Annotated in this window: 48 protein-coding genes, 1 tRNA gene and 1 pseudogene (1 of these 50 running past the window's edge); 32 read left to right on the forward strand and 18 right to left on the reverse strand. The window is 72.1% G+C overall.

Features of this window, described 5'->3' with window-relative positions; all coding sequences use genetic code 11:
• From hrpA to L0965_RS15345, 5 genes are all read right to left on the reverse strand, one after another.
• A partial coding sequence (hrpA, locus tag L0965_RS15325; RefSeq protein WP_234058000.1) for an ATP-dependent RNA helicase HrpA occupies positions 1 to 3,112 on the reverse strand: 3,112 nt, incomplete at its 3' end.
• A gap of 21 nt (positions 3,113 to 3,133) precedes the next feature.
• A complete protein-coding gene (locus L0965_RS15330) occupies positions 3,134 to 3,796 on the reverse strand; it encodes a hypothetical protein (protein WP_101305981.1) in 663 nt (220 codons plus the stop codon).
• Positions 3,793 to 4,260: a hypothetical protein gene (locus L0965_RS15335; RefSeq protein ID WP_101305982.1), complete on the reverse strand. Its 468-nt coding sequence runs from the start codon at positions 4,258 to 4,260 to the stop codon at positions 3,793 to 3,795. Before L0965_RS15335 ends, L0965_RS15330 begins: the two co-directional genes overlap by 4 nt.
• Positions 4,260 to 5,873: an EI24 domain-containing protein gene (locus L0965_RS15340; RefSeq protein WP_101305983.1), complete on the reverse strand. Its 1,614-nt coding sequence runs from the start codon at positions 5,871 to 5,873 to the stop codon at positions 4,260 to 4,262. Before L0965_RS15340 ends, L0965_RS15335 begins: the two co-directional genes overlap by 1 nt.
• Positions 5,873 to 6,286 (reverse strand): hypothetical protein, encoded by a 414-nt coding sequence (locus L0965_RS15345; RefSeq protein WP_101305984.1) that lies wholly within the window; start codon positions 6,284 to 6,286, stop codon positions 5,873 to 5,875. The genes L0965_RS15340 and L0965_RS15345 overlap by 1 nt, the downstream gene beginning before the upstream one ends.
• Before the next feature lie 124 nt (positions 6,287 to 6,410).
• On the opposite strand from L0965_RS15345, the gene L0965_RS15350 reads away from it, so the two are divergent.
• A complete protein-coding gene (locus tag L0965_RS15350; RefSeq protein ID WP_101305985.1) occupies positions 6,411 to 7,238 on the forward strand; it encodes an aldo/keto reductase in 828 nt (275 codons plus the stop codon).
• A 55-nt stretch (positions 7,239 to 7,293) separates the two neighbouring features.
• On the opposite strand, the gene L0965_RS15355 is transcribed toward L0965_RS15350, so the two are convergent.
• Positions 7,294 to 8,892, reverse strand: coding sequence for a dolichyl-phosphate-mannose--protein mannosyltransferase (locus L0965_RS15355; protein WP_101307192.1), 1,599 nt, complete (start codon positions 8,890 to 8,892; stop codon positions 7,294 to 7,296).
• A gap of 23 nt (positions 8,893 to 8,915) precedes the next feature.
• On the opposite strand from L0965_RS15355, the gene rsmI reads away from it, so the two are divergent.
• Entirely contained in the window at positions 8,916 to 9,731 is an 816-nt protein-coding gene (gene rsmI / locus L0965_RS15360; protein ID WP_101305986.1) for a 16S rRNA (cytidine(1402)-2'-O)-methyltransferase, read from the forward strand.
• Between the two features lie 13 nt (positions 9,732 to 9,744).
• Here the strand turns inward: rsmI and L0965_RS15365 are convergent, their stop codons facing one another.
• From L0965_RS15365 to L0965_RS15380, 4 genes are all read right to left on the reverse strand, one after another.
• Positions 9,745 to 11,694, reverse strand: a complete 1,950-nt coding sequence (locus L0965_RS15365) for a glycoside hydrolase family 13 protein (protein WP_101305987.1) — start codon at positions 11,692 to 11,694, stop codon at positions 9,745 to 9,747.
• A gap of 132 nt (positions 11,695 to 11,826) precedes the next feature.
• On the reverse strand, positions 11,827 to 12,759 hold the full coding sequence (locus L0965_RS15370) for a sugar ABC transporter permease (protein ID WP_101305988.1): 933 nt from the start codon (positions 12,757 to 12,759) through the stop codon (positions 11,827 to 11,829).
• Position 12,760: 1 nt separating this feature from the next.
• Positions 12,761 to 14,392, reverse strand: coding sequence for an ABC transporter permease subunit (locus tag L0965_RS15375; protein WP_101305989.1), 1,632 nt, complete (start codon positions 14,390 to 14,392; stop codon positions 12,761 to 12,763).
• Positions 14,393 to 14,465: 73 nt separating this feature from the next.
• Positions 14,466 to 15,719, reverse strand: a complete 1,254-nt coding sequence (locus L0965_RS15380) for an extracellular solute-binding protein (protein ID WP_101305990.1) — start codon at positions 15,717 to 15,719, stop codon at positions 14,466 to 14,468.
• A 233-nt stretch (positions 15,720 to 15,952) separates the two neighbouring features.
• On the opposite strand from L0965_RS15380, the gene L0965_RS15385 reads away from it, so the two are divergent.
• The 4 genes from L0965_RS15385 to L0965_RS15400 all read left to right on the forward strand — a co-directional run bounded on the left by L0965_RS15385 (position 15,953) and on the right by L0965_RS15400 (position 20,402).
• Positions 15,953 to 16,966 carry a LacI family DNA-binding transcriptional regulator gene (locus tag L0965_RS15385; RefSeq protein WP_060959325.1) on the forward strand — a complete coding sequence of 338 codons (1,014 nt, stop codon included), beginning with the start codon at positions 15,953 to 15,955 and terminating at the stop codon, positions 16,964 to 16,966.
• Between the two features lie 69 nt (positions 16,967 to 17,035).
• Entirely contained in the window at positions 17,036 to 18,598 is a 1,563-nt protein-coding gene (metG, locus tag L0965_RS15390; RefSeq protein ID WP_101305991.1) for a methionine--tRNA ligase, read from the forward strand.
• Positions 18,599 to 18,741: 143 nt separating this feature from the next.
• Positions 18,742 to 19,635, forward strand: coding sequence for a TatD family hydrolase (locus L0965_RS15395; RefSeq protein WP_101305992.1), 894 nt, complete (start codon positions 18,742 to 18,744; stop codon positions 19,633 to 19,635).
• A 68-nt stretch (positions 19,636 to 19,703) separates the two neighbouring features.
• Entirely contained in the window at positions 19,704 to 20,402 is a 699-nt protein-coding gene (locus L0965_RS15400; protein WP_101305993.1) for a hypothetical protein, read from the forward strand.
• 29 nt (positions 20,403 to 20,431) lie between these two features.
• On the opposite strand, the gene L0965_RS15405 is transcribed toward L0965_RS15400, so the two are convergent.
• From L0965_RS15405 to L0965_RS15415, 3 genes are all read right to left on the reverse strand, one after another.
• On the reverse strand, positions 20,432 to 21,718 hold the full coding sequence (locus L0965_RS15405) for an MFS transporter (protein ID WP_101305994.1): 1,287 nt from the start codon (positions 21,716 to 21,718) through the stop codon (positions 20,432 to 20,434).
• A gap of 160 nt (positions 21,719 to 21,878) precedes the next feature.
• Positions 21,879 to 22,835, reverse strand: coding sequence for a LacI family DNA-binding transcriptional regulator (locus L0965_RS15410; RefSeq protein ID WP_101305995.1), 957 nt, complete (start codon positions 22,833 to 22,835; stop codon positions 21,879 to 21,881).
• Positions 22,832 to 24,139, reverse strand: coding sequence for a glutamyl-tRNA reductase (locus L0965_RS15415; protein WP_232784017.1), 1,308 nt, complete (start codon positions 24,137 to 24,139; stop codon positions 22,832 to 22,834). Before L0965_RS15415 ends, L0965_RS15410 begins: the two co-directional genes overlap by 4 nt.
• A 151-nt stretch (positions 24,140 to 24,290) precedes the next feature.
• On the opposite strand from L0965_RS15415, the gene hemE reads away from it, so the two are divergent.
• The 11 genes and pseudogenes from hemE to L0965_RS15470 all read left to right on the forward strand — a co-directional run bounded on the left by hemE (position 24,291) and on the right by L0965_RS15470 (position 35,714).
• Entirely contained in the window at positions 24,291 to 25,367 is a 1,077-nt protein-coding gene (hemE, locus tag L0965_RS15420) for a uroporphyrinogen decarboxylase (RefSeq protein ID WP_374198342.1), read from the forward strand.
• Entirely contained in the window at positions 25,364 to 26,875 is a 1,512-nt protein-coding gene (locus L0965_RS15425; protein WP_232784019.1) for an NAD(P)/FAD-dependent oxidoreductase, read from the forward strand. Before hemE ends, L0965_RS15425 begins: the two co-directional genes overlap by 4 nt.
• Positions 26,876 to 26,884: 9 nt before the next feature.
• Complete coding sequence (hemQ, locus tag L0965_RS15430) at positions 26,885 to 27,574, forward strand: hydrogen peroxide-dependent heme synthase (protein WP_101305997.1); 690 nt, start codon at positions 26,885 to 26,887, stop codon at positions 27,572 to 27,574.
• Positions 27,574 to 28,815 (forward strand): ferrochelatase, encoded by a 1,242-nt coding sequence (locus L0965_RS15435; protein WP_101305998.1) that lies wholly within the window; start codon positions 27,574 to 27,576, stop codon positions 28,813 to 28,815. The genes hemQ and L0965_RS15435 overlap by 1 nt, the downstream gene beginning before the upstream one ends.
• Positions 28,812 to 29,705: pseudogene (hemC, locus tag L0965_RS15440) on the forward strand (hydroxymethylbilane synthase); the annotation flags it as partial. The gene L0965_RS15435 and the pseudogene hemC, both read left to right, overlap by 4 nt.
• A 281-nt stretch (positions 29,706 to 29,986) precedes the next feature.
• Positions 29,987 to 30,769, forward strand: coding sequence for a uroporphyrinogen-III synthase (locus L0965_RS15445; protein WP_101305999.1), 783 nt, complete (start codon positions 29,987 to 29,989; stop codon positions 30,767 to 30,769).
• Positions 30,766 to 31,761 (forward strand): porphobilinogen synthase, encoded by a 996-nt coding sequence (hemB, locus tag L0965_RS15450; protein ID WP_061782172.1) that lies wholly within the window; start codon positions 30,766 to 30,768, stop codon positions 31,759 to 31,761. Before L0965_RS15445 ends, hemB begins: the two co-directional genes overlap by 4 nt.
• Positions 31,758 to 33,068 (forward strand): glutamate-1-semialdehyde 2,1-aminomutase, encoded by a 1,311-nt coding sequence (gene hemL, locus L0965_RS15455; protein WP_101306000.1) that lies wholly within the window; start codon positions 31,758 to 31,760, stop codon positions 33,066 to 33,068. Before hemB ends, hemL begins: the two co-directional genes overlap by 4 nt.
• 20 nt (positions 33,069 to 33,088) lie before the next feature.
• The gene (locus L0965_RS15460; protein ID WP_232784021.1) at positions 33,089 to 33,811 is read left to right on the forward strand and encodes a hypothetical protein; all 723 of its coding nucleotides are present in this window, start codon (positions 33,089 to 33,091) and stop codon (positions 33,809 to 33,811) included.
• 55 nt (positions 33,812 to 33,866) lie between these two features.
• Positions 33,867 to 34,712, forward strand: coding sequence for a 16S rRNA (adenine(1518)-N(6)/adenine(1519)-N(6))-dimethyltransferase RsmA (rsmA, locus tag L0965_RS15465; protein ID WP_101307195.1), 846 nt, complete (start codon positions 33,867 to 33,869; stop codon positions 34,710 to 34,712).
• Positions 34,713 to 34,790: 78 nt separating this feature from the next.
• Positions 34,791 to 35,714 carry a phosphodiesterase gene (locus tag L0965_RS15470; RefSeq protein ID WP_101307196.1) on the forward strand — a complete coding sequence of 308 codons (924 nt, stop codon included), beginning with the start codon at positions 34,791 to 34,793 and terminating at the stop codon, positions 35,712 to 35,714.
• Here L0965_RS15470 and L0965_RS15475 read toward each other — a convergent pair.
• Entirely contained in the window at positions 35,650 to 37,248 is a 1,599-nt protein-coding gene (locus L0965_RS15475) for a stealth conserved region 3 domain-containing protein (RefSeq protein WP_101306001.1), read from the reverse strand. The two genes, L0965_RS15470 and L0965_RS15475, sit on opposite strands and share 65 nt — an antisense overlap.
• A 108-nt stretch (positions 37,249 to 37,356) precedes the next feature.
• Here L0965_RS15475 and L0965_RS15480 point away from each other — a divergent pair, with 108 nt between their 5' ends.
• Genes L0965_RS15480 through L0965_RS15495 form a run of 4 tightly spaced genes read left to right on the forward strand, consistent with a single transcriptional unit; the run spans position 37,357 to position 42,542 of the window.
• The gene (locus L0965_RS15480; RefSeq protein ID WP_060959839.1) at positions 37,357 to 38,421 is read left to right on the forward strand and encodes an aldo/keto reductase; all 1,065 of its coding nucleotides are present in this window, start codon (positions 37,357 to 37,359) and stop codon (positions 38,419 to 38,421) included.
• Positions 38,418 to 39,359: a 4-(cytidine 5'-diphospho)-2-C-methyl-D-erythritol kinase gene (locus L0965_RS15485; RefSeq protein ID WP_101306002.1), complete on the forward strand. Its 942-nt coding sequence runs from the start codon at positions 38,418 to 38,420 to the stop codon at positions 39,357 to 39,359. The genes L0965_RS15480 and L0965_RS15485 overlap by 4 nt, the downstream gene beginning before the upstream one ends.
• Before the next feature lie 39 nt (positions 39,360 to 39,398).
• Positions 39,399 to 40,712, forward strand: coding sequence for a GNAT family N-acetyltransferase (locus tag L0965_RS15490; protein ID WP_101306003.1), 1,314 nt, complete (start codon positions 39,399 to 39,401; stop codon positions 40,710 to 40,712).
• A 33-nt stretch (positions 40,713 to 40,745) separates the two neighbouring features.
• The gene (locus L0965_RS15495; RefSeq protein ID WP_101306004.1) at positions 40,746 to 42,542 is read left to right on the forward strand and encodes an ABC-F family ATP-binding cassette domain-containing protein; all 1,797 of its coding nucleotides are present in this window, start codon (positions 40,746 to 40,748) and stop codon (positions 42,540 to 42,542) included.
• A 95-nt stretch (positions 42,543 to 42,637) separates the two neighbouring features.
• On the opposite strand, the gene L0965_RS15500 is transcribed toward L0965_RS15495, so the two are convergent.
• Positions 42,638 to 43,135: a MarR family winged helix-turn-helix transcriptional regulator gene (locus L0965_RS15500; protein ID WP_060959835.1), complete on the reverse strand. Its 498-nt coding sequence runs from the start codon at positions 43,133 to 43,135 to the stop codon at positions 42,638 to 42,640.
• A gap of 95 nt (positions 43,136 to 43,230) precedes the next feature.
• Here L0965_RS15500 and L0965_RS15505 point away from each other — a divergent pair, with 95 nt between their 5' ends.
• The 10 genes from L0965_RS15505 to L0965_RS15550 all read left to right on the forward strand — a co-directional run bounded on the left by L0965_RS15505 (position 43,231) and on the right by L0965_RS15550 (position 53,902).
• Positions 43,231 to 44,916, forward strand: a complete 1,686-nt coding sequence (locus tag L0965_RS15505; RefSeq protein ID WP_101306005.1) for an FAD-dependent oxidoreductase — start codon at positions 43,231 to 43,233, stop codon at positions 44,914 to 44,916.
• Positions 44,917 to 44,954: 38 nt separating this feature from the next.
• Positions 44,955 to 45,116, forward strand: a complete 162-nt coding sequence (locus L0965_RS15510; protein ID WP_198553690.1) for a hypothetical protein — start codon at positions 44,955 to 44,957, stop codon at positions 45,114 to 45,116.
• On the forward strand, positions 45,116 to 45,397 hold the full coding sequence (locus L0965_RS15515) for a metal-sensitive transcriptional regulator (RefSeq protein ID WP_060959833.1): 282 nt from the start codon (positions 45,116 to 45,118) through the stop codon (positions 45,395 to 45,397). Before L0965_RS15510 ends, L0965_RS15515 begins: the two co-directional genes overlap by 1 nt.
• Positions 45,398 to 45,472: 75 nt before the next feature.
• Positions 45,473 to 45,544 (forward strand) — tRNA-Gln (locus tag L0965_RS15520).
• A gap of 1 nt (position 45,545) precedes the next feature.
• The gene (gene glmU / locus L0965_RS15525) at positions 45,546 to 47,018 is read left to right on the forward strand and encodes a bifunctional UDP-N-acetylglucosamine diphosphorylase/glucosamine-1-phosphate N-acetyltransferase GlmU (protein ID WP_101306006.1); all 1,473 of its coding nucleotides are present in this window, start codon (positions 45,546 to 45,548) and stop codon (positions 47,016 to 47,018) included.
• Entirely contained in the window at positions 46,993 to 48,027 is a 1,035-nt protein-coding gene (locus L0965_RS15530; RefSeq protein WP_060959831.1) for a ribose-phosphate diphosphokinase, read from the forward strand. The genes glmU and L0965_RS15530 overlap by 26 nt, the downstream gene beginning before the upstream one ends.
• A gap of 69 nt (positions 48,028 to 48,096) precedes the next feature.
• The gene (locus L0965_RS15535; protein ID WP_101306007.1) at positions 48,097 to 50,817 is read left to right on the forward strand and encodes an HAD-IC family P-type ATPase; all 2,721 of its coding nucleotides are present in this window, start codon (positions 48,097 to 48,099) and stop codon (positions 50,815 to 50,817) included.
• Positions 50,818 to 50,952: 135 nt separating this feature from the next.
• Complete coding sequence (locus L0965_RS15540) at positions 50,953 to 51,453, forward strand: hypothetical protein (protein ID WP_060959829.1); 501 nt, start codon at positions 50,953 to 50,955, stop codon at positions 51,451 to 51,453.
• A gap of 26 nt (positions 51,454 to 51,479) precedes the next feature.
• A complete protein-coding gene (locus L0965_RS15545; RefSeq protein ID WP_101307197.1) occupies positions 51,480 to 52,352 on the forward strand; it encodes an FAD:protein FMN transferase in 873 nt (290 codons plus the stop codon).
• The gene (locus L0965_RS15550) at positions 52,352 to 53,902 is read left to right on the forward strand and encodes an FAD-dependent oxidoreductase (protein WP_060959828.1); all 1,551 of its coding nucleotides are present in this window, start codon (positions 52,352 to 52,354) and stop codon (positions 53,900 to 53,902) included. The genes L0965_RS15545 and L0965_RS15550 overlap by 1 nt, the downstream gene beginning before the upstream one ends.
• A gap of 60 nt (positions 53,903 to 53,962) precedes the next feature.
• Here L0965_RS15550 and L0965_RS15555 read toward each other — a convergent pair whose 3' ends face one another.
• The 3 genes from L0965_RS15555 to L0965_RS15565 all read right to left on the reverse strand — a co-directional run bounded on the left by L0965_RS15555 (position 53,963) and on the right by L0965_RS15565 (position 56,789).
• A complete protein-coding gene (locus L0965_RS15555) occupies positions 53,963 to 54,421 on the reverse strand; it encodes a GNAT family N-acetyltransferase (protein ID WP_101306008.1) in 459 nt (152 codons plus the stop codon).
• Between the two features lie 71 nt (positions 54,422 to 54,492).
• Positions 54,493 to 55,971 carry a cell wall metabolism sensor histidine kinase WalK gene (locus L0965_RS15560; RefSeq protein ID WP_101307198.1) on the reverse strand — a complete coding sequence of 493 codons (1,479 nt, stop codon included), beginning with the start codon at positions 55,969 to 55,971 and terminating at the stop codon, positions 54,493 to 54,495.
• Between the two features lie 83 nt (positions 55,972 to 56,054).
• Positions 56,055 to 56,789: a response regulator transcription factor gene (locus tag L0965_RS15565; RefSeq protein WP_060959825.1), complete on the reverse strand. Its 735-nt coding sequence runs from the start codon at positions 56,787 to 56,789 to the stop codon at positions 56,055 to 56,057.
• A 183-nt stretch (positions 56,790 to 56,972) separates the two neighbouring features.
• Here L0965_RS15565 and L0965_RS15570 point away from each other — a divergent pair, with 183 nt between their 5' ends.
• Positions 56,973 to 57,671: the 5' portion of an ABC transporter permease gene (locus L0965_RS15570; protein ID WP_101306009.1), read on the forward strand. 798 nt of this gene lie beyond the right edge of the window; only the first 699 of its 1,497 coding nucleotides appear in the window; the start codon lies at positions 56,973 to 56,975; its stop codon lies beyond the right edge, outside the window.

Raw genomic sequence — 57,671 nt, forward strand, 5'->3', positions numbered from 1 at the left:
CGGCCGCCGCCCGTGCGACGCGGGCCGCGGGCGGCGTCTCGCGCGCGAGGGTGCGCGCCACCTGCTCACGGGCACGGCTCGCGAGCCGATCCTGCAGCTCGCCCAGATCGCGCGAGGTGCCGACCGAGCGGCCGCGGTGGTCGACGGCGCGGAACGTCACGAGCAGGTGGGAGGGCACGCGGTCGAGGTCGAAATCGGCGACCGTCACCGGCTGGTTCGCGATGCGCTGGATGCGGGTCGCGAGGGCGGCGCGCAGCGTCTGCGGCGGAAGCCCGTCGTGATGCTCGGGCCCGGCGTCGCTGAGCTCCTCGCCGAGGCGGGCCGCCCAGTCGGCGGCCGGCACCACGTGGCGGCGGATCGCCTTGGGCAGCGCCTTCAGCAGCGCGGTGGTCAGTTCCGCGCGCAGCCCCGGGACCTGCCAGTCGAAGCCGTCCGGTCGGAGCCCCGCCAGCAGCGGAAGCGGGACGACCACGCTCACGCCGTCCTCGGGATCGCCCGGCTCGAAGCGGTACGCGAGGGAGAGCACCTGATCGCCCTGATGCCACCGGCCCGGGAACGCGCGCTCATCGGAACGCGACGCGTCGCCCTGCAGGTCGGCCTCGGTCATGTCGAGCAGCCGCGGGGTGCGCGCCGAGGCGTCGCGCCACCACGACTCGAACGAGCGCACATCGAACACGTCGGACGGCAGGCGGGAGTCGTAGAAGGCGAAGACGGCCTCGTCTCCGACCAGGATGTCGCGGCGGCGCTCGCGCTCCTCCACCTTCTCGAGGCGGCGACGCAGGTCGAGGTTGCGCCGTTCGAAGGCCGTCAGCCGCTTGTCGAGGTGCTGGCTGTTCCAGTCGCCGTCGACGAGCGCGTGCCGCACGAACAGCTCGCGTGCCAGCGGCCGGTCGATCCTCGCCAGCTGCACCCGCCGGCGGGGGATGATCTCGACGCCGAAGAGCGTGACCTTCTCCGCGGCGACGGCGGCGCCGGCATCCTTCGACCAGTGCGGATCGCTCAGCTGGCGGTGGGCGAGATCGCCGGCGAGCTCCTCGGCCCACGCCGGATCGATCGCCGCCACGGTGCGCGCGAACAGACGCGACGTCTCGACGAGCTCGGCGGCCATGACGGCGTCGGGGGTGGCCTTGCGCAGCGCCGAACCGGGGAAGATCGCGAACGCGCTCCCGCGTGCGCCGCGGAACACCGGGATCGGCTTGCGCTTGTCGGCGGGCCGGCCGCTGGCCTTCGCCGCCACGGAGCGGGTGTCGAGGATGCCGATGTGGGAGAGCAGCCCCGCGAGGATGGCGCGATGGACCAGGGCGGGATCGGCGGCGCTCCCGTCGGTGCGCGGCGAGTCGCCCGCGGCGGTGCGCGAGGACGTGCCCATCAGCTGACGCAGCTGTCGGTGCACGTCGACCCACTCGCGCACGCGGACGTAGTTCAGGAACTCACTGCGGCACAACCGCCGGAACGCGCTCGACCCGAGCTCACGCTGCTGTTGCTGCAGGTGGTTCCAGAGGTTGAGCAGGGTGAGGAAATCACTGGTCGGGTCGGTGAACCGCGCGTGGAGCCGATCGGCCTGCTCGCGTCCGGCGCCGTCCTCCACCGACGGCCGCTCGCGCACGTCCTGGATGGACAGCCCGGCCACGATGGCCAAGACGTCGGGCAACACCTGCAGGCGCCGCGCCTCGATCAGCATGCGCGCGAACCGCGGATCGATCGGGAGGCGTGCGATCTCGCGTCCGAGCGACGTCAGCCGCCGCGACGGCGTGACGGCGCGCAGCTCGGTGAGCAGGTCGAACGCAGCCTTGACCCCGCGGCTGTCGGGCTTGGTCAGGAACGGGAAGTCCTCGATGTCGCCGAATCCGAGGGAGAGCATCTGCAGGATGACCGACGCGAGCGACGTGCGGAGGATCTCGGGCTCGGTGTACTCCGGCCGCGAGCGGAAGTCGTCCTCGCCGTACAGCCGGATCGCGATGCCGTGCGACGTGCGTCCCGCACGGCCGGAGCGCTGCTGCGCCGAGGCCTGCGAGATGGCCTCGATCGGCAGGCGCTGGATCTTGGAGCGGACGCTGTAGCGCGAGATGCGCGCGGTGCCCGCGTCGACGACGTAGCGGATGCCGGGGACGGTGAGGCTCGTCTCGGCGACGTTGGTGGCGAGGATGACCCGGCGCCGCACCCCGGCGACGCCGGACGGCTCGAAGACGCGGTGCTGCTCCGCCGCCGACAGACGGCCGTAGAGGGGGAGGACCTCGGTCGGGCGGGTGTCTCTTGCGTACATGCCGCGCACGGCATCCATCGCGTCGCGGATCTCGGCTTCACCGGGCAGGAAGACGAGCACGTCACCGTCGGCCTCGCGATCGAGCTCGCGCAGCGCGGCGAGCAGCGCGTCGACGTCGTCGCCGTCGGCGGGCGTTTCGACTCGGCCCTTCGGGCCTCGCTCAACGACCGGGGCGGCGTTCGGGCCTCGGTCGGCGACCGGGGTGGCGTTCGGGCCTCGGTCGGCGACCGGGGCCTCGGGGACGTGCGGACGGTAGCGGATCTCGACCGGGTACGTGCGGCCGGAGACCTCGACGATCGGCGCGGGGGTGCCCTCCGCATCCGCGAAGTGCCGTGCGAAGCTCTCCGGGTCGATCGTCGCCGACGTGATCACGACCTTGAGGTCGGGACGCTCCGGGAGGATCCGGGCGAGGTAGCCCAGGAGGAAGTCGATGTTCAACGACCGCTCGTGCGCCTCGTCGATGATGATCGTGTCGTAGCGGCGCAGCAACCGGTCGCGGTGGATCTCGTTGAGCAGGATGCCGTCGGTGACCAGAGCGACCTGCGTCTCATCGGAGACGTGATCGGTGAAGCGCACCTTGTAGCCGACGGCGCCGCCGAGGGGAACCTGCAGCTCGTGCGCGATGCGTTCCGCGATCGTGCGTGCGGCGATGCGGCGCGGCTGGGTGTGGGCGATGCGGGTGCGGCCGAGCTCCAGGCAGATCTTCGGCAGCTGCGTCGTCTTGCCCGAACCGGTCGCGCCGGCGACGATGACCACCTGATGCGTCGCGATGGCGCGCGAGATCTCCTCCCGCGCGGCGCTGACGGGCAGCTCCGGAGGGTAGGAGATCACGGGGGCGACGGGAGGCATAGCCCTCCATCGTATTGCGCGTCAGCGCGCCACGGTGCCCGCGTGGTCCACGACGGGCGCGGATGCCGGGCGAAACCCCGAGACCTCGACGATCGCGTCGAAGTAGGCGAGGAGCGCGTTCGGGATGTCGCCGAGCGGGGTCGACAGCACGACGAGGCTCAGCTTCTTCGAGTCCGGCACGGGATACCAGTACTGCGCGACCAGCCGCCGCTGGGTGAACGGGGCACCGTCCTCGAACTCGACCGACTCGTCCACGCGATGCGCGCGGACGACCTCTCCGTCGGAGAACGGGCGTCGCACGGCGGTCGCAGCCATGTCGGGCGCGATGGTGGGCAGGGCCTCTTCGAGCACCGCCAGCACGTGCTGCGGGTTCGTGCCGATCGACGGGCTCATGCGGAGGCGATCGTCGTCGAACAGCGTCAGCATGGCCGACATCGTCTCGCCGGGACCGAGCTCCGTCTGCAGCAGCAGCAGTCGTCCGTGCGCCTCGCGCGCGGCCCGCGCCGCCTCCACGAGGTCGTCGCGCATCCGACGGCGGGCCGTCGCGTGCTGATCGGCGGTGCCGAGCGTGCCACGGGCGACGTCGGTCGCCGAGGCGCGCGCCTCCTCGTCGCTGTCCAGCGCCACGGGCCACCAGGTGCCGACGAGGCGGAACACGAGCTCCGGGACGGCGTCGTCGCTCACAGCTTCTCGAGGTCGACGCGACTGAGCGTGACGCCGCCGTCGTGCAGCGCCGTCACATCGTCGGGGAGTCCCGCGACCGCCGCGGACAGGTCGACGATCTTCTCCTCGTCTGCGGCATCGCGGGCGATCACGGTGACCGTCTCGATGCTCGCGGGCGTGGTGTCGCGGATCGCGACGAAGATCGCCACGAGGCGCTCGGCGGTGACCGGCTCGTCGGCGGGCACCAGCACGCTCACCGACAGGGTCTTCGCCATGCCGGAGGTGCTCACGGTGCCCAGCGGATCCTCGACCCCCGGATCGGCCGCCGCGACGGCGGCGTAGACGCTCTGCAGATCCACGTCGGTTCCTTCCTGTGCGGCGCTGGACGCGGCGGGCGCGCCGCCTCCGCCGGTGCATGCGGTGAGCGCCGCCACCGCGAGGACCGCGGCGGCCGCGGCGACGGCGAGTCGAGTCGTTCCGGGCATCATTTCTCCTGCCAGGAGTAGTAGGTCGTGTCATAACCGTACGTGCTGCCGTCGCCGATGAAGTACGCGTTGAGATCGTCCTGCGTGGCGGGCGGCACCCGATCGATCTGGCTCTGCAGCGTCGAGTTGTAGGCGGAGGCGTTGTGGATGCCGCCGACGCCCTGAGCCGCCAGAGGCGACGGCGTGTTGATCGTCGTCCAGTTCGGCCGCTGCTGGGCGTATCCGCCGGTGCCGAGGGAGATCACCGAGTCGAGGCGCGGCACCGGGTCGCCGTCGTGCTGCACCGAGACCACGGTCGTCGAGGACGGGATGGGCATGCTGTCGATCGGTGCGCCGGCGACCACGACCGCATCCCAGTTGTAGTCGGAGTTGTAGGCCGCGAGGTGGCCCGCCATGATCCCGCCTTGGCTGAAGCCGACGAGCATCACCGGGTCGTCCGGCCCCACCCCGGCCTGCTGCATCGCCTGCAGGACCGCGCGCTCGTACTGCGAGCGCAGGGAGGGCGTGAGCATGAGGGCGAGGTTGCTGTCGAGGTCGTTGACCGCTCCCTGGTCGCCGTTGAACCGCGAGAGCCACTCCTGCGTGCTCGGCAGAGCGACACGCCACCGCACGACCCCGTCGGCGTCGACCACCTTCGTGACCTTGATGACGGTCTCGTCGGCGCTGTCGGCGGTGTAGTGGCCGAGGGAGTCGACGTAGCCGGCATCCTTGATGGCGTGCGCGAGATCGGTGGGCTCGCCCTGCGAATCGCGCTTCTCCCGCCGGGTGCGGTCGTACTCGCTCACCTGCGGGGTGGGCTTGAGGACGTCCGAGAGGATGCTCGAGAGGAGGAACCCCGCGAGCAGTCCGACCACCAGGGCCGCGATGAGCGGACCGATCACGGGGATGAGCGAGAGCAGCGCATAGACCAGCGCGAGGATCAGGACGGTCCCCACCAGGGCGAGCACGGTCGAGACGAGTCGCTGGAGCTCGTCCCACAGATCCTGAAGGAAGTCGCCGACCCACTTCGCCAGATCGGCGAAGAACGAGCCGAGACCCTCGAAGAAGTTGCCGACGCGATCGAGCCACCCCTCGTTGGTCGCATCGATGGCGCTGTCGATGAGCGCCATCGCGCGCTGCGCCGCCTGCTCCATGTCGCGTCGCGCCTGTTCGTGGGCCTCGCGAGCCGCCGAGGCGGCGTCGTCGTACCGTCGGGCCGCGGCGCGCGCGTCGGCGAGCTGACGCTCCGCGGTCTCGATGTTCGCGGCGGGGGCGGCCGACTGCTCCAGGCTGCGCACGTGCCGGTCGAGCGCGGAGACCTGCGTGCCCGCGCTGCCGGCGTGCCGCTCGGCGTACGCCTCGCTCGCGTCGGCCTCGTCGGCTTTGCGGTGGGCGTCGCGAAGCGCCGCCGCATACTCGACCAGCGCATGCGCCGTGCCCGCGTAACGGCCGTGGGCGGCGCTCAGGTCTCCGGCCACCTGGCCGCTGCGCTCGCGGATCGCGTCCAACGAGCGGGCGGTGCTCGCATACGCGAGCGCCCGGAGGTCGTCGGCGGCGCGTTCGATGCGGCTGGCCGACGAGACGTAGGTCGCCGCGCGCTCGGCCAGCGCGTCGGGGTTGCCGGGAAGGGTCATCAGCGGTCTCCGTCCGTCGGGGGCGTCGGTGCCGGGCCCGGTGTCGGCGTCGGGACGGGGGCGGGCGCGGGCGTGGGGGTCGCGGAGGCCGCGTCGCGCACGTCGGCGGCGGCCGCGGCGTCGCCCGACCGGCTCTGCTGCACCGCGGCGGCCAGGTCGGTGTCGAGGTCCTCGAAGGTGTCGACGACCGCGCGCAGGTAGTCCGCGATGAACGTGAGGTTGTCCTCCAGCTTCCCGCGCGCGATGTCCCACTTGCCGCCGAAGTCGCGGACCTTGCCGGCCAGCCCGTCGTGACCCGTGTAGCCCGCCGTCTCGTCGGCGATGCGCTCGGCCGTCGAGAAGTCGCCCGCGATCCTCTCGGCGCGCGACGCGCTCGACAGGACCTCGCTCACATCGATCTTCAGATCGCTCATCTGTCCGCCTCCCTCCTGACAACCTAGGGGAGCCCTCGACGCGTCGCGATGGGGAGAACAACCCATGCCCCGGATGCCGCGGCATCCGCCCGCGGGGCGATCGGGCGCACCTACGCTGGAGGACATGACGATTCCCCTCCTGACACTCAACGACGGTCACACCATCCCCCAGCTCGGCTTCGGCGTCTTCAAGGTCGACCCGGCGCAGACCGAGAGGATCGTCTCCGACGCGCTCGAGGCGGGCTACCGCCACATCGACACGGCCGCCATCTACGGCAACGAGGAGGGCGTGGGCCGTGCCATCGCCGCGAGCGGTCTGTCGCGGGACGAACTGTTCGTGACCACCAAGCTGTGGAACGACCGCCAGCGGGGCGACGAGCCGCTCGCCGCGATCGACGAGAGCCTCGAGAAGCTCGGCCTCGAGGCCGTCGACCTGTACCTCGTGCACTGGCCGGCGCCGGCCAACGGTGCCTACGTCAACGCGTGGGAGAAGATGGTGCAGATCCGCGACGCCGGCAAGGCGCGCAGCATCGGCGTCTCGAACCACCTGCCCGCGCACCTGTCCGAGATCATCGCGGCGACGGGCGTCACCCCCGCCGTCGACCAGATCGAGCTGCACCCGGCCTACCAGCAGCGCGACGTCACGTCGTTCGCGAAGGAGCACGGCATCCTCATCGAGGCGTGGGGCCCGCTCGGTCAGGGCAAGTACCCGCTGTTCGACGAGGAGCCCGTCGCCGCCGCGGCCGCGGCCCACGGCAAGACGCCCGCCCAGGTCGTGCTGCGCTGGCACATCGAGCAGGGCCACATCATCTTCCCGAAGTCGAACAACCCCGAGCGCATCCGCGAGAACCTCGACCTGTTCGACTTCGCGCTGACCGCGGACGAGGCGGCGGCCATCACGGCGCTCGAGCGCGGCGGTCGCGTCTCGGCCCACCCGGACGAGGTCAACTGATGCCCGGCTCCACCGGGGCGGCATCCCGTCGCCCCGGTGGAGCTCGCGCGCGGGGTCAGACCCAGCCCTGCATCCAGTTGTGCAGCCGGTAGAAGTCGTACGGCACCTGCATCGCCGACCAGAGCGGATACCAGAACGCCGACAGGACGACGGCGACGACGAGGAACACGATCACCACGCGCTGTCCGGCCGTGCGGCGCGTGGGTTCGGCATGGGCCGCACCGGCGATCTCGCGGAGCGCGAACGCGAGCGCCAGCAGCAGGAACGGCCAGATCGCGATCGTGTAGAACTGGAACACGGTCCGCTCGGGGTACAGCAGCCACGGCACCCACGTGGCCGCGATGCCCACGAGCACGACCGCGTGGCGCCAGTTGCGATCGACCGCGAAACGGTAGACGAGGTAGAGGGCCGCGATCACCGAGGCGTACCACAGCAGCGGGTTCGGCATGCTGTAGAGGATCTGCAGACAGCCGTTGTCGCCGGTGCACCCGTTCTGCCCGTCGGCGCTGGAGAAGGCGTACATCGAGGTCGGCCGCCACAGGAACGGCCACGCCCAGGCGGCGCTGGAGTAGCTGTGGGGAGATGTCATCCCGACCATCGATCCGTAGATCGTCTGGTGATAGGTCCACAGGCTCTGGATGGGCAGCGGCACCCAGGAGAACAGTCCCGTGGCGGGGCTGATCTCGGCGGCGTTGCGGTCGTAACCGCCGTCGCTGAGCAGCCATCCGCTCCACGAGCCCAGGTAGACGACGGCGGCGGCGGGCACCAGCAGCACGAACGAGACGAGCCCCTGCCGCACGGCATCCATCGGCCAGAAGGTCACCCCGAGCCGGCGGCGTTCGAGGGCGTCGGTGACGACGAGGTAGATCCCGATCCCGGCGAGCACCCACACGCCCGACCATTTGACGGCCGTCGCCGCTCCCGCCGCGGCGCCGGCCGCGATGATCCACGGGCGGTTCCACAGCACGGCGCCCCACGCCGGCGGGGCGTCGTCGGACCGGAGCGCGACCGTCGCGGCGGCGAGGCGATCGAGATGGCGGCGGCGGTCGAGGAGCGCGAACCAGAAAGCGAGGAGCACGAAGAACGCGAGGAACACGTCGAGCAGGGCCACCCGGCTCATCACGATCCCCAGACCGTCGATCGCCAGCAGGAACGACGTCACGGTCGCGAACACGGTCGAGCCGGTGAGGGTCTTGGCGACCAGGAACAGCAGCAGCACCAACGCCGTGCCGAACAGAGCGGTCATGAACCGCCACCCGAACGAGCTGTCCGGGCCGAACAGCCACATCCCGATGCCGATGAGGTACTTGCCCAGCGGCGGGTGCACGACGAAGCTCGGATCCGTCGTGAAGATGCCGGTCTCGCCCGCCGCGAAGCGTGCGTCGGCGCCGTCCGGCCAGGTCGCGGCGTAGCCCAGGTTCCACTGGCTCCACGCGTCTTTCACGTAGTACGTCTCGTCGAAGACGAGGGCGTGCGGATGCCCCAGGTTCCCGAAGCGCAGGATGCCGGCGAGCAGCGTGACCAGCAGCGGCGCCAGCCAGGCGTACAGCCGCTGGAGGCGGGGCTCGGCGGCGACGCGCTCGCGCCAGCGGTCGTAGGCGGACGTGCGCGCGGGCGGCAGCAGCGGCGGAAGCGACTCGGCGGTGGTCGACACGGCCACAAGCCTAAGCTGAAGCGGTGATCATCCTCGGCGCGACTCCCATCGGCAACCTGGGCGACGCCTCGCCGCGGCTGGTCGCGGCCCTGGAGCAGGCGACGGTGATCGCGGCGGAGGACACCCGCACGACGGTGCGGCTGCTGCAGGCGCTCGGCATCGCCAATCGGCCCCGCCTCGTGGCGCTCCACGACCACAACGAGAAGCAGCGCGCGGCCGAGCTCGTCGCCCGTGCCCGCGACGAAGACCTGCTCGTCCTCAGCGACGCCGGCATGCCCACCGTCAGCGACCCCGGATTCGGCCTGGTCGCGGAGGCGGTCGCGCAAGGCGTGACCGTGACCGCACTGCCCGGTCCGAGCGCGGTGGTGACCGCGCTCGCCGTGGCAGGGCTGCCGACCGACCGGTTCACCTTCGAGGGTTTCCTTCCGCGCAAGGCGGGGGAGCGGACGCGTGCACTGGGTCTGCTCGCCGCGGAGCCGCGCACGATGGTCTTCTTCGAGGCGCCCTCACGGGTCGCGGAGACGCTGGACGCCATGGCCGCCGCGTTCGGCGCCGACCGCCCCGCGGCGCTGTGCCGTGAGCTCACGAAGCTCCACGAGGAGGTCGTGCGCGACGGCGTCGGGGCGCTGGCGGCGTGGGCGTCCGGCGGCGTCCGCGGCGAGATCGTCCTCGTGGTGGGCGGCGCGCCCGCCCGGGAGGTGTCCGCCGCGGACGCCGTCGCACACGTGCAGGCGCTCGTGGCCGACGGTGTGCGGCTGAAGGATGCGGCGGCCGAGGTCGCGGCCGCGACGGGGCTGTCGAGCCGCGACCTCTACCAGGCGGTGCTCGCCGCCCGATGACCGGGGGATCCGGTCAGAGCTCCGGTCCGCCGAGCTGGGCGAACGCCTCCGGCGTGGATTCGGCGGACGTCGCGCGGGCGGCGGGCGCGTCGACGCCGGGAAGCGCCCACGCGGCGAACGACGCGCCCGTGCCGCGCAGCCGCACCGCGCCGCTCGGGTCGGCGTCGAGGCGGACCGCGCCGTACAGCGGCCGTGCCGCGTCGGCGCCGATGAGCGCGCCGCTGGGCAGGATCACGTCGAGGTCGGTGGAGGCGGCGACCACGAGCACCGCCTCTTCGGCGCTCTCGCGCACGAAGGCGACGGAGCCGGCGTCGGCGTGCAGCCAGCGCAGGCCGCCGGTCGAGAGTGCGCGGTGGCCTCGGCGCAGCCCGATGAGCTCGCGGTAGAGCGCGATGCGGGCGGCGATCGCGGGCTCGTCGGCCCGGTCCCAGGGGATCGGCGTCCGGCTCATCTCGCCGTCGACCGCCTCGAGGCCGAACTCGTCGCCCGCGTAGACGACCGGGATGCCGGGGAGGGTCATCGACAGCCCCACCGCCGGCACGATCGACTCCTCCGTCGCGTACGTCGCGAAACGGGCCGTGTCGTGGGTGTCGAGTGCGTTCATGGTGCCCAGCTGCACGCGCCACGGGATCTGGCTCGTGAAGCGCTGCAGCTGTCGGACGAACTGCTCCGCGGTGTAGTGCGGCATCCCCGTCGGCAGACCGAAGAACCACATCTCGTCGGTGACGCGCCCGTCGAACCCGCGGTGCGGGAGGGAGCGCGGTTCGGCCAGCCAGGCCCAGACGCCCCGGGTGAACGCCGGATACGTCATCCCGCCGTGCCAGGCGTCGCCCTGCAGGTCGCTCGCCGCGTCGTTGGTGGACTCCGCGAGCAGCAGGGTGTCGTGCGCCACCTCGACCATGGTGCGTCGCAGTGTCTGGCGTACCTGCGCGTTGCGGTCCTCGGCGCCGAGACGGCCCGTCATGTTGGCGACGTCGATGCGCCACCCGTCGATGCCGTAGGGGGCCGTCAGCCAGCGGGCGACGACCGACTCGGGGCCCTCGATGAAGCGGCGGCGCAGCTCCGCCGAGCTCCAGTCGAACTTGGGCAGCGTCGCGGCATCCAGCCAGGTCTCGTAAACGGTGTGGGCCTCGTCGCGGAAGTAGTAGAACGCGGCTTCGGGGGCCTCCGGAGACCCGTAGGCGGCGCGGAACCACTCGTGCGCCACTCCGGAGTGGTTGGTCGTCAGGTCGCCGATCACGCGGATGCCGCGGCCGTGCGCCGCCGTGATGAGCCGGCGATACGCGTCGTCGCCGCCGAGCAGCGGATCGATGAGGTCGAAACGGGACGCGTCGTAGCGGTGGTTGGACTCGGCCGGGAAGACGGGCGTGTGGTAGAGCGCCGTGACGCCGAGGTCGACGAGGTGGTCGAGCTTCTCGACGGCACCGTCCAGGTCGCCGCCGTAGAGCTGGCGGCTGCGACCGGGGTGGGTCGGATCCAGCGGTTCGTCCCACGCCGCCGGCAGCGCCCACGGCGGGGCGGGGCGATCGTCCGCCGCGGCGGAGCGCGCGAAGCGGTCCGGGAAGATCTGGTACAGCACGGTGTCGGTCATCCAGGTGGGCGGCGGGTTCCCGGCGACCAGGGCGAAGTCCTGCGCATCGAGGGCGTCGATGTCGGACAGTCCTGCCTGGCTGAGCACCTCGACCCGGCCGTCCGCCGCGACGAGGTGGAAGCGGTAGCCGTGGCGGGGGTTGGCGACCACGATGCGCGCCGACCACCACTCCCATCCCTCGGCGGTGCCGTCGTGCACGGCCTCGACCCAGGCCGGCTCGTGGTCCGGGTTGCTGCGCACGACGACGCGGACGACCGGTCCGTAGTGCGCGGGGACGCGCAGGCGGACGGTGACCTCGTCGCCCAGCGCGGGGTCGGCGTGCGAGACGTGCAACGGCGAGCCGTCGTGGTGCGGGCGTGCGGGATCGATCATGAGAACCTCCGGAAGGATGCCGACGCGCACGTCGGCGATGGATGCGACGTGGTTGCACGGAGGTCCGTGACAGAGCCCTCTGATTGTGTACTGGTGGCGTGTGGTCTGCTGGCGCCGCCGAGCGGCGGAGCCCTACTTCACCGAGCCGGCCGTGAGGCCGCCGACGATGAAGCGCTGCAGCGACAGGAAGAGCGCCATCGGCAGGATGGCGGCGAGCACGGCCCCGGCGGCGAAGACGCTCCAGTTGCGCGCGGTCTCCTGCGACACGAACTGATACAGCCCCACGGCCAGCGTCTGCTTGTCGGGATCGACGAGGATGACCGAGGCGATCAGGAAGTCGTTCATCGTGCCGATGAACGAGAGCAGCCCGATCACAGCGAGCACCGGCGCCACCAGGCGCAGGATGATCGTGAAGAAGATGCGGGCGTGCCCCGCCCCGTCGATCTTCGCGGCCTCGTCGATCGAGGCCGGGACGGTGTTGAAGAACCCGTACATGAGGAACGTGTTCACCCCGAGCGCCCCGCCCAGGTAGACCATGATCAGTCCGATCTGGGAGTTGAGTCCCAGTGCCGGGAAGATGTCGCCGATCGCGCTCATCAGCAGGAAGATCGCGACGACGGCGAGCAGCTGCGGGAACATCTGTACCAGCAGCAGCGTGAGCAGTCCGAACCGGCGCCCCGAGAACCGCAGACGCGAGAACGCATACGCGGCGAGCGCGCACAGCACGACCGTGAAGAACGAGGTCGTGAGCCCGATGAACACGGAGTTCACGAACCAGTTGCCGTAGGGCCGCAGCGGATCCTGGAAGAGGGCGATGTAGCTGCCGATGTCGACCTTGGCGAACAGGCTGTTGGCCGTCAGCAGCGTTCCGCCGGGGTTCAGCGACGCCGACAGCACGTAGACGAGCGGGAACGCCGCGAACACGAGCATGACGATGCCGACGAGGTGGCGCCAGCCGGTCTCGCGGAACCAGCGGCCGAAGGGGCGCCGCGGGTGCGTCGCGGCCGTCGCGGCGGGTGCCGCCGGTGCTTCGGCGGTGCGGGGGAGGGTGTCCGGGACGGTCATGTCAGTTCAGCTCCTCGAGAACCTTGGTCTGGCGGAAGCTGAGGTAGGAGATGACCGCCACCAGCACGAAGATGATGATCGAGAACGCGCTGGCCAGTCCGTAGTCGCGCTCCGCGCCGACGAAGGCCACCTTGTAGACCATCGAGATGAGGATGTCGCTCGCGCCCACGTTGATGGAGGCGTCCGCGAACCGCGGCCCGCCGCCGGTCAGCATGTAGATCAGGTTGAAGTTGTTGAAATTGAAGGCGAACGACGAGATCAACAGCGGCGCGACCGACACCAGCAGCAGCGGGAACTTGATGTGGCGGAAGATCTGCCACACACCCGCGCCGTCGACGCGGCCGGCCTCCTGGATGTCGTCGGGGATGGCCTGGATCGCCCCCGTGGTGACGAGGAACATGTAGGGGAAGCCGAGCCAGAGGTTCACGACCAGGATGGAGATCTTGGACAGCAGAGGGTCCTGCAGCCACGGGATCGCCGCCCCGCCCAGGAGCGTCTGGTTGATGAAGCCGAAGTCCTGGTTGAACATGCCCTGCCAGACCAGGGCGGACAGGAAGGCGGGGAAGGCGTAGGGCAGGATCATGATGACCCGGTAGTACTTCTTGCTCTTCATCCGCGGATCGTTGAACACGATCGCCAGGAACAGGCCGAGGGCGAACGTGGTCGCCACCGACAGGATCGCGAACACGAACGTCCAGACGAGCACCGCGAGGAACGGGCCCCGGATGGACTCGGTCGTGAACGCCCGCACGAAGTTGTCGCCGCCGACCCAGACCTGCCAGCCGGTGGCGAGGGTCTGCCCGTCGGCGGACGCGAACGAGCCGTTGCCGTTGTCGGTGTAGACGACACCGGTGTCGGTGTTCGTCATCGTGTCGGCATCCGCGTCCCACACGAGCGTCGAGACGTACTGGTAGGCCGTCGAGCCGTCGCGGGTCTGCAGCGTGCCGTCGTTCGGATCGTCCGAGAAGGGCACGGCCATCGCGGACACGGCCTGCTGGTCGGCGACGAGACGGGCGAAGTCCAGCGTCGTGTAGCCGGGGAGCGAGACGGCGCGGTCGCCCGAGAATTCGGCATCCGGCGCCGCGGCGAGAGGCCGGTCGGCGCCGCCGATCTCGGCCTGTCCGTCCGGCGTGGTGACCAGGAAGAAGAGGGCGCCGTCCTTCTCGAGCACCGACACGGGGTAGGCGGCGGAGTCCTCGACGCGCTGCTGGTTCTGGATGAGGAGCGCGTTGACCGCATCGTCCTTGCTGGACACGTGACCCGAGCCGTAGTTGGTGAAGGCGATGTAGATGCAGTACAGGACGACGAAGATCTGGAAGACGAAGAGGAAGACGAGCCCGGGGGTCAGGTACTTCGCGGGAAGCAGGCCCGGCTTCAGGTACACGACGTTGATCGCGAGGATGCCGAGGGCGACGACGGCGGCGACGAGGAGGCTGTCCTTGGTCAGCAGCACCAGGATCGCGTAGACCGCCATCGCGTCGATGATGCCGAGGCAGACGATCTTGACCAGCCACACCTTCCAGCCGGCGCCGGCGGCTTCCGCCCAGGCCTCGGCGCGTCTGCGGCGCCGAGCGGCGGCGCGGTCTTCGGGCGCACGCGTCGGGGGCGGCGCGGCGATGGTGGGGCCAGTCATCTTCGACTCCTGTCGGAAAGGGTGGGGGAGCGGTCGAGGAGGGGCGGCGGTGCGGCCGCCCCTCCTCGCGGGATCAGCCGAGCTTGCTCGTGATCGAGTCGGCCATCGTGGTCCACTCCGCGGTCGGGTCGGAGACGCCCTTGATGAGGGCGGCCTCCGTCTTGCCCCAGTCGTCCCAGACCGAGCCCATCTGCGGGATCGAGGGCATCGGCACGGCGTTCGCGCCGACCTTCGCGAAGCCCTCGACGATCGGGTCGGACTGCGCGGCCTCGAAGGCGGCGGTCAGTGCCGGCGGACGTCCGCCAGCCTGGAAGAGCGCCGTCTGGACATCGGCGGTGGCGATGTAGTTGACCAGGAACTCGTTGGCGATGAGGGCGTTGCTGCTCTTGGCGCTGAGGAAGAACGTCTGCACGCCGGCGAACGGCTGGGCGTCGCCGCCGCCCGCGGTGGGGATGGCGTCGACGGCGACGTCGATGCCGGCCTTCTGGGCATCCGCGACGTTCCACGGGCCGGTCAGGAAGTACGGCGACTTGCCGGCGTTGAAGGCCTCCTTGGCGAGGTCGCCGGAGAGGTTCAGGTTCAGCACCTTGGTGCCGGTGTCGCCCTGCGCGGCGAGCCAGGCGGCGAACTTCTGTCCGCCCTCGTCGCCGATGGTGAGCTTGCCGGCGTCGTAGGAGCCGTCGGCGTTGCGGGCGAACACCGAGGTGCCGAACGACGTCTGGAACGGGTAGAGGTGGTACGGGTCGGATGCCTGCGGGTCGAGTCCGACGACGAACGGGTACTCCGTGCCGGCGGCGCGGCCCTTGGCGATCATCTCGTCGTAGGTGGCCGGGGTCGAGTCGGCCAGCGCGGTGTTGCGCAGCACCGCGATGTTCTCGATCGCGTAGGGCAGTCCGTAGGTCTTGCCTTCGTAGGTGACGGCTTCGACGGCGACCTTCTCGAAGTCGGCGGCCTTGTCGCCGAGCTCGACCGGGGCGACGATGCCGTCCTTGACGAACGCGCCGATCCAGTCGTGGCCGCCGATGGTGATGTCCGGGCCCTTCCCGGTCGGAACCTGCGCGGTGAACTCGTCGCGGATCTTGCCGTAGTCCTTGACGACGAGGTTGACCTTCACGCCCTTGTCCTGCTCGAACTTCTTCGCGACGTCCTCCAGGGCGCGTGCGCGGTCGGCGTCGACCCAGACGGTCAGCTGGCCGCTGGTCGCGGCCCCCGCGTCTGCGCTGCCGGTGGGCTGTGCACTCGAGCCGCCGGAGCAGCCGGCCAGTGCCAGGATGCCCGACGCGACGAGCAGTCCGAGGGCGACGGCGCCCTTCTTCTTCACCTTCATCGGTGTGCCTCTCTCTGGGATCACAGGGGGAGAGGGGCCGTAGCTCGGCTGCTCCGCCGCCCTGGGGTGATGTCGCACCGGGTGCGAACGCCCTCAATTGTGCGGTCGGAAATCGAAAGATAACGGCTTCGTTATCGAACTGTGACCGGTTACAGTCTCCCGACTGTGATCGGTTACAGTGAGGGGTGCTCTTCGAGCGGGAATCGTTGTAGACACCGGTAGAGTCGGCTCTCGTGACACCGAGCGACGTGCCGAGGAAGCCGACCATCCGCGACGTGGCCGCGGCGGCCGGCGTCTCGTACGGAACGGTGTCGCGTGTGCTCAACGGCGGACACTGGGTGTCGCCCGAGGCTCGGGCCGCCGTCGACGCCGCGATCGTCTCCACGGGCTACACCACCAACCAGGCGGCGCGGAGCCTTGCGACCGGGAAGACCGGCTCCCTCGCCTTCCTGCTGACCGAGTCGCAGCACGTCCTCCTGTCCGACCCGAACATGGCGCTGCTGCTGCGCGGCGCGACCGACGCGGTCTCCGAGCGGGGGATGACGCTCGTGCTCCTCATCGCCGACACCGAGCGCGAGCAGGCCAACGCCGAACGCTACGTCCGCGCCGGTCACGTCGACGGCGTGCTGCTCGTCTCCTCGCACGACTCCGACGATCTGCTCGGCTCGCTCGTGAACGCCGGCGTGCCGACGGTGTGCTCCGGCATCCCCCTGTGGGAAGGTCTCGCCGTGCCGCACGTCGCAATCGACGAGGTGGGCTCGGCGCGCACGATGACGCGGCACCTCATGGATGCCGGACACCGCCGCATCGCCCTGATCACCGGGCCGCTGGACACCCCCAGCGGACGCTTCCGCCTCGACGGCTTCCGCGAGGAGCTCGGTGAGCGCTTCGACGAGGACCTCGTCGAGGTCGTGGCGTTCACGCGCGACGCCGGCGCCGCGGCGATGTCCCGCCTCCTGGAGCGTGCCCCCGACGTGGATGCCGTGTTCGCGGCGAGCGACCTGCTCGCCGTCGGCGCGGCGCAGACGCTCGCCGCGCAGGGGCGTCGCATCCCGCAGGACATCGCGCTCGCCGGCTTCGACGACTCGGGTCTCGCCGAGGCGCACACGCCGCCTCTGACCACGATCCGCCAGCCCTGGGCGCAGATCAGCGCGACCATGGTCGAGATGGTCATGGACGCCATCGCCGGCCGCCAGCGCGACGCCGTCGTCCTTCCCACGACGCTGATCGTCCGCGAGAGCGCCTGACGGCGCGTAAGGGCTCCGCGGCGTCGTCACACGGGGGAGGCGACAGTCGCCCCGAACTAGAATCGACGGGTGACATCTGGTCAGTCCTTCTACATCACGACGCCGATCTACTACCCGAGCGATCTGCCGCACATCGGCCACGGGTACACGACGGTCGCCGTCGACACCCTCGCGCGCTGGCATCGCCAGGCGGGAGACGACACCTGGATGCTCACCGGCACCGATGAGCACGGGCAGAAGATGCTCCGCGCGGCGGCCGCGAACGGCGTGACGCCGCAGGAGTGGGTCGACAAGCTCGTCACCGAGTCGTGGTTCCCGCTGCTGAAGACGCTCGACGTCGCCAACGACGACTTCATCCGCACGACGCAGCCGCGCCACGAGGAGCGCGTGCAGCAGTTCGTGAAGGCGCTCTACGACCGCGGCTACATCTACGCGGGCGAGTACGAGGCGCTGTACTGCGTCGGCTGCGAGGAGTTCAAGCCCGAGGCGGAGATCGTCGACGGCACCGGGGCGTTCGAGGGCCTCAAGGTCTGCGCGATCCACTCCAAGCCGTTGGAGCTGCTGCAGGAGAAGAACTACTTCTTCAAGCTGAGCGAGTTCCAGGACCGCCTGCTGGAGCTCTACAAGACCGAGCCCGACTTCGTGCGGCCCGAGTCGGCGCGCAACGAGGTGGTCTCGTTCGTGCGGTCCGGGCTCAAGGACCTGTCGATCTCCCGCTCGGCGTTCGACTGGGGCATCACCGTGCCGTGGGACCCGTCACACGTCATCTACGTGTGGGTCGACGCGCTGCTCAACTACGCGACCGCGGTCGGGTACGGCACCGATCCCGACCAGTTCGCGCGGCGCTGGCCGGCCTACCACGTCGTCGGCAAGGACATCCTCCGCTTCCACGCCGTCATCTGGCCCGCCATGCTGATGGCGGCCGGGCTTGACGTGCCCCGCGGAGTGTTCGCCCACGGGTGGCTGCTCGTCGGCGGTGAGAAGATGTCGAAGTCCAAGCTGACCGGCATCGCCCCGACCGAGATCACCGACGTGTTCGGTTCGGACGCGTACCGGTTCTACTTCCTCTCGGCGATCGCGTTCGGCCAGGACGGCTCGTTCTCGTGGGAGGACCTGTCGGCGCGCTACCAGGCCGAGCTCGCGAACGGTTTCGGCAACCTCGCCTCGCGCACGACCGCGATGATCGAGAAGTACTTCGAGGGCATCGTGCCGCCGCCGGCCGCGTACACGGAGGGCGACCTCGGCATCCAGAAGATCGTGGCGGATGCCGCGTCGGCCGCCGATGCGGCGATGGAGCGGTTCCGTCCCGACGAGGCCATCGCCGCGATCTGGACGATCGTGGATGCGCTGAACGGCTACATCACCGAGAACGCGCCGTGGGCGCTGGCGAAGGATGACGCCCAGCGCGCGCGCCTCGCAACGGTGCTGTACACGGCGGCGGAGGGTCTGCGCGCCCTCGCGGTGCTGCTCAGCCCGGTGATGCCGGTGGCGACGCAGAAGCTGTGGGTCGCGCTCGGGCATGCGGGGCGTCTGCAGGACCAGCCGCTGCGTGAGGCCGGGAACTGGGGCGTGCTCGTCCCCGGTACGAGCGTGAACGGGCTCGAGCCGCTGTTCCCGCGCATCGAGCAGTAGGAGTTCCCGCCCGTCCCGCCCGTCTGTGTCCCACTTGCGGCGCGGCATGTCCCCAAAGATGCTCCCTGGGGGTGCGCTATCCGACAGAGAGTGGGACACGGACACGCGGCGGGGCCAGTGCGCCGGAGCGAAGCAGAGAGGGGATGCCGGTGAGTGACGCCGTTGATCCGTCGACGTACGTCCGCGTGCGTGAGAAGAGCGCGCGCGACGTCTCGTACCCGCCGGCGCCGGAACCCCTGCCCGTGCCGGTGTACGACAACCACACGCACCTGGAGATCGAGGACGGCGAGGGGCTGCCGCTCGACGAGCAGCTGCGTCGCGCGGTCGAGGTCAACGTGATCGGGGCCGTGCAGGCCGGCGGCGACATCGAATCGAGCCGGTGGTCGGCGTGGGCCGCGGCATCCCACCCCCGCGTGCTCGCGGCGGTGGCGATCCATCCCAACGAGGCACCCGCATATGCCGAGCGGGGCATGCTCGCCGATGCGATCGCCGTGATCGACGAGCTCGCCGCGCAGCCGCGCGTGCGCGCGATCGGCGAGACGGGGCTGGACTTCTTCCGCACCGACGAGACGGGACGTCCCGCGCAGTTCGAGAGCTTCGAGGCGCACATCGCGCTGGCGAAGAAGCACGCCATCGCGATGCAGATCCACGACCGCGACGCGCACGAGGCCGTGCTGGAGACGCTGGAGCGGGTCGGTGCCCCCGAGCGGACGGTGTTCCACTGCTTCTCCGGCGACGCCGACATGGCGCGCATCGCCGCCGACCGCGGCTACTGGCTGAGCTTCGCGGGCAACATCACCTTCAAGAACGCGCAGAACCTGCGCGACGCGCTGGCGGTGACGCCGCGTGAGCGGATCCTCGTCGAGACCGACGCGCCGTTCCTCACGCCCACGCCGCTGCGCGGTCGGCCGAACGCGCCGTACCTGATCCCGGTGACGGTGCGCTTCATAGCCGAGGAGCTCGGGATGCCGCTCGACGAGCTGTGCGCGCAGTTGGCGGCGAACACGCTCGAGGTCTACGGCGCGTTCGAGGACTGAGCGGCGCCGATCGGCCCACTCGCCCCCCTCGCCCCCCGGCATCGCCCGCCGTCCGGCACACTGGGGATATGGAGTTCGGCGGGGTCCTCCCGGAAGACGCGCCCGATCCGAGAGTCGCCTCGGAGGCGCGGCTGCGCGCCGTCGCGTTCCCGGTCTTCCAGTTGCGCCCGCAACCGGGCATCACACGTCTGCCGATCACGGGCTTCACGGAGAGTTCGGGGTGGGCAGGTCACGAAGAGCTGACGGTGGAGTTCTCCTACACACTGTGGCGGTACCCCGAGGACCGGTCCGATCCGAGGAATGAGATCGAACTCGACGAGCAGACACGGCGTTCCATCGAGGAGGAACCGCCGTGGGGGCGACCCGCCTGGCTCGTCGAACAGGCCCAGTTCTTTCGATACCCGATGCTGTGGAGCGCCGTCCGCACGGCGTGGCATGCGTCGCCCGACCCGGAGAGGCATGCGCTCGCCCAGCTGCTCGTCGACCACACCAATGACGTGCTGCGTAACGTCTACCGCGAGGAGCTGGGGCTGCCGGCGATTCCCACGGGTTTCCCGGATGACGGCGACTGGCGCGCGACGCCGACGTCGGTGGCCCCGGCCTCGCTCACCGTCGACGGCCGCGACCGCTTCGGCCTGCACATCGACACCGACCCGTTCGTCTACGCTTTCGGGTTCCGTGCAGACGACAGTGTCGTCTGCACGATCGTGCTGCCGCGGGACAGTCTGCCGTTTCTCGACCTGGGGATCACGACCCTCCCACGATGAGACGCGCACGCGCGGACGTTCGTGCCTCGTCACCGGGGCTCGTCGGCACCGCTGTCCGTCTCTGCCAACACCGGCTTCGCCGCGGCGATCGATGAGATCGAGCGCCAGACGAGGATGAGCGTCAACGCCGATCCGCCGAACGCGAACCACCAGGGCGCCGTGAGGCCCCAGGTCTGAGCGATCGCGCCGCCGAGCGCCTGACCGATCACGAGCCCCGCGAAGACGCCGACCATGTTCACCGACGCGATGCGGCCCTGGAGCGCCAACGGCACGAGGCGCTGGCGGACGGTGGTCGAGATCGTGGCCCACACGAACGCGTACACGCCGAAGCCGAACATGATCACGAACGCGATCGCCGGCACCGTCGTCAGCGCGAAGGCGAGATGCATGACCACTTCGAGCGTCAGACACACCCGCATGAGCGTCGCGAACGAGACCCGTCTCTCCAGCGCGCCGAAGATCCCGATCCCGACGAGCCCACCCAGCGCGGATGCCGTCGTCAGCGCTCCGTAGCCGACCGGCCCCATGCCGAGGTGGTCGGTGGCATACAGGACGAGGATGCCCCAGGGAGCGGCCCAGGTGATGTTGAAGACCAGGATGATCATCACGAGCGTCCGCACCGGCGGGTTCGCGCGCAGCCAGCGAAGGCCCTCGCGGATCGGCTGTGCGGGCCGCTCGGCATCCGCCTTTTCGCGCTCGGGGATCGGCGTACGGGCGATCCGTGCGATGAGCACGATGGCCAGTGTCACGCAGACGATCTGGGTCAGGAACGGCCAGAACGATCCCATCGCGAACAGGAAGGCGCCGAGCGGCGGACCGGCGAGCTGGTTCGCGACGAGGTAGCCGGCCTGCAGCCGGGCGTTGCCGAGACCGAGATCCGCGGGGCGTACGAGCATCGGCAGCAGCGTGCTGCCGGCGGTGTCGGCGAACACCTCCGCCGTGCCGTACAGGAACGCGGCCACCAGCACGATCCACACGGTCACGGCGCCGGTCACGAGGAAGGCGACCAGGCCCGCGACGACGAGCGCGCGCAGGGCGTTCGCGACGATGACGAGGCGACGGCGGTCGTGATGGTCGGCGACGGAGCCCGCGAACAGTCCGAACAGCAGCCACGGCAGATACTGCATCATCGCGCCGGCGGCGACGAGGATCGGCGAGCTCGTCAGCGAGGCGATGAGCAACGGGGATGCCGACAGTGCGATGCCGTCGCCGAGGTTGCTCGTCCACGACGAGGCCAGCAGCCAGCGGAAGTCGCGGCCGAGGCGGCGCGGCGCGACGATCTCGCCGACGGGGCGGCGGGTTCCGAGCGTGGGCATCCTGACATCGTAGGTGCGGCCGCCGACGTGCCGAACTCCTCCAGAATCACGACCGCCGCGCGGCGGACGCCGCGAAACCGGGGCTCCGCGGCCGCGGGCCGGCGGCGTTGGAGGAGTTCGGGACGAGTCGGCGGGCCGCAGGCCGCGCCGGCCGTCGGGCTCAGCGGGTGGTGGAGCCGCGGACGAGCTCGTACGGCAGCTCGATCGAGCGCGGCGCCTCGCCGGCGTCGAGCGCGGCGAACATGACCTCGGGGGCCTTCTCGGGGTGCAGGCACAGGTGGGTGACGCCCAGCCGGGTGTTCATCTCGCAGTCGATCGTGCACAGGACGAGCAGCTGCACGTCGCGCGGCATGACCGTGTCGATCTCCTCCAGGTGCAGGTAGATCTCCGGCCCCTCCTCGCAGTACGCGAAGACGGCGTCGACGTCGGCATCCAGGAGCTCGTGCAGCGCGGGCACGAGGCGTCGTCGCCCGGCGTCCACCCGGGCCACCAACGGTGTGCGCCCGTTGAGGGCGCTCCAGGCCAGGTAGGCGCTCTCGCCGAGCTGGTCGCGCGGGACCTCGCTCTCGTCCACGAGGAACCCGATGCGCTGCGCTCCGGCGTCGGCCAGATGCGCGAGGCCCGCGCGCACGGCCGCGGCGTAGCCGGTGCGGATCGTCAGCACCCCGCCGGGGACGGTGAGGTCGTTCGCGGCGACGGGGATGCCGGCGGCCACGGCGTCGCGCAGGATCGTGCGATCATCGGCGGGGTCGGGGAAGTAGAGCGCGTCGATCTGCGCGCCCGACAGGAGGTCGGGGCGGCTGTCGGGCAGCACCGTCACGGTGAAGCCCCGCGTCGCCCCCGCCTCGACGAGCGCGTCGAGCTGGCGTGCGCGCTGCAGCGCCCGGCGCCCGTCTTGCAGCGAGTTGGCGGCCATGACGAAGCCGATCGACATCGTGCGGCCGCTGCGCAGCGCGCTCGCGTGCTTGTTGGGCGCGTAGCCCAGTTCGGCCGCGACGGCCTTGATGCGCTCCCGCGTCTCCGCGCTGAGGTTGCCGCGGCCGTTGAGCGCCTGGCTGATCGCCGCCGTCGACACCCCCGCCCGCGCGGCGACGTCGCGGAGCGTGACGCGTGTCATCCGCGTCCGCCGTCGCCGTCGCCGTGGTCGCGCGCGTCGCCGTCATCCGTGCGGGTGCGGGGATCGCCGGCGGCGGGGAAGACGATGTCCACCGCGTGGGTCCAGGCCGTTCCGGAGCCCGCGGCGGCCAGCGTGTGCCCCTGGGAGATCAGCCCGTGCAGCAGCGCGCCGGAGAAGTGCCGCAGGGCGGCCTCGGTCTCCGCGCTCCCGCCGCGGGTGCGCGCACGCTCGAGCTCGCGGTCGAGCACCGCCTGAACGTGGGTGCGCATGTGGACCACCGCCGGTGCCACCTCGTGCACGCGCCGCGCCATCGCGTGACGCTGCGCCGCGGTCTGCACGATCAGGCGGGCCTCGCCGATGGTGGCGAACTCGTCGATCGGTGCGTGCACGCGGATGGTGTCGAGGTCGAGCAGTTCGATCTCCGGGAGCGATCGGAGCCCCGGATCGACGTTGCGCGGCATCCCGAGATCGATGATCAGCTGGGGCGTGGCGAGTCCGGCGCGCGCGGCACCGTGGTTCTCCACGTCGAGGGCGTAGGTGTCGGTCGTGGTCGTGCAGGTGACGATGACGTCGGCGCGGGCGGCCTCGGCGGCGAAGTCCTCGGCCGACACCGCCGTCAGATGCTCCCGCTTCGCGAAGCGGTCGCGGCCGGAGCGCGAGTGCACGCGGATGTCGACGGCGCCGACGTCGCGCAGGGCCGCGAGGGATGCCGCGGCGTAGCGCCCCGTGCCGATCAGGAGCACGCGGGCCTGTTCCCAGGAGCCGAGGCGGGAGCCGGCGAGCTCGACGGCCAGCCGCACGAGCGATCGGCCCGACTCGCCGAGCCTGGTCGAGTTCTTGACGGCGCGCGAGGTCTCCGTCGCGCGCTGGAAGAGATGCTCGAGGGGCGCGGTCGTGACCCCCTCCCGCCGGGCGGCATCGAGGGCGCGGCGCACCTGTCCGGCGATCTCGTCCTCGCCGACGGCGACCGAGTCCAGGCCCGACGCCACCGAGAAGAGATGCTGCGCGACGTGGTTGCCGTGCGCGAAGTCGACCGTCTCGCGCACGTCGCGGAAGGGGAGCGCCGACAGCTCGGCGAGGCGTTCCATCGCGGCATCCATCGCCGGCAGCGGCGAGGCCTCGTCGGGCCCGTCGGCCAGGTCGAAGTAGGCCTCGAACCGGTTGCAGGTGGCCAGCACGACCGCTCCGCGGATGCTCTCGTGCGCCGCCGTCAGGTCGGTCGCGACCGTGTCTCCGACGACCGACAGCCGCTCCAACGCCTCGAGGGGAGTGGTGCGCTGATGGGCGGAGAGGCAGACGAGCACGCGGGTCCAGTCGGATTCGGATCGGAAGGGAACGTGATTAGTATAACGATTAACGCCCACTCGAGTCCGTCCCGTCGGGAGCATCATCATCACCTCCTCCACCGCCGCCGCCGCTCACCCCCTGACCGCGCACGGCACCTCCGCCTCACGTCTGGTCCGTGCCCTCCGGGGCGAGCGTCCCGAGACGACGCCGGTGTGGTTCATGCGCCAGGCCGGGCGCTCCCTGCCCGAGTACCGGGCGCTGCGCGCCACCGGCACGATGCTCGACGCGTGCCTCACCCCCGAGCTCGCCAGCGAGATCACGATGCAGCCGGTGCGGCGGCACGGCGTGGATGCCGCGGTCTTCTTCAGCGACATCATCGTTCCGCTGCACCTCGTCGGCGTCGAGGTCGAGATCGCGGCCGGGCGCGGTCCCGTCTTCCGCCACCCGGTGCGGACGGCGGCCGAGATCTCCGACCTCGTGCGGATCGACCCCGCTCTCGTGGAGGAGCGCGGCGACGTCGTCGTGGAGGCGGTGCAGCGCACCGTGGCGATGCTCGCGGAGGAGGGTGACCGCCGCGGCGAGGCGCTTCCTCTCATCGGTTTCGCCGGAGCGCCGTTCACGCTCGCGGCCTACCTCGTCGAGGGCGGTCCGTCCAAGGATCACCTCGCCGCCCGCAGCCTCATCCACTCCGAGCCCGCGGCCTGGGCCGACCTCACCGCCTGGCTCGCCGAGGTCACCGGCCGCTTCCTCGCCCTCCAGGTGCGTGCCGGGGCGAGTGCGGCGCAGCTGTTCGACTCGTGGGCCGGCGCGCTCGCCCCGGCCGACTACCGGCGTGCCGTGCTCCCGGCATCCGCGGCCGCGCTGGAGCCCGCCCGCGCCCTGCGCGGGGAGGGCATCGACGTGCCCCTGATCCACTTCGGCGTCGGCACGGGCGAGATCCTCGCCGACATGGCCTCGATCGGCGTGGATGCGCTCGGCGTCGACTACCGCGTCGACCTCGACGACGCGGTGGCCCGGATCGGCCGCGACGTGACGGTGCAGGGAAACCTCGACCCGGCGCTGCTGTTCGCCCCGGAGGACGTGCGCCGCCGCGCCGCGCACGCCGCCCTCGATGCCGGGCTCGCCGCGCGGGCGCACGTGTTCAACCTCGGCCACGGCGTGCCGATGAACACCGATCCCGCCGTGCTCACCGACCTCGTGCGCACCGTGCACGACTGGCGCGCCCCCGCGGAGTCCGTGCGGTGAGTGCCGTCTCCACGGCGCCGCCCGCGACGGATGCCGACGTCATCGTCGTCGGCGCCGGCATGGGCGGGCTCGTCGTCGCCCATGACCTCGCCCGCGCCGGGTACGACGTGATCGTCGTCGACGCGGCGTCCGAGGTCGGCGGGCTGCTGCGGCGGGGAACGATCGCCGGCGTGGACATCGACCTCGGCGCGGAGTCGTTCGCCACGCGCACCGACGCCGTCGCCACCCTCGTGGCCGATGCCGGGCTCGACCTGGAGCTGGTCGCGCCGCGCCCGCAGGGCGCGTGGCTCGCGGTGGCCACCGAGGACGGCGTCACCCGCGCCCGCCTGCCGCGACGGACCGTCCTCGGCATCCCCGCCGACCCCGAGGCCGACGACGTCGTCGCGATCATCGGTGCCGACGGCGCCGCGCGGGCCCGGGCCGAGCGGCGCCTGCCGGTCGAGGCGGATGCGGAGCCGTCGTTGTACGACCTCGTCGCCGATCGTCTCGGCGCTCGCGTGGCCGACCGTCTCGTCGACACGCTGTGCCGCAGCGTCTACTCGCGGCCCGCCGCCGACGCGCGGCTGTCCGCGCTGCACCCCGGCCTCTGGCGCGAGTTCGTCGCGCGGGGCTCGCTCCTCGAGGCCGCGGATGCCGTGGCGACCGGTCAACGCGCCGGCGCCGCCGTCGGCGGTGTCCGCGGGGGCATGTGGCGGCTTCCGGCGGAGCTCGCGGATGCCGCGGCGGCGCACGGCGCGAAGATCCGCACCGGCGTCGCGGTGCGTGCCGTGCGGTCGGATGCCGAGACGGTCACGGTCGACACGGCTGGCGGATCGCTGTCGGCGCGTCACGTCGTGATCGCGACGGGCCCCGCGGAGGCGGCGCGTCTGCTGGCGGGTGCGGGCGTTTCGACTCGCTCCGCTCGCTCAACGACCGGGAGCGCCCCCCGGTCGTTGAGCGAGGAGCGTGTCCGCGCCCTCCGGTCGTTGAGCGAGGAGCGCAGCGACGAGTCGAAACGCGCCCCCGCGCCGGCGGCGGCGGGCGTCCGCCTCGTCGCCGCCGCCATCGCGCACCCCGGCCTCGCCGCCGAGCCGGTCGGATCGGGCGTCATCGCCGACCCGGCGCTGCCGACGGCGGCCAAGGCGCTCACCCACATCTCCGCCAAATGGGACTGGGCGCGCGAGGCGGTCCCCGACGGCATCCACCTCGTGCGGCTGTCCGCCCGCGACGCCGCCGCCGGCACCCTCGCCTCGGCCGACGACGTCGCGCGCGAGGTCTCGATCCTCACCGGCGTCGAGGTGGCCGCCGCCGACGTCGTCGACCTGGTCGTCCAGGAGTGGCCGGATGCCGTCGCCGCGGCCGCCGCTCCCGACGGGCTTCCGGCGCACGTCCATGCGGCCGGGGCCGTCGCGGCAGGGACGGGCCTGGCCTCCGTCATCCCGCACGCCCGCAGGCTCGCCGCCCGCATCGACGGTGCGCTGGCCGCATCCCCATCGCCGACCTCTCTTCCCACCCACCCGGTTTCCTAGGAGCACCGCATGACCGCACAGACCCCGCTCGGATACACCCTCTTCGCCGTCCTCGCCGGGCCCCGCCCGCGCGTCGCCGCGACGGACGCGGCGGCGATCGCCGAGCTCTCCGAGGCCGTCGCCGCGGTGACGGCCGGCGGCGTCACCGTCCGCGGCCTGTACGACGTCACCGGCATGCGCGCCGAGGCCGACCTCATGATCTGGCTGCACACCACGCCCGGCGAGGTCGACGACCCGGCCATCCTGCAGAAGGCGCTGCGCACCCTCCGGCGCACCGCGGTGCTGGAGGCCCACACGGCGGTCTGGACGGCGATGGGCGTGCACCGGGAGGCGGAGTTCAACAAGCGGCACGTGCCCGGCTACCTCCGCGGCGAGAGCGCCCGCGGCTGGCTGTGCCTGTACCCGTTCGTGCGCAGCTACGAGTGGTACCTGCTGCCCGACGAGGAGCGCGCCGCCATGCTCGCCGAGCACGGCCGCAAGGGTGCCCGCTTCACCGACGTCGTCGCGAACACCGTCTCCACGTTCGGCCTGAGCGACTACGAGTGGCTGCTGCCGCTGGAGAGCGACGACCCGATCCACCTCGTCGACATGATGCGCGACCTGCGCGCCACCGATGCGCGCCGCCACGTGCGCGAAGAGGTGCCGTTCTACACCGGCCGACGGCTCGAGCTGGACGAGCTCGCGGAGGTGCTGAGCTGATGGCCGAGAACATCGCCCCCCGCGCCGCAGCTGCGGCGCCGTTCCGCCCCAAGCCGGCGCGCGCGAGCGCCGCTCCCGTCTGCGGCGACGGATGCCGGGTGCCGGCCGCGACCGCGGCGACGTGCGCCGGCGAGCCGCACGTCAGCGTCCCGACGGCGTATGACGGCGTGCTGCTGCTGGGCTTCGGCGGCCCCGAGGGTCAGGACGACGTGATCCCGTTCCTGCGCAACGTCACGGCGGGCCGCGGCATCCCCGACGAGCGCCTGGAGGAGGTCGCGCATCATTACCGCCACTTCGGCGGCGTCTCGCCGATCAACGAGCACAACCGCGAGCTGAAGGCGGCCCTGGACGCCGAGCTCGCCGCGCGCGGGCTCGACCTGCCGGTCTACTGGGGCAACCGCAACTGGATGCCGTACGTCGCCGACGCGCTGCAGGATGCGCACGATGCCGGTCATCGGCGCCTGCTCGCGATCGCGACGAGCGCGTACAGCTCGTACTCGTCGTGCCGGCAGTACCGCGAGGACCTGGCGGATGCCGTGGAGGCGACCGGCCTGTCCGGCGAGGTCGAGATCGACAAGGTGCGCCAGTTCTTCGACCACCCGGGCTTCGTCACGCCGTTCGCCGAGGGCGTCGCCGAGGGACTCGCCGCCCTCCACGCGCAGGGCTTCGCCGACGATCAGATCGAGATCCTCTTCTCCACCCACTCGATCCCGAACAGCGACGCCGACCGCTCCGGTCCGCCCGAGCGCGGGTTCGGCGCCGGCGGGGCCTACGTCGCGCAGCACACCGCGGTCGCCGAGGCGATCATGGCGCGCCTCGCCTCGTCGTGCGCCTGGCAGCTCGTCTTCCAGAGCCGGTCGGGCCCGCCGCAGGTGCCGTGGCTCGAGCCCGACATCAACGACGCGATGGCCGAGCTTCCGGCCCGCGGGCGCCGGGCCGTGCTGATCGTGCCGCTCGGCTTCGTCAGCGACCACATGGAGGTGCTCTGGGACCTCGACACCGAGGCGATGGAGACCGCCGAGGAGCTCGGCCTGATCGCCCTGCGCACACCCACCCCCGGCACGCATCCGGCGTACGTGTCGGGTCTCGTCGATCTGATGGTCGAGCGCCTGGACGGCACCCCGGCCGCGGACCGCCCCCACGAGACCGACCTCGGCCCCTGGTACGACGTGTGCCGTCCCGGATGCTGCGAGAACAAGCGCCTGGGCTTCCAGCCCGCGCTCGCCGGGATCGCGCCGTGACCGTGACCGACGCGTCCGGCGCCGCGCCGCTGCGCCTCGGCACCCGTGCGAGCCTGCTCGCCACCACGCAGTCGGGCCACGTCGCCGCGGCGCTCCGGGCGGCGACCGGCCGCGAGGTGGAGCTCGTGCCGATCACGACGGCGGGCGACGTGCTCACGGGACCCCTCGCACAGCTCGGCGGCACCGGTGTCTTCGTCGCGGCGCTTCGCGAAGCCCTCCTCCGCGGGGAGTGCGACCTCGTGGTGCACTCGATGAAGGATCTGCCGACCGCCGAGGTCGACGGCCTCGCGATCGCCGCCGTGCCGCCGCGCGCACCCGTGGGCGATGTGCTGTGCGCCCGCGACGGCCTCACGCTCGACACCCTGCCGCACGGCGCGGTCGTCGGCAGCGGCTCGCCCCGCCGGGTCGCACAGCTGCTCCGGCGCCGGCCCGATCTGCAGGTCCGCGGCATCCGCGGCAACGTCGACACACGGCTGCGGAAGGTCGACGAGGGGGAGTACGACGCGATCGTGCTCGCCGAGGCCGGCCTCACCCGCATCGGCCGCACCGACCGGATCACCGACCGCTTCGCCGCGGACGGCTGGCCGACATCGGCCGGGCAGGGTGCGCTGGCGGTCGAGGTGCGATCGGACTCCGCGGTCGCCGCGCAGATCGCCGCGATCAGCGATGCGGATGCCGAGGTCACCGCGCTCTGGGAGCGCGCCGTGCTGCGGCTGCTGGAGGCCGGCTGCGCCGCGCCGGTCGGCATCTCGGCCCGGCTCGCGGAGGCCGCGGGTGCGGACGTTTCGACGCGCTCCGCTCGCTCAACGACCGGTGGCCTCGTCCCGGTCGTTGAGCGAGGGCCGCAGGCCCGAGTCGAAACGCTCGGCGCGGCTGCGGGTGCGGACGTTTCGACGCGCTCCGCTCGCTCAACGACCGGTGGCCTCCTCCCGGTCGTTGAGCGAGGGCCGCAGGCCCGCGTCGAAACGCCCGTCACGCTGGTCGCCGAGGTGTACGCCCTCGACGGCGCCCGCGCCGTCCGCGTCGCGCACACCGCCACCCGCGAGGAGCTGGCCGACGCCGCCGGGCGCGATCTCGCCGCGGCATCCGTCGTCGCGGCGCTCATGGATGCCGGCGCCGGCGATCTCGCCGACCTCGGCCCGCGCGCCACCGGCGCGGAGGGAGCCGGACGGTGACCGCCCTGGAGGGGGCGCGGGTGCTCGTGCCGCGCGGCGGCGCCTGGGGTGAGCGGGTCGCGCAGGAGCTCGCGGCGCGCGGCGCCCGACCCGTGATCGCACCCGTGATCCGCACCGCGCCGCCCCGCGACGCCGCCGCGCGCGACGCGACGTTCACCGCGCTCGCCGACGGGCGTTACGCGTGGCTCTTCGTCACCAGCGCCGCGAGCGTCGAGCAGCTTGCCGGCTTCCTCTCCGCGCAGCGGCGGACCCTGCCGGACACCCTCGAGATCGCCGCCGTCGGTCCGTCGACGGCCCGCGCGGTGGGTGCCCTCGGTGCGCGCGTCGCGTTCGTCCCGGGAGGACGCTCGTCGGCGCAGACGATGATCGTGCAGTGGACCGCGGCGCACGACGCGGCATCCACCGGGCGCTGCCTCGTCGTCCGCTCGGACCTCGCCGCCGCGGTCGTCAGCGACGAGCTCGAGCTGCGCGGGTTCGCGGTGGACGTCTGCATCGGCTACCGCACCGTCGGCGTCGACCTCGACCCGGCGGTCGCGGGGGAGCTGCACGACGGGCGGTTCGACATCGTCCTGCTCACCTCGCTGAGCGTCGGCCGCGAGCTGCGCCGCCAGGTCGGCACCCTCCCGGCATCCACCCTCGTCGCCTCGATCGGCCCGGGCACGACGCGCGACGCCGAGCGTCTCGGCTTCACCGTCGGCCACACCGCCCGCACGCAGAGCATCGACGCCCTCATCGCCGAGCTCGACTCCTCATCCCGACGTCTGGAGGTCACCCCATGACCACGTTCCCCGTCCGCCGCCTGCGGCGCCTCCGGCAGACGCCGGCGCTGCGCCGGCTCGTGTCCGAGACCGACCTGAGCGCGCGTCGTCTCGTGCTGCCGGTGTTCGTCAAGGAGGGCATCGCCCAGGCGCAGCCCATCGCCAGCATGCCCGGCGTCCAGCAGTACCCGATCGAGCAGCTCGCCGCGCTCGTCGACGACGCCGCGGAGGCCGGAATCGGCGGCATCATGCTCTTCGGCGTTCCCGCGGTGCGCGACGCCGTCGGCAGCGGCGCGACCGACCCCGACGGCATCCTCAACCGGGCGATCGCCGTCGCGGCGCGCGCGGCGGCCGGGCGCCTCACGGTGCAGGCCGACCTCTGCCTCGACGAGTTCACCGACCACGGCCACTGCGGCGTGCTCGCCGCCGACGGGAGCGTCGACAACGACGCGACCCTCGAGGTGTACGCGCGGATGGCCGTCGCCCAGGCGGAGGCCGGCGCCGACGTCCTGGGCCTGTCCGGCATGATGGACGGCCAGGTCGCCGCGTGCCGTGCCGCCCTGGATGCGGGGGGACGCAGCGACGTCGTGATCCTCGCCTACTCCGCCAAGTACGCCTCCGCCTTCTACGGCCCCTTCCGCGACGCCGTCGAGTCGACGCTCACCGGCGACCGCCGCACCTACCAGCTCGACCCGGCCAACGGCCGCGAGGGCGTGCAGGAGGCGCTCGCCGACATCGACGAGGGCGCCGACATCGTCATGGTCAAGCCCGCCGGGCCCTACCTCGACGTGCTGGCCGAGGTCGCCGCCGTCTCGTCGGTGCCGGTCTGGGCCTACCAGGTGTCGGGCGAGTACGCGATGATCGAGCACGCCGCCGCGGCCGGGGTCATCGACCGCGAGCGTGCGATCGGGGAGACCCTCCTCGGCATCCGCCGCGCCGGCGCCGAGGCGATTCTGACGTACTGGGCGATCGAGGTCGCCGGCTGGATCCGAGAGGGACGCGCACTCGCATGACCGACACCAACGACGCCCTGTTCACCCGTGCCCGCGCCGTCATCCCGGGCGGTGTGGACTCGCCCGTGCGCGCCTACGGGTCCGTCGGCGGCACGCCGCGCTTCCTCGTCGAGGCCGCGGGTCCGTACGTGACGGATGCCGAGGGCCGCCGCTACGTCGACCTCGTCGCCAGCTGGGGTCCGGCGCTGCTCGGCCACGCCCACCCCGAGGTCGTCTCCGCCGTGCAGGAGGCCGCGGCACGCGGTCTGTCCTTCGGGGCGCCCACGCCCGCCGAGGCGGAACTGGTCGAGCTCATCGTCGCGCGGGTGCCCGCCGTGCAGAAGGCGCGGCTGGTCTCCACCGGCACCGAGGCGACCATGACGGCGATCCGTCTGGCGCGCGGCGCCACCGGCCGCGACCTGCTCGTGAAGTTCGCCGGTCACTACCACGGGCACTCCGACGGCCTGCTCGCCGCGGCCGGGTCGGGGCTCGCGACCTTCGCGCTGCCCGGGTCGGCCGGCGTGCCCGAGGCGGTCGCGGCGCAGACGCTCGTCGTGCCGTACAACGACCGGGTCGCGCTGGAGGAGGCCTTCGCCGCCCACCCCGGTCGCATCGCCGCGGTCATCACCGAGGCCGCGGCCGCGAACATGGGTGTCGTGGCCCCGGCATCCGGGTTCTCGGCCTTCCTCGCCGACCTCTGCCGGCGTGAGGGCGCCCTGCTGATCAGCGACGAGGTGCTCACCGGTTTCCGCGCCGCGCCGGGCGGCTACGCGCAGGTGCTCGCGGAGGCGGGGGAGACGGTCGTCCCCGACCTCGTCACGTTCGGCAAGGTGATCGGCGGGGGTCTGCCGGTCGCAGCCGTCGGCGGGCGCGCCGACGTGATGGATCTGCTGGCCCCGCTCGGTCCCGTGTACCAGGCGGGGACGCTGAGCGGGAACCCGGTCGCCGTGGCCGCGGGACTGGCGACCCTCCGTCTCGCCGACGACGCGGCCTACCTCCGGCTGGGACAGGCCGCCGACGCGGTCGCCGACGCGACCACGCGCGCGCTGGCCGAGGCCGGTGTGCCCCACGTGCTGCAGCGGGCGGGAACCCTCTTCAGCGTGTTCTTCGGTGCGGACGTCGTCGGCGGGGTGCCCGACTACGGGGCGGCGCAGCGACAGGACACCGCCGCCTACGGCCGGTTCTTCCACACGATGCTGGATGCCGGGATCTCGCTGCCGCCGTCCGCCTTCGAGGCCTGGTTCCTCACCGCCGCCCACGACGACGCGGCCGTCGCGCAGATCGTCGACGCCCTGCCCGCGGCCGCCCGCGCCGCGGCCGCCGCCTAGGTTCCCGAGGAGAGGACGGGATGCCGCGGGCCGAGCCGCGGCATCCCGTCCTCGACACGCGACATCTCCTCGGCAACGGCAACGGCCCCGGCAACGGCACCAACAACGGCACCGACCCGGCCGCGGAGGACGCCGTGTCGGAGGCTCCCTCTAGCGTGTCGACCATGGACACCGACGAGCTGTTTCTGCGTTCCGACGCCGCCCTGCGCGACGTGATCGACCGGATCGACCCGGCCGATCTCACCCGTCCGGCACCGTCCGAATGGACCTCCACGGCGGATCCCACCTTCCGCGACATCCTTCAGGCGCACACCTACGACGAGGCCTGGGTCCCCGACGTCCTGCGCGGGCGCGCATCGGCCGACGGCGACGACCTGCGGGGAGTCGACCTGCTCGGCGACGATCCGATCGGCGCGTACGACGCCCGCAACGACGCCGCGACGGCGGCGGTCCGCGCCGGCGGCTACGCCGACACCTTCCGGTTCAGCTACGGCGACTACCCGGCCGCCGAGGGTCTCGCCCACCTCGCCACCTACCGGGCGTTCCAGGCGTGGCTCATCGCGAAGCACCTCGGCATCCCGTTCCACTTCACCCCCGAGCTGATCGCCGGTCTCGAGGAGCACGTCGTCTCGTTCGCCGAGGAGTGGCGCGCGTGGGGTGTGTTCCCGCCGGCGATCGATCCGCCCGAGGGGGCCGACGACGAGACGCGCCTGCTGTGCGCCGTCGGCTACTGGATCGCCTAAGCCTCGGATCCCGCCGGCTCGGGCGGCCGCACGCATCACGGATAGGCTGGTGCGCATGCCCGTGACCCTGCTCGGAGCCGCCGAGATCCGCGCGCTCGCCGCCGACCTCGACGTCACTCCGACCAAGAAGCTGGGGCAGAACTTCGTCGTCGACGCCAACACGGTGCGAAAGATCGTCCACGTCGCGGAGGTGACCGCCGCCGACCGCGTCGTCGAGGTCGGGCCGGGTCTCGGCTCGCTCACCCTCGCCATCCTCGAGACGGGCGCGCCCGTCACCGCCGTCGAGATCGACCACCGCCTCGCGGAGCGGCTGCCGGCCACCGCCGCGGCCCACGGCGTCGCCGACGGTGCGCTGACGGTCGTGGATGCCGACGCCCTCCGTGTCACGGCGCTGCCGGGCGATCCGAACGTGCTCGTCGCGAACCTGCCCTACAACGTCAGCGTGCCGGTGCTCCTGCACTTCATGGAGACCTTTCCCGGTCTCGAGCGCGGCGTCGTGATGGTGCAGGCCGAGGTGGGGGAGCGTCTCGCGGCGCCTCCCGGATCGAAGGTCTACGGCGCCCCGAGCGTCAAGGCGGCCTGGTACGGCGCGTGGCGGCTGGCGGGCACGGTGTCGCGGCAGGTCTTCTGGCCGGTGCCGAACGTCGACAGCGTGCTGGTCGGATTCCGCCGTGATCCGCAACCCCGCGGCGACGAGACCCTCCGCCGCGCCACCTTCCGGGTCGTGGATGCCGCCTTCCAGCAGCGCCGCAAGATGCTGCGCCAGGCGCTCGCCCCGCTCCTCGGCGGCTCATCGGCGGCGGCGACCGCGGTGCTGGAGGCGGCCGGAGTGGACCCCACGGCCCGGGGCGAGCAGCTGACGATCGACCACTTCGTGGCGGTCGCCCGCGCCTCCCGCTGACCGCGCGCCGGCGGCGACCTCGACACGACGCGCAACGTTCACCGCGCGGTCACGAAACATGTCTGTAACATGACGCGCATGCGAATGGCCGAGCATCCTGCTCCCGAGCGGATCGTGCTTCATCTCAGCGACACCCACCTTCGGGCCGGGGGCTCGCGCATCTGGGACGCCGTCTCGGGCGAGGAGCACCTCGCCCGCGCGCTCGACGGCATCGAGTCCTCGGGCGTGCGCCCCGACGCCATCGTCGTCTCCGGCGACCTCGTCGACCTCGGCGAGCGTGCCGCGTACGCGACGCTGCGGGCGATGGTGGAGCCCGTCGCCGCGCGCCTGGAGGCGCCGGTGGTGTGGGTCATGGGAAACCACGACGATCGCGCCGCGTTCCGCGCCGAGCTGTGGGACGATCCGGCCGCCGATCTGCGCCCCGTCGACCGGGTGGACGAGTTCGACGGTCTGCGCATCGTCACCCTCGACACCTCTGTTCCGGGCCACCACTACGGCGAGCTCTCCGACGCCCAGCTCGCGTGGCTGTCCGCCGTGCTGGAGACGCCCGCGCCGCTCGGCACGATCCTGGCGATGCACCACCCGCCCGTTCCCAGCGTGCTCGCGCTGGCGGCGAGCGTCGAGCTGCGCGGTCAGGCGCGTCTGGCCGCCGTCGTCCGCGGCACCGACATCCGCGCCATCATCGCGGGGCACCTGCACTACTCGACGTTCGCGACGTTCGCGGGCATCCCCGTGTCGGTCGCGTCATCCACCTGCTACGCGCAGGATCTCACCGTCCCCGTCGGCGGCACCCGCCCGCAGGACGGGGCCCAGTCGTACAACCTGGTGCACGTCTACGACGACACGGTCGTCCACTCCGTGGTCCCCGTCGACGTCCCCCGCGTGATGGAGTACACCGACCCGGAGGCCGCGCGCCGGCGGCTCGCCGAGGCGGGCATCACGGGCGTCGGCGTGCAGAGGCCGAGCGCCCCGCCGACGCGGCCGTTGTCCGTGCTGCGCTGACCGGCACCTCCCACGGCGCCCGCACCGGGAACATGCGCTCGAGCGTGTCGCGCAGCAGGCGCACGCGCATCTCCTCCGGCACCTCGGTCTCACCGCCGTCGTTGAGGCAGAACATGTCCGCGTCGCGGCGCTCCTCCAGCCGGCGCATCTTGCGCAGCGCGGAGACCATGGTGGTCTGCACGTAGGTCACCCGCGGTGCGGTCGTCGCCACGGCCCGCCCGGTCATGAGGGCGTAGTAGTGGTAGAGGCTGTTGGTGACCGACACGTCGCTCGCCGAGCGGAACCGGGATGCCGCGGTGCGCGCGATGTCCTCGGCGAACTCCCGTTCGAGCTCGGCGGCGATGCTGCGCCTCATCGGCGCGGCGCAGTGCTCGAGGTCGCGCACGATCGAGCGGCCGAAGCGTTCGAGCAGGAGGGCGCGGTTCACGCGCAGGGCGTTGTCGTGCCCGGACCGCTCGCTGCGCGCCGCCCCGGCCCCGATGCGCACGTCGCACTCGACGAACGTCGTGAGCCCGCCCGCGGTGAAGAACATCTCCGGGGTGACGGGACGGCCGAAGAACATGTCGTCGTTCGAGTACAGGAAGTGCTCGGCGAGGCCGTCGATGCGATGCAGCTGCGCCTCGACGGCGTGCGAGTTGTGGGTGGGCAGGACCGACGGGTCGGCGAAGAACTCCTCGCTGCGCACGATCGTGACGCGCGGGTGCTCGGCCAGCCAGGCGGGCTTGGGCGAGTCGGTGGCGATGAAGATCCGACGCACCCAGGGGGCGTACATGTGCACGCTGCGCAGTGCGTAGCGCAGCTCGTCGACGTGGCGGTAGCGCGCCGGCCCGTCGTCGCCCTCGCCGACCACGTACTCCTCGAGCTGCGCGGCGCGCTGGCGCTGGAACTCGCTGGCCGAGCCGTCGACCCACGAGAAGACCATGTCGATCTCGGCGGTGACCTGATGCGGCCGCGCGTCGAACATGCCCACGACCGTCCTCCAGGAGCGGCCGTGGCGCCACACCGTCGTGGGGGTGAGATCGGATGCCGGGAACACCCGCCGCGTGAGGGCGTTGGCGCGCGGCGCGTGCACGAGCCCGTCCGCTCGGCGCCACGCCTCGAGGCGCACCGACTCCGCCGTCCCGTAGCGCAGCGAGCCGTTGGCGCTGATGCGCGGGCGGTACAGACGCATCCCCCAGACGTCGTCCGGGTCGGGGAGGGGCAGATCCACCGCGAGGCGCGCGGCGGCGCCGGCGGGCTTGGCGTAGAGCGGTTCGTCCGCGCCGGCCGCGGCCAGGGCGCGGACGGCGGCCGGGCCTTCGGCGGCATCCACGACGATCACCGCGCCGCCGTGGTCGTCCTGCGCGAGCATCGGGTCGAGGCCGGCGGCCGCGAGGGCGTCGGCGACGAGGCCGATGTCGGCCGTCCGGGCCATCTCGGGGGTGAGGTCGTCGTGCACGAGGTGGAGGACACCGTCGACCCATCGGAGGTCGTCGCGGGCGAGCAGACCTGACCAGGGGTGCGGATGCGGTGAGAGTGCCTCCAGTGGTGTCACGCAGACCTTCTTTCGTCGCCGGGGAGCCTTCAGCGTACGCGCATGTCGTTTCCTCCGCGTTTCGGCCACCGGCCGCCGCCGGCGCCCTGCGCTCGATAGCCTGGACGGGTGACCGACACCCCCGAGCGTTTCGCCGCGTCGCGCGGCGGCGACCTGCACCGTCCCTACACCGCGGCCCCCGACCGCTACACCTCCGCCGGCTACCGACAGGTGGGCGCCAGCGGCCTCTACCTCCCCGCGATCTCGCTGGGGCTGTGGTGGAACTTCGGCGACAACGTGCCGTTCGACAATCAGCGCGCGCTGCTGCGCCACGCCTTCGACCGCGGCATCACCCACTTCGACCTCGCCAACAACTACGGCCCGCCGTACGGCAGCGCGGAGACGAACTTCGGCCGCATGATGCGCGAGGACTTCCGGCCCTACCGCGACGAGCTCATCATCTCGTCGAAGGCCGGCTACGACATGTGGGACGGACCCTACGGGCAGTGGGGCTCGCGCAAGTATCTGCTGGCCAGCGCGGAGCAGTCCCTCACGCGGATGTCGCTCGACTACGTCGACATCTTCTACTCGCACCGCTTCGACCCGGTGACGCCCATCGAGGAGACGGTCGCCGCGCTCGACACCCTCGTGCGACAGGGCAAGGCGCTCTACGTCGGCATCTCGTCGTACGAGCCCGAGCAGACCGCGCGGGCCGCCGCCGTCGCGCGTGCGCTCGGCACGCCCCTGATCATCCACCAGCCCGCCTACTCGATCCTCAACCGGTGGATCGAAGACGGTCTGACCGGCGTGCTGCAGCAGGAGGGCATGGGCGCCATCGCGTTCGTCCCCCTGGCACAGGGGCTGCTGACCGATCGCTACCTCGGCGACGGCACCGCGACCCGCTCCCAGGACCGCTCGTCGCTGCCCGGGCGTCGCCTGACCGACTCCGCCCTGGAGGGCCTGCGCGCTCTCGACGTGATCGCCCGCGAGCGCGGGCAGAGCCTCGCGCAGCTGGCTCTGCAGTGGGTGCTGCGCGACGGCGTCGTGGCCTCGGCGCTCATCGGGGCCTCGCGGACCGCGCAGCTCGACGAGAACCTCGCCGCGCTGGACGGGCCCGCCTTCGACGCCGAGGAGCTCGCGCGCATCGACGTGATCGCTGCCGGCATCGGAGAGATCTGGGTGGACGCTTCGTGACCATCGCCGGGCTGGCCGGTCGCCGGGTGCACGCGCGCGCGCCCGGCAAGATCAACATCGCCTTCGACGTCGGCGACGTCCAGCCCGACGGCTACCACGACGTCGCCTCCGTGTACCAGGCCGTGTCGGTGTACGAGGACGTGTGGGCGCGGGTGGCCGACGATTTCACCATCGCCGTCACGGGCGACCTCGATGTGTCCGGCGTCCCCCTCGACGCCACGAACCTCGCCGTCCGGGCGGCGCGGCGCGCCGCCGAGCGGCTGGGCTGGCAGGGCGGCATCCACCTCGACGTCCACAAGGGCGTGCCCGTCGCCGGCGGCATGGGGGGCGGGTCGGCGGATGCCGCGGCCGCCCTCGTCGCCGTCAACGAGCTGCTGGGCGGCGGGCTGACGACGCTCGAGCTGCAGGAGCTCGGTGCGCCCCTCGGCGCGGACGTGCCCTTCGCGGTCCTCGGCGGCACGGCCATCGGAACCGGCCGCGGCGACGAGCTGGCGCCGGCGCTCGCCCGCGGGCGCTTCGACTGGGTGCTCGTGACCAGTGCGGACGGGCTGTCGACGCCGGCGGTCTACGGCGAGCTCGACCGCCTGCGCGACCTGCCCGACATCGCGCCTGATCACGGCGTGCCGTCCGCCGATCCCGTGGTGCTGCAGGCGCTGCGGGCGGGCGACCCCGCGGCGCTCGCCGTCGCCGTCCGCAACGACCTCCAGGATGCCGCGCTGTCGCTGCGGCCCGCACTCGCCGACACCCTGCGCGCCGGACGACGGGCGGGCGCCCTGGCCGGTATCGTCTCGGGGTCGGGGCCCACGGTCGCCTTCCTCGCGGCCGACGAGCGCGCCGCCGTCGAGCTCGCCGCCGACCTCGCGGCCGCCGCGCCGGCTCGTTCGCGTGTGCTGCACGCGCACGGTCCGGTGCCCGGCGCCCGCGTCGTCACGGCCTGAGCGCCGCCATCTCGCACACCCCCTCGAACGGAGAGCACCATGACCGATCGTCACCGTCCGCACCACGACGCCTCGCTCGACAGCACCCTGGTCGATGAGCTCGCCGCGCGCGATCTCGTCGTGCGGCGGGTCGACGACGCGCTGCGCACCGAGACCGACCCGTGGCTGGAGGCCGTCTCGCGCGGGTTCCTCGACGGCGAACGCACCGAGACGCAGCGCGAGGCGTTCTTCGCCGGCTCGGCGTACCGTCGCAAGCTCGGCGTCTTCGACGAGACGGCGCCGCAGCCGGAGGTGCCGGTCGCGACCTTCGCGTCGTGGGCCGCGGAGCTCAGTCTCCCCGGCGGGGCGGTGCCCGCCTGCGCGATCAGCTCCGTGACCGTCGCCCCGACCCATCGCCGCCGCGGCATCCTGCGCTCGGTGATGGCGGGCGAGCTGCGCACCGCCGTCGAGCGGGGCCTTCCGGTGGCGATCCTCACCGTCAGCGAGTCGACCATCTACGGTCGCTTCGGCTTCGCCCCCGCGGCGCTGGCCGCGCAGTGGCGGATCGACACGCGCCGCGCACGGTGGATCGGACCCGACGCCCCCGGACGCATCGACTTCGTCACGCGTGCGCAGGGACGGGAGATCGCCGCGGAGCTGCACGAGCGGGTCCGCGTGCACGCGCCCGGTGAGATCGACATGCCCGGCGGGCACTGGGATCGCTTCTTCGGCACGAGAGCGGACGTCGAGAAGGCCGAGCAGCTGCGGGCGGTGCAGTACCGCTCGCCGTCCGGCGACGTCGAGGGCGTCGCCGTGTACCGCGTCACCGAGAACGAGCACGACTTCGCGGCATCCACCGTCGAGATCGGCCTGCTGCTCGCCGCCGGCGACGAGGCGTACGCGGCCCTCTGGCGCTTCTTCCTCACGATGGACCTCATCGGCACGGTGGAGGCCAGCGAGCTGTCGGTCGACGAGCCGCTGTGGTGGATGATCGTTGACCAGCGCGCCGTGACGGTGACGCTACGCGACCACCACTACACGCGCATCCTGGACGTGCCGGCGGCGCTCTCGGCGCGGACCTACGACGTCGTCGACACGGTCGTGCTCGACGTCGCCGATCCGCTGGGCATCGCCTCCGGGGTGTTCCTGCTGACGACGGATGCCGACGGCACCGCCGCGGTGGAGCTGGTCGACGAGTCGCCGGTCGGCGTGCCGACGGTCACGCTCGGGGTGGCCGAGCTGTCTGCGCTGCTGCTGGGCGGCGTCTCGCCCGTGACGCTGGCGCGCGCGGGCCGTCTGGTCGCCGACGACGCCCCCGCGCTCGCACGGCTGTTCGCCTCCACGGTGCCGCCGCGGCTGAGCTTCTGGTACTGACCGCCGGGACCTCTCGCGTAGCCTGGAGCGGATATGGCGCATCTGCTCGGGGCTGAGGGCCTCCACCTGGAATTCCCCACGAAGGTCGTCTTCGACGGCGTCTCTCTCGGCGTCGACGAGGGGGATCGCATCGGCATCGTCGGCCGCAACGGCGACGGCAAGTCCAGTCTGATGGCGATGCTCGCGGGGCGTCTGGAGCCGGATGCCGGTCGCGTCACCGTGCGCGGCGGGGTGCGCGTGGGCGTGCTCGATCAGGGCGACACGCTCGACGACGCCCTCACGATCGCCCAGAGCGTCGTCGGCGACCGCGCCGAGCACGACTGGGCGGGCGATGCCGGCGTCCGCGACGTGATCTCCGGCCTGGTCGGCGACCTCGACTGGGACGGCCCCGTGGTCGGTCTCTCGGGCGGGCAGCGCCGGCGCGTGGCGCTCGCGCGACTGCTCGTCGGCGACTGGGACGTCCTCGCCCTCGACGAGCCCACCAACCACCTCGACGTCGAGGCGGTCGCCTGGCTCGCCGCGCACCTCAAGCGCCGCTGGTCCGCCTCGACGGGGGCGCTGCTGGTCGTCACCCACGACCGGTGGTTCCTCGACGAGGTCTGCACCCGCACGTGGGAGGTGCACGACCGCATCGTCGAGCCGTTCGAGGGCGGCTACGCCGCGTACGTGCTGCAGCGCGTCGAGCGCGACCGCCAGTCGGCGGTCATCGAGCAGCGGCGGCAGAACCTCGCCCGCAAGGAGCTCGCGTGGCTGCGCCGGGGCGCGCCCGCGCGCACGAGCAAGCCCCGCTTCCGCATCGACGCGGCCAACGCCTTGATCGCCGACGTCCCCGAGATCCGCGACGCCGTCCAGCTGCAGTCCCTCGCCGTCTCCCGCCTGGGCAAGGACGTCGTCGACCTGCTGGATGCCGGCGTCGCGTACGACGGGCACCCGGTGCTCACCGACGTCGAGTGGCGCATCGCGCCGGGCGAGCGCACCGGCATCCTCGGCGTCAACGGCGCCGGCAAGTCGACGCTCCTCGGCCTGGTGGCCGGCACGGTCGAGCCCACGAGCGGCCGGGTCAAGCGCGGCAAGACCGTGAAGGTCGCGACGCTCACGCAGCGGATGGACGAGCTGGACCAGTACCGGGACGACCCGGTGCGGGTCGTGATCTCGGGCCTGCGCACGAGCTACACGATCGGCACGGGCTCGAAGGCCGCCGAGCTGACGCCCGGGCAGCTGCTGGAGCGGATGGGTTTCAGCTCCGCCCAACTGTCGACGCCGGTCAAGGATCTCTCCGGCGGGCAGCAGCGTCGGCTGCAGCTGCTGCTGATCCTGCTCGACCAGCCGAACGTGCTCATCCTCGACGAGCCGACGAACGACCTCGACACCGACATGCTCGCCGCCATCGAGGATCTCCTGGACTCGTGGGCGGGGACCCTGCTGGTCGTCAGCCACGATCGCTACTTCCTCGAGCGCGTCACGGACCAGCAGTACGCCGTGCTGGACGGGCACCTCCGCCACCTGCCCGGCGGCATCGACGAGTACCTGCGCCTGCGCGCCGCGCAGCTGTCCGCACCGGCCGCCGCTCCCGCGGCATCCGGCGGCGCCGCGTCGGGTCCCGCCCTCGCCGGCGCCGACCTGCGCGCGGCCCAGAAAGAGGTCGCCGCCGCGGAGCGGCGCATCCAGAAGCTCACGTCCCAGGTGGATGCCGCGCGCACGGCACTCGCCGACCACGATCAGTCGGACTACGTCGGCCTGGGGGAGCGGATGCGGGCGATCGGCGAGCTGGAGGCGGAGATCGCCGCGCTGGAGGAGCGCTGGTTCGAGTTGTCCGAGCTTCTCGGCTGACGCCCCGCGACGGAGGAGTTTCGGTCGCTCGTGGCGTCCGAAACTCGCTGGGGCGCCGTTTCGGGCGCTCGAGGCGACCGAAACGCGAGCCTGCGTCAGGCGTCGAAGCCGAGGGAGAGCTTGCGCAGCAGCGCGGCGAGGCGTTCCCGGTCGCCGCGGGAGAGCACGCCGAGCAGCAGGGCCTCCGCGTCGACGAGACGCGTGATGGCGGCATCCACGCGGGTCTTCCCGTCGTCGGTGATCGTGACGAGCACGCTGCGGCCGTCGGCCGGGTCGGCTTCGCGGCGCACGAGACGGCGGCCCACGAGCCGATCGATGCGGTTGGTCATCGTCCCGCTGGAGACGAGGGTCTGCTGCAGCAGCTGCTTCGGGCTCAGCTGATAGGGCTCGCCCGCGCGGCGCAGGGCCGACAGTACGTCCCACTCCCACGGCTCGAGGTCGCTGCGGCGGAACGCCTCGCGCCGCGCCCGGTCGAGGTGGCGCGACAGACGGTCGACGCGGGAGAGCACCTCGAGGGGCGAGAAGTCGAGGTCGGGACGCTGGGCACCCCACGCGCCGACGATCCGGTCGACTTCGTCGTGTTCGGTGGCCATGGCTCCATTATCGCGGGAGGCGATCCGCCCGATTTGGCGCGCGATACCCCCGGGGGTATATTCGGGCGAGAACTGAACCTGAAGGGGGAGCACGGATGCGCATCGTGATCGTCGGAGGCGTGGCGGGAGGGATGAGCTGCGCCGCACGCGCGCGCAGGCTCGACGAGTCCGCCGAGATCGTCGTGCTCGAGCGCGGGGAGCACGTCTCCTTCGCCAACTGCGGTCTGCCCTACCTCGTGGGCGGCGAGATCGCCGACCCGTCCGCGCTGCTCGTGCAGACGCCCGCGTCGCTGAAGGCCGCGCTGGCCCTGGACGTACGCACCGGACACGACGTGACCCACCTGGATGCCGCGGCCAAGACCGTGACGGTCGTCACCGCGGACGGGGTCGACACGCTCGCCTACGACGCCCTCGTGCTCGCACCGGGTGCCCAGGCGGCGCGCCCGCCGATCGCCGGACTCGACTCCCCTCGCGTGCGGACGCTGCGCACCGTGGAGGATGCCGTGGCGCTGCGCGACCGCGTCGTCGCCGGTGCGCGCCGGGCGGTCGTGCTCGGTGCCGGCTTCATCGGCGTCGAGGCCGCGGAGGCGCTCGCCCAGAGGGGCCTCCACACCACGGTCGTGGAGCTCGCGCCCCACGTCCTCCCTCCGCTGGAGGAGGAGCTCGCGACCCTCGTGAGTGCCGAGCTGCACGCGCTCGGCATCGAGGTGCGCGCCGGTGCGGCCGCGACGGCGATCGAGTCGGGCGTCGACGCCGACGTCGTCGTCCTCGACGACGGATCGCGGCTCGACGCCGATCTGGTGGTGCTCTCGGTCGGGGTCCGGCCCGACACCGCCGTGTTCGAAGAGGCCGGCGTCGCCTGCGTCCGCGGGGCGATGATCGTCGACGACCACGGCCGCACCTCGCTGCCCGACGTCTATGCGGTCGGCGATGCGACCGCGGTGGCCGACGCCGTGACGGGCGCCGTGCGCCCCGTCGCCCTCGCCGGCCCCGCCAACCGGGCGGGCCGCCTCGTGGCGGACGCGATCCTCCGCCCGCACACGGCCCGCGCGATCCCACGACCGGTCGGCACCGCCATCGTGCGCGTCGGCGCGCAGACGGTCGCGCTGACGGGCGCCAACCGTGCCGCACTGGCGGCCGCGGATATCGAGGTCGACACCGTGCATCTGCACCCGGGCCAGCACGCCGGCTATTTCCCCGGTGCCTCGCAGATCCACCTCGTCGCGCACGTCCGGCGCGACGACGGTCGTCTGATGGGTGCGCAGGCCGTCGGCGCCGACGGCGTCGACAAGCGGATCGACGTGCTCGCCACCGCCATCCGTGCCGGGTGGAGCGTCGAGGACCTCATCGATCTCGATCTGGCCTATGCGCCGCCGTACGGTTCGGCGAAGGATCCCGTGAACTTGCTCGGCATGGTGGGGGAGAACGTGCGCTCCGGCACGCTGCGCCTCTGGTACGCGCAGGAGCTCGAGGAGGTGCTCTCGTCGGCGCTCGTCCTCGACGTCCGCACGCCCGCGGAGCTCGCCGCCGGCCGGCTGCCGGACGTCCTGGCGATCCCGCACACGCAGCTGCGGGCCCGCCTCGACGAGGTCCGCGACGCCGCCGCCGGCCGCCCCGTGCGCGTGATGTGCCAGTCGGGCGTGCGCTCCGCGATCGCGCATCGGGTGCTCGCGCAGGCCGGGTTCGACTCGGCATCCCTCTCCGGCGGCATGCTGACGCTCCGCGCCGTCCTCGGCGACCGCGCGGGGACCCTGCTCGTGACCGATCGCACCGCCGTCTGAACCCCCCACACCGACACCGAAAGACGAGGAGACCTCACATGTGCTCTGCCGTGACGTGCACCACCTGCGGAAAGACGACCTGGGCCGGCTGCGGCCAGCACGTGGACCAGGTGATGCGCAACGTCCCCGCCGCGCAGCGCTGCGACGGACACGAGACCGACAGCGGATCGGGCTTCTTCTCCCGACTGTTCTCCCGCTGATGGCGACCTCGACGCACGACCCCGCCGCCCAGCGCAAGATCGCCAACCGGCTGCGCCGCGCCCGCGGGCAGCTGGACGCCGTGATCGCGGCCGTGGAGGAGGGGCGGCCGTGCCGCGACGTCGTCACGCAGCTGGCGGCCGTCTCCCACGCGCTGGACCGCGCGGGCTTCGCGATCGTGTCGACCGCGCTGCGCGAATGCCTCGCCGATCCGGCCGCCGCCGAGATCGAGGACGGCCTCACGACGGAGGAGCTGGAGAAGCTCTTCCTCATGCTCGCCTGACGGCCGATCGATGCGGTCTTCGGCGCCGGAGACTGGCAGACTGGACCGGCATGCCCGCCGTCTCGCGGGGTGCGGTCCGCCGTAGTGTAACGGCAGCACGACAGCCTTTGGAGCTGTGAGGTTCAGGTTCGAATCCTGGCGGCGGAGCATGACAGAGAACACGTGGGACGCGTCCCTGGCCGTCGTGATCCTCGCCGCCGGGCAGGGGACGCGCATGCGATCCGCGCTTCCGAAGGTGCTGCATCGCATCGGCGGGCGTCCGCTCGTGGGCCACGTCCTCGACACGGCGCGCGACCTCTCCGCCGCGCACGTGCTGGTCGTCGTCCGGCACGAGCGCGACCAGGTCGCCGACGCCGTCACCGGCATCTCACCCGAGGTCGTCGTCGTCGATCAGGACGAGGTGCCCGGGACGGGCCGCGCGGTCGAGGTCGCGCTGGCCGCGGTGCCGGCCTTCGACGGCGACGTCCTGGTGCTCTCGGGCGACGTCCCGCTGCTGGACGCGCCGACTCTCAGCGCCCTCGTCCGCGATCACCGCGACTCGGGGGCCAGCGCGACGCTGCTGTCGGCGGTGCTCGATGACGCGACCGGCTACGGCCGCGTCATCCGCGCGACCGACGGCACCGTCGAGCGCATCGTCGAGCAGAAGGACGCGACGGCGGCCGAGGCGGCCGTGACCGAGATCAACGCCGGCGTCTACGTCTTCCGCTCCGCCGCCCTCCGCAGGCATCTGGCGCGCGTGGGCACCGACAACGCGCAGGGCGAGAAGTACCTCACCGACGTCATCGGGCTCGCCCGTGCCGCCGGGGAGCCGGTGGTCGCCTCGATCGTGGCGGACGTCGCCCTCACGCTCGGCGTCAACGATCGCGCCCAGCTCGCCGAGGCGGGGCGGCTGCTCAACGCCCGCACCGTGCGCCGCTGGCAGCTCGAGGGCGCGACCATCCAGGACCCGGCGACGACGTGGATCGACGTGACGGCGACTCTCGCCCCAGACGTGACCGTGCTGCCGAACACCCACATCCTGCGGGCGACGGCGGTGGCCGCGGGTGCCACGATCGGTCCGGACACGACGCTGGAGGATTGCGAGGTCGGCGAGAACGCGGTCGTGCGCCGCGCCGACGCGACGCTCGCCGTGATCGGCGCGGGCGCCACGGTGGGCCCCTTCGCCTACCTCCGACCCGGCACCGTGCTGGCCGCCGGCGGCAAGATCGGCACGTTCGTCGAGACCAAGAACTCCACCATCGGCGAGGGCAGCAAGGTGCCGCACCTGTCCTACATCGGCGACACGACCATCGGTCGCGGGGTGAACCTCGGCGCCGGCGCGATCACGGCCAACTACGACGACATCGCCAAGCACCGCACCGAGATCGGTGACGAGGTGCACTCCGGCTCGCACAACGTGTTCGTCGCGCCCGTTAGGATCGGAGACGGCGCCAAGACCGGAGCCGGCGCGGTGATCCGCAAGGATGTCCCGCCCGGAGCCCTCGCCTTGAGCGTTGCCCCTCAGCGCAACGTCGAGGGGTGGGTTGAGAACCACCGACCGGGAACGGCCGCGGCGGCAGCTGCCGCGCAGTCCCGGTCTGCACAGGAAGCGGACGATGGCGCGCAAGAAGCACACGGTTGATCTGGACGTCGAGCGCGGGATCGCCCCGGGACTCGTCGCCAAGACCAAGAAGCGTCTGGTCGTCGCGAGCGGAAGCTCCCACCCGACCCTGTCCCACGACGTCGCCGCGGCCCTCGGCACCGAGCTCGTCCCGACCGAGCACCGCACGTTCGCGTCGGGGGAGATCCTGACGCGGTTCGAGGTGTCGATCCGCGGATGCGACGCGTTCATCATCCAGTCCTTCGGGCCTCCCGTGAACGAGTGGCTCATGGAGCTGCTGATCATGCTGGATGCCGCCAAGCGGGCATCCGCCAAGCGCATCACGGTCGTCGCGCCCTACTATCCGTACTCGCGCCAGGACAAGAAGGGACGCGGCCGCGAGCCGATCAGCGCCCGTCTCGTCGCCGACCTGCTGAAGACGGCGGGTGCCGACCGGGTCATGAGCGTCGACCTGCACGCCGCGCAGATCCAGGGGTTCTTCGACGGCCCCGTCGACCACCTGTTCGCCAAGCCCGTGCTGCTCGACTACTTCCAGAAGAGCCTGTCGCCGGAGGACCGCGAGAAGCTGACCGTCGTCTCGCCCGACACGGGACGTGTGCGCGTCGCCGACCAGTGGTCGGACTCGCTGGGGGCGCCGCTGGCGATCATCCACAAGCGGCGCGATCCGAACGTGGCCAACCAGGTGACGGTCAACGAGATCGTCGGACATGTCGAGGGTCGCGTCTGCCTGCTGGTGGACGACATGATCGACACCGGCGGGACGATCGTGAAGGCCGCCCAGGCGCTCAAGGCGAACGGCGCCGAGCGCGTCATCGTCGCCGCGACGCACGCCGTGTTCAGCGACCCCGCCACGCAGCGCCTGCAGGATGCCGCCATCGACGAGGTCGTCGTCACCGACACGATCCCGCTGCCCCCCGAGAAGCGTTTCCCGGGACTGACGATCCTGCCGATCGCCCCGCTGCTCGCGCGCGCGATCAAGGAGGTCTTCGAGGACGGCTCCGTCACGAGCATGTTCGACGGCGCCGCCTGAGTCGGCATCCGCCGTGTTTTCCCCGCCGCGCGGACGGCGAGTCGGGCGCGCACCTTCTAGGATCGCGCTATGACCCTTCCCACCGTCGACGCCGAGTTCACCGTCGCAGGCCCGCACGCACGTGAGGTCGACGAGGTGCGGCGCGCGCTGCGCGTCGACGACGCCGGCCTGACCACGTCCGAAGCGACGTCGCGACTCGATGTCGTCGGGCCGAACCTCCTGCCCGAGCCCCAGCGGACCCCCGCGTGGCTCCGTTTCCTGTCGCATTTCAACGACACGCTCATCTACATCCTGCTCGCCGCCGCCGCCATCAAGGCGGTGATGGGCGACTGGCTGGACTTCTGGGTGATCATGGCGGTCGCGATCATCAACGCCGTCATCGGCTACGTGCAGGAGGGGCGCGCCGAGAAGGCCTTGGCGGGCATCCGCGGCATGCTCTCGTCCGACGCGACCGTGCGTCGCGACGGCCGGTGGGCGACGGTGCCGGCGGCCGATCTCGTGCCGGGCGATCTCGTGCGACTCATGCCGGGCGACAAGGTCCCCGCCGACGTCCGGCTGGCGGAGGCGACCCAGCTGCGGATCGACGAGGCGGCGCTGACCGGCGAGTCGGTGTCGTCGTCGAAGGACCGCGCCCCCGTCGCCGGCGACGCCGGCGTGGGCGACCGCTCATCGATGGCCTTCTCCGGGACCATCGTGACGGCCGGACAGGGCCTCGGCATCGTGACGGGCACGGGCTCGTCCACCGAGATCGGCAAGATCCAGGCGCTCGTCGGCGACGCCGGATCGCTCGACACGCCGCTCACCACCCAGCTGAACGCCTTCGGCCGCAAGCTCACGCTGGTGATCCTCGGCATGGCGCTGACGATGATGGTCATCGGCCGCTACCTCCACCAGATGCCGTTGCCCGAGCTGGTGTCGGCGACCATCGGCTTCGCCGTCGCCGCGATCCCCGAGGGCCTGCCCGCCCTCGTCACCATCACGCTGGCGATCGGCGTGCAGCAGATGGCGCGGCGCCACGCGATCACGCGCAAGCTCCCCGCGGTGGAGGCCCTCGGGTCGGTGACCACCGTGTGCTCCGACAAGACCGGCACGCTCACCAAGAACGAGATGACCGTCCGCACGATCGTCACGCCCGTCGCACGCTACGAGGTGTCCGGCCTCGGCTACGACCCCGCCGGCGACATCGCGCCGGCCGGCGGCGCCGATCTCGCGGCCCTCCTCGCCGTCGCCGACCTGTGCAACGACGCGTCCCTCGAGCGCGTCTCCGCGGGAGCGGATGCCGAGCGGGCCGGCGCCGCCGGCTGGGCGCTTGTCGGAGAGCCCACCGAGGGCGCGCTGAAGGTCGTCGCGATGAAGGGGGGAGTGGACACCGCCGGCACGCGCCGTATCGGCGTCGTGCCCTTCGACTCGGCCCACAAGTTCATGGCGACCCTCAACGAGAGCGCCGACGGCTCGCGCGCGATCCTGGTCAAGGGCGCGCCCGACCGCCTCCTGGACCGCGCGCTGACCCAGCGCGGGGCCGACGGCTCGGAGCCGCTCGACCGCGGCTTCTGGGAGCGGGCGGTCGACGAGCTCAGCGGGCAGGGCCTGCGCGTGCTCGCCGCCGCACGCAAGCCCACCCGCGCCACCACTGTCGAGGTCGACGACCTCCAGGACCTGGAGCTCCTCGGGTTGTGGGGCATCGTCGACCCGCCGCGTCCCGAGGCCATCGCCGCCATCGCCGACTGCCATGCCGCCGGCATCCGCGTGAAGATGATCACCGGTGACCACGCCGGCACCGCCCGGGCGATCAGCCGCGAGATGGGTCTGGTCGCCGACGAGGACGCCCCGGTGCTGACCGGCGCCGAGCTGGAGGCGCTCAGTCAGGAGCAGCTGAAGGCCGTCGTGCGCGGGGTCGACGTGTTCGCCCGCACGAGTCCCGAGCACAAGATCCGTATCGTCCGCGCCCTGCAGTCGCACGGCGAGGTCGTCGCGATGACCGGCGACGGCGTCAACGACGCTCCCGCGCTCACCCGTGCCGACGTCGGCATCGCGATGGGCATCAAGGGCACCGAGGCGACGAAGGAGGCCGCCGAGATCGTCCTGGCCGACGACAACTTCGCGACGATCCGCAGCGCCATCGCCGAGGGACGGCGCATCTACGACAACCTCCGCAAGTCGGTCGTCTTCCTGCTGCCGACCAACGGCGCGCAGTCGCTGGTGATCCTCGTCGCCGTGCTGTTCGGCCTGACCCTCCCGCTGACACCCGTCCAGGTGCTGTGGGTGAACATGGTGACCGCCGTCACCCTGTCGCTCGCGCTCGCCTACGAGCCGGCCGAGCGCGGGATCATGACCCGTCCGCCGCGCGCCACGGGCGGATCCATCGTGTCGGCCCGAGAGCTCGGTTTCGTGCTCTCGGTGTCGCTGCTGATCGGCGGCGCGACGCTCGCGGTGTTCGCCCTCTCGCTCGCGCGCGGCTCGGACGTCGACGTCGCGCGCACGGAGGCCGTCGCGATGCTCGCGTTCGGTCAGCTGGCGTTCCTGCTCAACTGCCGCTTCCTCGGGCGATCGAGCCTCACGGTGGACGTCCTGCGCGGCAACCCGGTCATCTGGTGGTCGGCGCTCGCTCTCATCGTGCTCCAGGTGCTGTACACCTACCTGCCGTTCCTCAATGGGCTGTTCGGCTCCGAACCCCTGGATGCGGTGGGCTGGATCCTCCCGGTCGGCATGTCGGTCGCGGTGTTCTTCGCGGTGGAAGGGCTCAAGGCGCTGCGGCGTCGGTCGGGCCCGGACGTCGCGGCGGTGCGCTGAGCGGGCGCGTCTTTCAATGCGAATGCATAGGCAACGCCTGGCAGACGCCAACCCGGCCCCCGCTACCGTGGAACTGCCACCGCGATGCGCCCCCGTGCATCTGAAGCGGCAGGGCACGACAGAAGGAGGACCATCATGATCCGCACCACCGCCGTACCCCGTTCCGTCCGCGCCGGCGCCGCCGCCGCGTCCGTTCTCGGCATGGTCGCCCTCGCGGGCTGCTCGGCCACGACGACGGCCGACGCGACGGCCAGCTCCACGCCGGAGAAGACGACCGCCGCCACGGCATCCGCGACGCCCTCGTCGACCGCCGCGGCGGAGTCGACCGCGTCCACCAGCGTCTATAAGGACGGCACGTACACCGCGGACGGCTCCTACTCGACCCCCGAGTCCGTCGAGACCATCTCGGTCACCGTCACCCTGGCCGACGACGTCATCACGAGCGTCGAGGTGTCGGGCAACCCCACCAAGCGCGAGTCGGAGCAGTACCAGAGCCAGTTCATCGGCGGGATCAGCAGCGAGGTCGTCGGCAAGAACATCGACGAGATCTCGGTGTCGCGCGTCGCGGGATCGTCGCTCACGAGCGGCGGGTTCAACACGGCCATCGCGGAGATCAAGTCCGAAGCGAAGGCGTGACGGCGACGCCGCCGCGCGGAGGCGACATGCTCGAGCGGGCCCGGTGGGAGTTCGAGGCGATCGGCACGCGGTGGCGGATCGACACGTCGGCGCCGCTCGCACCGGCTCTCCGCACCGCGGTGAGCGCGCTCATCGACGACTTCGACCGGACCTGGTCACGGTTCCGTCCGGATGCGCGGATCGCGCCCCTCGCGTCGGAGCCCGGCGCGATCCCGGCTCCCGCCGACGCCGCCGCGATGCTCGAGCTGTACGGCGCACTCAGCGAGTCCACCGAAGGGGCGGTCAACCCCCTCGTGGGCGACGCGCTCGCGCGCCGCGGATACGACGCCCGCTACGGCCTCGTCGATCGCGGCGCGCAGTCGGCGCCGGCACGCTGGCGGGAACTGCTGACGTGGACCGACGGGACCCTGACGCTGCGGGAGGCCGCCACGATCGACGTCGGGGCGCTCGGGAAGGGACGCCTGGTCGATCTGGTGCTCGCGACCCTCGCCCCCCGCACCGACGGTGACGTCACGGTCGACGCGGGCGGCGACATCGCCCTCCGCGGCAGCGAGACCATCGCCCTGGAGCATCCCTTCGACGCCGCGCGTGCGATCGGCGTGTGGCAGGTGACGGATGCGGCCCTGTGCGCGTCGGCGACGCAGCGCCGCTCGTGGCCGGGCGCGGACGGCGGCGGCCTGCACCACGTCCTGGACGCCCGGACGGGGGAGCCGGTGCGGACGATCGCCGCCACGTGGGCGGTGGCGCCCGACGCGATGACCGCGGATGCCGCGGCGACCGCGCTCTTCTTCGACGGCGGACCGCGTTTCGCCCATGCCCACGGCGTCGCGTGGGTCCGCATGACCACCGACGGCCGCGTGGAGTGGTCGCCCGACAGTAAGGCAGAGTTGTTCCTGTGATGACCTCGCTGACCGCCGCCTGGAACCGCACCCTCGCGGTGCTCGGCCGCGTCTCCATGTACCGACTGGTCGTGCTCGCCCTGGCCGTGCTCGCGGCGATCTCGTTCGTGCTGTCGTTGTTCGGCGCGGTGGGGCCGTCGCCGTGGGAGCTGCTGGCCACCGTCGCCGTCCTCGCGCTGGCGTGTGCGGGCACGGATGCCGTCGCGCACCGCTTCCTCGGCAAGGACTGGCGCTGGGAGTCCTCCCTCATCACCGCGCTCATCCTGCTGTTCGTGCTCCGGCCCACGGTCGAGCCGCTGGGACTCGTGGGCGTCGTCGTGGCGGGCGTGGTGGCCTCGGCATCCAAGTACCTGCTGGTGTGGCAGGGGCGACACATCTTCAACCCGGCCGCCGTCGGCGCCACCGTCCTCACGATCCTCAGCGTCTGGCTTCCGGACCTCGGCGCCTCGGCCTGGTGGGTGGGATCCCCGTTCCTCGCCGGCCCGGTGATCCTGCTCGGACTGGTGGTGCTCGTGCGCACCGAGAAGGTGCGCATCATCACGCTGTTCCTGCTGATCGCGGTCGCGGTCGCGTTCGTGCGCACATCGGTGCAGTATCAGCAGGCGGGACTCGCCCTCGACACCGGCACCGTCTTCTGGAACATCCTGTGGTCGTCGCCGTTCCTGTTCCTCGGCGCCTTCATGCTGTCCGAGCCGCTCACCCTCCCGCCCCGTCGCTGGCAGCAGTTCGCCGTGGCGGCGCTCGTGGGCGTGCTGGCCGGCTGGCCCATCGACATCGGCGACGTCAGCCTCGGCCAGGAGCGCGCGCTGCTCATCGGCAACCTCCTCGCGTTCGCCTTCGCCGCCCGCACGGCCGTCCGCCTCACGTTCCAGGACCGCGTGGCGCTGACCCCGACGGTGCGTGAGCTCTCGTTCCGTGCCGAGCGGCGCTTCCGCTTCGTGTCGGGGCAGTACCTCGAGCTCGAGGTGCCGCACCCGCGCCCCGACGCGCGCGGCACCCGGCGGGAGTTCAGCATCGTCTCCGCCCCCGAAGAGCTCCCGGAGGTGCGCATCGCACTGCGGGAGGGATCGCAGTCCAGCTACAAGAAGGCGCTCGCCCTCGTCGAGCCCGGCCAGAGGCTCGCCGTCACCGGCGTCTGGGGCGATTTCGTCCTGCCGGCGCGGCCGTCCGCCCCCGTCCTGATGGTCGCCGCGGGCATCGGCGTGACGCCGTTCGTGTCCCAGCTGCGTCACCTGCGCCTGTCCGGCGAGGACCGCGACGTCGTCTTCGTCTACGTCGCCTCGGATGCCGAGGAGCTCGCGTTCCGCAGCGACCTGGAGGATGCCGGCATCCCCGTGATCGTCTTCACGCGCAACGAGCCCTCCACCCTGCCGCCGCACTGGCGCTGGGCCCGCGGCGTCCGACTCGACGCCGACGGCCTGCTCGAGGTGGTTCCCGACCTCGCTGCGCGCCATGCCTACATCTCGGGGCCGCCGCGTCTCATCGCCGATCTCGCGCCCGCGCTCGAGAAGGCGCGCTCCCTGACGACGGACGCCTTCTCCGGCTACTGAGCCCCGGCCGCGACCCGGCCGCCCCGTCTCGGGCGGGATCGTGAGCCGCCCGCGCGCGGGTCAGCCCGCGGCGAGCGGGCGCGACCAGGCGACCTCTCGGCTCAGCCGTCCGGTCTGCTGGAACATACGCACCTGATGGGTGTCCGCAAACGTCGCGACGAGCTCGTCGCGGTCGGCCGGCTCGAAGCCCAGGCTCTGCCAGAACGGGCCCGACCGGCGGCTGAAGAGCCACGCCCTCCGGGCGCCCTCCGCGACGGCACGCTCGAGCGCGAAGCGCGCCAGCGCGGTGCCGCGACCACGGGAACGCCGCGTCGGGCCGACGGCGACGCTGCGGATCAGCGCATGACGGCCGTCGCCGCTGATCTCGTAGCCGACGCTGCCGACGATCGCACCCGTCCCGTCGCGTTCGAGCCACAATCGCACGCTCGGTGCGTCCAGTCCGCTCAGCGTGAGGTCCACCGCTGTGAGGAAGGCCGTCAGCGCCCCGACATCAGCCGCACGGCACCGCTCGAGATCCACGCACTAAGTCAACCAGTCGTGACCGTGAGGAGGCGAACCGGGATGCCGGCCGCCGCTCGCGGACGTCGCCGTCAGGCGGCGTCGACGGCGGTCGAGGCGCCCTCCGCCCCGGGGGTGGCGGGCCGCGCCGGCAGGCGCACCTCGAACACCGTCCGGCCCGGCACACTGTCGACCGTGATCGTGCCGTGATGGGCCGTCACGATCGCCTGCGCGATCGAGAGTCCCAGCCCCGTCCCGCCCGTCTGCCGGGCGCGTGAGGTGTCGGCGCGCGAGAACCTCTCGAACAGCTCTCCCGCGATCTCCGGGGCGATGCCGGGGCCGTCGTCGGCGACCTGCACGACGGCCTCGCCGTCGACGAGCGCGATGGATGCGGTGACGGTGGTGCCGACGGGGGTGTGGACGCGCGCGTTGGTCAGGAGGTTCGCGATCACCTGGTGCAGGCGCATGGCGTCGCCGGCGACGACCACGGGTTCCTCCGTGGCATCCAGCTGCCACTGGTGCTCGGGACCGGCCACCTGCGCGTCGGCGACGCCGTCCAGCACGACACGTGTCAGATCGACCGCGCCGTAGACGAGCTCCTTGCCCTCGTCCAGGCGCGCGAGCAGCAGGAGATCCTCGACCAGGGCCGTCATCCGCAGCGACGCCGACTGGATGCGCTCCAGGCTCTGCTCCGACTGTTCGGCGCTGACGGCGACCTGCGTCGCGGTCGCGGCGTCGCCGGCCGCCTGGACCGTCCGCAGAGAGCGCAGCGACAGCTCGGAGTACCCGCGGATGGCGGCGAGCGGGGTGCGCAGCTCATGGCTCGCGTCGGCGACGAAGGCGCGCATGCGCTCCTCGTTGCGCTGGCGCGCGGTCAGCGAGACGTCGACGTGATCGAGCAGCGAGTTCAACGCCGCGCCGACCCGACCGATCTCGTCGCTCGCATCGGCCTCGGTCGCCGGGACGCGCTCGGTGATCGTCACGTCGCCCGAGTCCAGTCGCTGGGCCGCCACCCGGGTGGCGGTCGCCGCGACGGCGCGCAGCGGTCGGAGCGAGTGTCGGATCACGATCGCGATGACCGCCGCCAGCAGGAGCAGGCCGCCCGTCGTGACCAGGGCGACGGTCGTGAGGATCTGGGCGATCGTCGAGCTGATGGACGACAGCGGCAGCCCGACGGCGATGACGTAGTTGTTGCCGGCGCGGGTCGTGAACAGCCGGTAGGCGCCGAGGTCGTCGACGGTGGCGGTCGTCGCGGGAGAGGTGTCGAAGGCGGTCACGATCTGCTGCACCTGGGCGTCGGTGAGCTGGTTGACGGTGTTGCCGTCGAGGTAGGCCCCGTCGAGGGCAGTGGGGGAGCGCACGACCAGCAGGACGCCGGGGGTGCGCACGCGGGCGTCCTGGAGGACGCTCAGCGCCGTCTCGACCGAGCCGTAGTCGGAGTGCGGACCGACCAGCTGCGCACTCACGCTGCCGGCGGCGTCGCGCACCTGCGTGTCGAGCTGACCGGACAGGATGTTGCCGAGCAGCGCGCTCGTGGCCAGGCCGATCATCGCCAGGATGAGGGTCACCATGCCGACGACGGCCGTGATCAGGCGGGTCTGCAGGCTCCAGCGCCGGCGCACGTGACGCCCGGGGGATGAGGGGGTCGTGGCGCTCACTGAGGGGCTTTGATCATGTAGCCGACGCCGCGGACCGTGTGGATGAGCGGCTCGCGTCCGGCGTCGATCTTCTTGCGGAGGTAGGAGATGTAGAGCTCGACGACCGACGAGCGACCGCCGAAGTCGTAGTTCCAGACGCGGTCGAGGATCTGCGCCTTCGACACGACGCGCCGCTGGTTGCGCATGAGGAAGCGCAGGAGCTCGAACTCCGTGGCGGTCAGCTCGATCTCCGCGTCGCCGCGCATGACCTCGTGCGAGTCCTCGTTGAGCGTCAGCTCGCCCACCCGGAGGATCGGGTCGGCCGTGCCGGCGGTCGCCGTGCCGGCTCGCCGCATGAGGCCGCGCAGACGTGCGACCACCTCTTCGAGGCTGAAGGGCTTGGTCACGTAGTCGTCGCCGCCCGCGGTGAGGCCCGCGACGCGGTCCGCCACGGCATCCTTCGCGGTGAGGAAGAGCACGGGCACGTCGTTGCCCGCGTGCCGCAGCCGCTGCAGCACCGACATGCCGTCCAGGTCGGGCATCATGATGTCGAGCACCATCGCGTCGGGGTCGAACTCGCGTGCCTGGGAGAGCGCGTCGTAGCCGGAACCGGCGGTACGGACGTCCCAGCCCTCCATCCGCAGCGCCATCGACAGCAGGTCGGTGAGCATCTGCTCGTCGTCGACGACGAGCACGCGGAGGGCCGAACCGTCGGGACGGTGGAGGGTGGGAGCGGCGGCGAGAGCGGTCATGGGTTTATTCTCGTGCCCCTCCTGTGAGGAACCTATGCCGAGCACTATGAGCCTGCTGTGTATCGCCGGCCCGCACTCATAGCTCCTGCCTAACCCGGACCGAGACGGCACATCGACGCCCCTCTTACCGTCGAGGCGTCGGCGTGGCCGCGCACACCGCAGCGGGCGCCAGAAGGGGACTCGATGTATTGGACATATCTGCGCCGCGAGCTGTCCGGCCGGAAGAAGCAGACGACGATCGTGGCCATCGGTCTCGCCGTCGCCGTCGCACTGGTGATCATGGTCAACGCGCTGTCGGCGGGCATCCGGGACGCGCAGGCCGAAGCGCTGCAGTCGGTGTACGGCGTCGGCACCGACCTCACCGTCACGGGCGCCCAGGCCGAGCCGGGCTCGGGCGGCCCCGGCAGCGGCGGCCGCTTCGACTTCGGTGAGGGCGGCGGTCAGACCGGGACCGACGGCACGACGACCCTCAGTCAGTCGCGACTGGTCACGGACTTCGGACGCAGCACGCTGGACGCCTCGGTGCTGGAGACGGTGGCGGATGTCGACGGGGTGTCGGCCGCCACGGGTGCGCTCAGCCTGACGAACATGACCTTCAGCGGCGAGCTGCCGCAGGCGCCCTCCGACGCCGGCACCGGCGACGGCACCGGGACGATGCCCGAGCAGGGGCAGGGCGGCCAGGGTGGCCAGGGCGGCGGCGGCTTCGGCGGCGGGTCGTTCGGCGTCGACTCCTTCACGGTGCTCGGCATCGACCCGTCCGCGACGGCGGTCGGACCGCTCTCGGCGGTCTCGCTGAGCGACGGGCGTGCCCTCGACTCCAGCGACGCCGGCTCCGACGTCGCGGTGCTGGATGCCACCTACGCCGCGACCGCGGACGTCGCC

Origin of the sequence: Microbacterium sp. NFH-22A-Y (genome assembly GCF_021401375.1) — a bacterium.
GTDB lineage: Bacteria > Actinomycetota > Actinomycetes > Actinomycetales > Microbacteriaceae > Microbacterium > Microbacterium hominis.

Coding starts and splice junctions, on each gene's coding strand:
- L0965_RS15530 (WP_060959831.1), top strand. CDS start 46,993: ATGGCGCGCAAGAAGCACACGGTTGATCTGGACGTCGAGCGCGGGATC.
- L0965_RS15505 (WP_101306005.1), top strand. CDS start 43,231: ATGCGCATCGTGATCGTCGGAGGCGTGGCGGGAGGGATGAGCTGCGCC.
- hemQ (WP_101305997.1), top strand. CDS start 26,885: ATGACCGCACAGACCCCGCTCGGATACACCCTCTTCGCCGTCCTCGCC.
- L0965_RS15370 (WP_101305988.1), bottom strand. CDS start 12,759: ATGACCGTCCCGGACACCCTCCCCCGCACCGCCGAAGCACCGGCGGCA.
- L0965_RS15515 (WP_060959833.1), top strand. CDS start 45,116: ATGGCGACCTCGACGCACGACCCCGCCGCCCAGCGCAAGATCGCCAAC.
- L0965_RS15335 (WP_101305982.1), bottom strand. CDS start 4,260: ATGCCCGGAACGACTCGACTCGCCGTCGCCGCGGCCGCCGCGGTCCTC.
- L0965_RS15435 (WP_101305998.1), top strand. CDS start 27,574: ATGGCCGAGAACATCGCCCCCCGCGCCGCAGCTGCGGCGCCGTTCCGC.
- L0965_RS15560 (WP_101307198.1), bottom strand. CDS start 55,971: ATGGTGACCCTCATCCTGGCGATGATCGGCCTGGCCACGAGCGCGCTG.
- L0965_RS15375 (WP_101305989.1), bottom strand. CDS start 14,392: ATGACTGGCCCCACCATCGCCGCGCCGCCCCCGACGCGTGCGCCCGAA.
- L0965_RS15490 (WP_101306003.1), top strand. CDS start 39,399: ATGACCGATCGTCACCGTCCGCACCACGACGCCTCGCTCGACAGCACC.
- L0965_RS15510 (WP_198553690.1), top strand. CDS start 44,955: ATGTGCTCTGCCGTGACGTGCACCACCTGCGGAAAGACGACCTGGGCC.
- L0965_RS15550 (WP_060959828.1), top strand. CDS start 52,352: ATGACCTCGCTGACCGCCGCCTGGAACCGCACCCTCGCGGTGCTCGGC.
- L0965_RS15345 (WP_101305984.1), bottom strand. CDS start 6,286: ATGAGCGATCTGAAGATCGATGTGAGCGAGGTCCTGTCGAGCGCGTCG.
- L0965_RS15410 (WP_101305995.1), bottom strand. CDS start 22,835: ATGACACGCGTCACGCTCCGCGACGTCGCCGCGCGGGCGGGGGTGTCG.
- L0965_RS15340 (WP_101305983.1), bottom strand. CDS start 5,873: ATGACCCTTCCCGGCAACCCCGACGCGCTGGCCGAGCGCGCGGCGACC.
- L0965_RS15400 (WP_101305993.1), top strand. CDS start 19,704: ATGGAGTTCGGCGGGGTCCTCCCGGAAGACGCGCCCGATCCGAGAGTC.
- L0965_RS15500 (WP_060959835.1), bottom strand. CDS start 43,135: ATGGCCACCGAACACGACGAAGTCGACCGGATCGTCGGCGCGTGGGGT.
- L0965_RS15365 (WP_101305987.1), bottom strand. CDS start 11,694: ATGATCGATCCCGCACGCCCGCACCACGACGGCTCGCCGTTGCACGTC.
- rsmA (WP_101307195.1), top strand. CDS start 33,867: ATGCCCGTGACCCTGCTCGGAGCCGCCGAGATCCGCGCGCTCGCCGCC.
- L0965_RS15350 (WP_101305985.1), top strand. CDS start 6,411: ATGACGATTCCCCTCCTGACACTCAACGACGGTCACACCATCCCCCAG.
- L0965_RS15540 (WP_060959829.1), top strand. CDS start 50,953: ATGATCCGCACCACCGCCGTACCCCGTTCCGTCCGCGCCGGCGCCGCC.
- hemL (WP_101306000.1), top strand. CDS start 31,758: ATGACCGACACCAACGACGCCCTGTTCACCCGTGCCCGCGCCGTCATC.
- L0965_RS15460 (WP_232784021.1), top strand. CDS start 33,089: ATGCCGCGGGCCGAGCCGCGGCATCCCGTCCTCGACACGCGACATCTC.
- L0965_RS15495 (WP_101306004.1), top strand. CDS start 40,746: ATGGCGCATCTGCTCGGGGCTGAGGGCCTCCACCTGGAATTCCCCACG.
- L0965_RS15405 (WP_101305994.1), bottom strand. CDS start 21,718: ATGCCCACGCTCGGAACCCGCCGCCCCGTCGGCGAGATCGTCGCGCCG.
- L0965_RS15565 (WP_060959825.1), bottom strand. CDS start 56,789: ATGACCGCTCTCGCCGCCGCTCCCACCCTCCACCGTCCCGACGGTTCG.
- L0965_RS15395 (WP_101305992.1), top strand. CDS start 18,742: ATGCCGGTGAGTGACGCCGTTGATCCGTCGACGTACGTCCGCGTGCGT.
- L0965_RS15535 (WP_101306007.1), top strand. CDS start 48,097: ATGACCCTTCCCACCGTCGACGCCGAGTTCACCGTCGCAGGCCCGCAC.
- L0965_RS15470 (WP_101307196.1), top strand. CDS start 34,791: ATGCGAATGGCCGAGCATCCTGCTCCCGAGCGGATCGTGCTTCATCTC.
- L0965_RS15380 (WP_101305990.1), bottom strand. CDS start 15,719: ATGAAGGTGAAGAAGAAGGGCGCCGTCGCCCTCGGACTGCTCGTCGCG.
- L0965_RS15545 (WP_101307197.1), top strand. CDS start 51,480: ATGCTCGAGCGGGCCCGGTGGGAGTTCGAGGCGATCGGCACGCGGTGG.
- glmU (WP_101306006.1), top strand. CDS start 45,546: ATGACAGAGAACACGTGGGACGCGTCCCTGGCCGTCGTGATCCTCGCC.
- hemB (WP_061782172.1), top strand. CDS start 30,766: ATGACCACGTTCCCCGTCCGCCGCCTGCGGCGCCTCCGGCAGACGCCG.